General features: G+C 75.8%; 53 protein-coding genes and 1 riboswitch (2 of these 54 only partly in view). Of the genes, 21 read left to right on the forward strand and 32 right to left on the reverse strand.

Going from position 1 to position 56,075, the window contains the following annotated elements; genetic code table 11:
- Positions 1-1,065 carry the beginning of an AAA domain-containing protein gene (locus NFX44_RS22765; protein ID WP_262285610.1) on the reverse strand. It extends 1,677 nt beyond the left edge of the window, so 1,065 of the gene's 2,742 nt are visible here — the first part of the coding sequence; its start codon is at positions 1,063-1,065; its stop codon lies beyond the left edge, outside the window.
- A 168-nt stretch (positions 1,066-1,233) separates the two neighbouring features.
- Here NFX44_RS22765 and NFX44_RS22770 point away from each other — a divergent pair, with 168 nt between their 5' ends.
- Positions 1,234-1,791: a M23 family metallopeptidase gene (locus NFX44_RS22770; RefSeq protein WP_262285611.1), complete on the forward strand. Its 558-nt coding sequence runs from the start codon at positions 1,234-1,236 to the stop codon at positions 1,789-1,791.
- Positions 1,792-1,795: 4 nt separating this feature from the next.
- Here NFX44_RS22770 and NFX44_RS22775 read toward each other — a convergent pair whose 3' ends face one another.
- On the reverse strand, positions 1,796-2,935 hold the full coding sequence (locus NFX44_RS22775; RefSeq protein ID WP_262285612.1) for a hypothetical protein: 1,140 nt from the start codon (positions 2,933-2,935) through the stop codon (positions 1,796-1,798).
- 1,041 nt (positions 2,936-3,976) lie between these two features.
- Here NFX44_RS22775 and NFX44_RS22780 point away from each other — a divergent pair.
- The 5 genes from NFX44_RS22780 (at position 3,977) to NFX44_RS22800 (ending at position 9,868) form a co-directional block, all read left to right on the forward strand.
- Entirely contained in the window at positions 3,977-4,255 is a 279-nt protein-coding gene (locus NFX44_RS22780; RefSeq protein ID WP_262285613.1) for a DUF559 domain-containing protein, read from the forward strand.
- A gap of 122 nt (positions 4,256-4,377) precedes the next feature.
- Entirely contained in the window at positions 4,378-7,305 is a 2,928-nt protein-coding gene (locus NFX44_RS22785; protein WP_262285614.1) for a M36 family metallopeptidase, read from the forward strand.
- A gap of 215 nt (positions 7,306-7,520) precedes the next feature.
- Positions 7,521-8,744 (forward strand): cellulose-binding domain-containing protein, encoded by a 1,224-nt coding sequence (locus NFX44_RS22790; protein WP_262285615.1) that lies wholly within the window; start codon positions 7,521-7,523, stop codon positions 8,742-8,744.
- Between the two features lie 178 nt (positions 8,745-8,922).
- Positions 8,923-9,375, forward strand: coding sequence for a ribonuclease domain-containing protein (locus NFX44_RS22795; RefSeq protein ID WP_262285616.1), 453 nt, complete (start codon positions 8,923-8,925; stop codon positions 9,373-9,375).
- A gap of 61 nt (positions 9,376-9,436) precedes the next feature.
- Positions 9,437-9,868, forward strand: coding sequence for a barstar family protein (locus NFX44_RS22800; protein ID WP_262285617.1), 432 nt, complete (start codon positions 9,437-9,439; stop codon positions 9,866-9,868).
- 122 nt (positions 9,869-9,990) lie between these two features.
- On the opposite strand, the gene NFX44_RS22805 is transcribed toward NFX44_RS22800, so the two are convergent.
- Together NFX44_RS22805 and NFX44_RS22810 are read right to left on the reverse strand one after the other, a co-directional pair.
- Entirely contained in the window at positions 9,991-10,716 is a 726-nt protein-coding gene (locus NFX44_RS22805; protein ID WP_262285618.1) for an HD domain-containing protein, read from the reverse strand.
- Positions 10,717-10,780: 64 nt separating this feature from the next.
- The gene (locus NFX44_RS22810) at positions 10,781-11,224 is read right to left on the reverse strand and encodes an ATP-binding protein (protein WP_262285619.1); all 444 of its coding nucleotides are present in this window, start codon (positions 11,222-11,224) and stop codon (positions 10,781-10,783) included.
- 181 nt (positions 11,225-11,405) lie between these two features.
- Between NFX44_RS22810 and NFX44_RS22815 the strand changes: the two genes are divergently transcribed.
- Positions 11,406-12,035, forward strand: a complete 630-nt coding sequence (locus NFX44_RS22815) for a DedA family protein (RefSeq protein WP_262285620.1) — start codon at positions 11,406-11,408, stop codon at positions 12,033-12,035.
- A 63-nt stretch (positions 12,036-12,098) separates the two neighbouring features.
- Here the strand turns inward: NFX44_RS22815 and NFX44_RS22820 are convergent, their stop codons facing one another.
- The 7 genes from NFX44_RS22820 to NFX44_RS22850 form a co-directional block, all read right to left on the reverse strand.
- The gene (locus NFX44_RS22820) at positions 12,099-13,709 is read right to left on the reverse strand and encodes a polysaccharide lyase family 1 protein (RefSeq protein WP_262285621.1); all 1,611 of its coding nucleotides are present in this window, start codon (positions 13,707-13,709) and stop codon (positions 12,099-12,101) included.
- A gap of 72 nt (positions 13,710-13,781) precedes the next feature.
- Entirely contained in the window at positions 13,782-15,119 is a 1,338-nt protein-coding gene (locus tag NFX44_RS22825; RefSeq protein ID WP_262285622.1) for a polysaccharide lyase family 1 protein, read from the reverse strand.
- 183 nt (positions 15,120-15,302) lie between these two features.
- Positions 15,303-16,523: a Gfo/Idh/MocA family protein gene (locus NFX44_RS22830; protein WP_262285623.1), complete on the reverse strand. Its 1,221-nt coding sequence runs from the start codon at positions 16,521-16,523 to the stop codon at positions 15,303-15,305.
- Positions 16,520-18,004 (reverse strand): mannitol dehydrogenase family protein, encoded by a 1,485-nt coding sequence (locus NFX44_RS22835; protein ID WP_262285624.1) that lies wholly within the window; start codon positions 18,002-18,004, stop codon positions 16,520-16,522. Before NFX44_RS22835 ends, NFX44_RS22830 begins: the two co-directional genes overlap by 4 nt.
- Positions 17,995-19,296, reverse strand: coding sequence for an enolase C-terminal domain-like protein (locus NFX44_RS22840; RefSeq protein WP_262285625.1), 1,302 nt, complete (start codon positions 19,294-19,296; stop codon positions 17,995-17,997). Before NFX44_RS22840 ends, NFX44_RS22835 begins: the two co-directional genes overlap by 10 nt.
- On the reverse strand, positions 19,293-20,723 hold the full coding sequence (gene uxaC, locus NFX44_RS22845) for a glucuronate isomerase (RefSeq protein ID WP_262285626.1): 1,431 nt from the start codon (positions 20,721-20,723) through the stop codon (positions 19,293-19,295). Before uxaC ends, NFX44_RS22840 begins: the two co-directional genes overlap by 4 nt.
- Positions 20,724-20,738: 15 nt before the next feature.
- Complete coding sequence (locus NFX44_RS22850) at positions 20,739-22,067, reverse strand: Gfo/Idh/MocA family protein (protein WP_262285627.1); 1,329 nt, start codon at positions 22,065-22,067, stop codon at positions 20,739-20,741.
- Positions 22,068-22,306: 239 nt separating this feature from the next.
- Between NFX44_RS22850 and NFX44_RS22855 the strand changes: the two genes are divergently transcribed.
- The 8 genes from NFX44_RS22855 (at position 22,307) to NFX44_RS22890 (ending at position 29,885) form a co-directional block, all read left to right on the forward strand.
- Positions 22,307-23,353, forward strand: a complete 1,047-nt coding sequence (locus NFX44_RS22855) for a LacI family DNA-binding transcriptional regulator (protein ID WP_262285628.1) — start codon at positions 22,307-22,309, stop codon at positions 23,351-23,353.
- A gap of 96 nt (positions 23,354-23,449) precedes the next feature.
- Positions 23,450-24,790, forward strand: coding sequence for an ABC transporter substrate-binding protein (locus NFX44_RS22860; RefSeq protein ID WP_262285629.1), 1,341 nt, complete (start codon positions 23,450-23,452; stop codon positions 24,788-24,790).
- 25 nt (positions 24,791-24,815) lie between these two features.
- Positions 24,816-25,796, forward strand: coding sequence for a carbohydrate ABC transporter permease (locus tag NFX44_RS22865; RefSeq protein ID WP_262285630.1), 981 nt, complete (start codon positions 24,816-24,818; stop codon positions 25,794-25,796).
- A gap of 55 nt (positions 25,797-25,851) precedes the next feature.
- A complete protein-coding gene (locus tag NFX44_RS22870; protein WP_262285631.1) occupies positions 25,852-26,718 on the forward strand; it encodes a carbohydrate ABC transporter permease in 867 nt (288 codons plus the stop codon).
- On the forward strand, positions 26,715-27,323 hold the full coding sequence (locus NFX44_RS22875) for a hypothetical protein (protein ID WP_262285632.1): 609 nt from the start codon (positions 26,715-26,717) through the stop codon (positions 27,321-27,323). Before NFX44_RS22870 ends, NFX44_RS22875 begins: the two co-directional genes overlap by 4 nt.
- Positions 27,320-28,237 carry a PmoA family protein gene (locus NFX44_RS22880; protein ID WP_262285633.1) on the forward strand — a complete coding sequence of 306 codons (918 nt, stop codon included), beginning with the start codon at positions 27,320-27,322 and terminating at the stop codon, positions 28,235-28,237. Before NFX44_RS22875 ends, NFX44_RS22880 begins: the two co-directional genes overlap by 4 nt.
- Positions 28,234-29,280: a sugar kinase gene (locus tag NFX44_RS22885; protein ID WP_262285634.1), complete on the forward strand. Its 1,047-nt coding sequence runs from the start codon at positions 28,234-28,236 to the stop codon at positions 29,278-29,280. Before NFX44_RS22880 ends, NFX44_RS22885 begins: the two co-directional genes overlap by 4 nt.
- Positions 29,277-29,885, forward strand: coding sequence for a bifunctional 4-hydroxy-2-oxoglutarate aldolase/2-dehydro-3-deoxy-phosphogluconate aldolase (locus NFX44_RS22890; RefSeq protein ID WP_262285635.1), 609 nt, complete (start codon positions 29,277-29,279; stop codon positions 29,883-29,885). The genes NFX44_RS22885 and NFX44_RS22890 overlap by 4 nt, the downstream gene beginning before the upstream one ends.
- Before the next feature lie 64 nt (positions 29,886-29,949).
- Here NFX44_RS22890 and NFX44_RS22895 read toward each other — a convergent pair whose 3' ends face one another.
- The 18 genes from NFX44_RS22895 to NFX44_RS22980 form a co-directional block, all read right to left on the reverse strand.
- Positions 29,950-30,957 carry a LacI family DNA-binding transcriptional regulator gene (locus tag NFX44_RS22895; protein WP_262285636.1) on the reverse strand — a complete coding sequence of 336 codons (1,008 nt, stop codon included), beginning with the start codon at positions 30,955-30,957 and terminating at the stop codon, positions 29,950-29,952.
- Positions 30,958-31,041: 84 nt separating this feature from the next.
- Positions 31,042-31,812 (reverse strand): hypothetical protein, encoded by a 771-nt coding sequence (locus NFX44_RS22900; protein ID WP_262285637.1) that lies wholly within the window; start codon positions 31,810-31,812, stop codon positions 31,042-31,044.
- A gap of 48 nt (positions 31,813-31,860) precedes the next feature.
- A complete protein-coding gene (locus NFX44_RS22905) occupies positions 31,861-32,337 on the reverse strand; it encodes a hypothetical protein (protein WP_262285638.1) in 477 nt (158 codons plus the stop codon).
- The gene (locus NFX44_RS22910; protein WP_262285639.1) at positions 32,334-33,254 is read right to left on the reverse strand and encodes a hypothetical protein; all 921 of its coding nucleotides are present in this window, start codon (positions 33,252-33,254) and stop codon (positions 32,334-32,336) included. The genes NFX44_RS22905 and NFX44_RS22910 overlap by 4 nt, the downstream gene beginning before the upstream one ends.
- On the reverse strand, positions 33,251-34,000 hold the full coding sequence (locus NFX44_RS22915) for a phage tail protein (RefSeq protein WP_262285640.1): 750 nt from the start codon (positions 33,998-34,000) through the stop codon (positions 33,251-33,253). The genes NFX44_RS22910 and NFX44_RS22915 overlap by 4 nt, the downstream gene beginning before the upstream one ends.
- Positions 33,981-36,584, reverse strand: coding sequence for a putative baseplate assembly protein (locus NFX44_RS22920; RefSeq protein WP_262285641.1), 2,604 nt, complete (start codon positions 36,582-36,584; stop codon positions 33,981-33,983). The genes NFX44_RS22915 and NFX44_RS22920 overlap by 20 nt, the downstream gene beginning before the upstream one ends.
- Positions 36,581-37,018: a GPW/gp25 family protein gene (locus tag NFX44_RS22925; protein ID WP_262285642.1), complete on the reverse strand. Its 438-nt coding sequence runs from the start codon at positions 37,016-37,018 to the stop codon at positions 36,581-36,583. The genes NFX44_RS22920 and NFX44_RS22925 overlap by 4 nt, the downstream gene beginning before the upstream one ends.
- On the reverse strand, positions 37,015-37,353 hold the full coding sequence (locus tag NFX44_RS22930) for a hypothetical protein (protein ID WP_262285643.1): 339 nt from the start codon (positions 37,351-37,353) through the stop codon (positions 37,015-37,017). The genes NFX44_RS22925 and NFX44_RS22930 overlap by 4 nt, the downstream gene beginning before the upstream one ends.
- Positions 37,353-38,924: a phage baseplate assembly protein V gene (locus tag NFX44_RS22935; RefSeq protein ID WP_262285644.1), complete on the reverse strand. Its 1,572-nt coding sequence runs from the start codon at positions 38,922-38,924 to the stop codon at positions 37,353-37,355. Before NFX44_RS22935 ends, NFX44_RS22930 begins: the two co-directional genes overlap by 1 nt.
- Positions 38,921-39,676, reverse strand: a complete 756-nt coding sequence (locus NFX44_RS22940) for a hypothetical protein (RefSeq protein ID WP_262285645.1) — start codon at positions 39,674-39,676, stop codon at positions 38,921-38,923. Before NFX44_RS22940 ends, NFX44_RS22935 begins: the two co-directional genes overlap by 4 nt.
- A complete protein-coding gene (locus NFX44_RS22945) occupies positions 39,676-39,840 on the reverse strand; it encodes a hypothetical protein (protein ID WP_262285646.1) in 165 nt (54 codons plus the stop codon). Before NFX44_RS22945 ends, NFX44_RS22940 begins: the two co-directional genes overlap by 1 nt.
- Before the next feature lie 1,474 nt (positions 39,841-41,314).
- On the reverse strand, positions 41,315-41,797 hold the full coding sequence (locus tag NFX44_RS22950; RefSeq protein WP_262285647.1) for a phage tail protein: 483 nt from the start codon (positions 41,795-41,797) through the stop codon (positions 41,315-41,317).
- Between the two features lies 1 nt (position 41,798).
- Positions 41,799-43,016: a phage tail sheath subtilisin-like domain-containing protein gene (locus NFX44_RS22955; protein WP_262285648.1), complete on the reverse strand. Its 1,218-nt coding sequence runs from the start codon at positions 43,014-43,016 to the stop codon at positions 41,799-41,801.
- A gap of 17 nt (positions 43,017-43,033) precedes the next feature.
- The gene (locus NFX44_RS22960; RefSeq protein ID WP_262285649.1) at positions 43,034-43,714 is read right to left on the reverse strand and encodes a carboxypeptidase-like regulatory domain-containing protein; all 681 of its coding nucleotides are present in this window, start codon (positions 43,712-43,714) and stop codon (positions 43,034-43,036) included.
- Positions 43,711-44,319, reverse strand: coding sequence for a glycine zipper family protein (locus NFX44_RS22965; RefSeq protein WP_262285650.1), 609 nt, complete (start codon positions 44,317-44,319; stop codon positions 43,711-43,713). The genes NFX44_RS22960 and NFX44_RS22965 overlap by 4 nt, the downstream gene beginning before the upstream one ends.
- Positions 44,320-44,333: 14 nt before the next feature.
- Complete coding sequence (locus NFX44_RS22970) at positions 44,334-44,678, reverse strand: hypothetical protein (protein ID WP_262285651.1); 345 nt, start codon at positions 44,676-44,678, stop codon at positions 44,334-44,336.
- A gap of 110 nt (positions 44,679-44,788) precedes the next feature.
- Entirely contained in the window at positions 44,789-45,556 is a 768-nt protein-coding gene (locus NFX44_RS22975; protein WP_262285652.1) for a DUF3153 domain-containing protein, read from the reverse strand.
- 150 nt (positions 45,557-45,706) lie between these two features.
- On the reverse strand, positions 45,707-46,861 hold the full coding sequence (locus NFX44_RS22980; RefSeq protein ID WP_262285653.1) for an FAD-dependent oxidoreductase: 1,155 nt from the start codon (positions 46,859-46,861) through the stop codon (positions 45,707-45,709).
- Positions 46,862-46,931: 70 nt separating this feature from the next.
- Between NFX44_RS22980 and NFX44_RS22985 the strand changes: the two genes are divergently transcribed.
- Both NFX44_RS22985 and NFX44_RS22990 read left to right on the forward strand, forming a co-directional pair.
- Complete coding sequence (locus NFX44_RS22985) at positions 46,932-47,558, forward strand: TetR/AcrR family transcriptional regulator (protein ID WP_262285654.1); 627 nt, start codon at positions 46,932-46,934, stop codon at positions 47,556-47,558.
- Between the two features lie 121 nt (positions 47,559-47,679).
- Positions 47,680-48,858, forward strand: a complete 1,179-nt coding sequence (locus NFX44_RS22990) for an aromatic acid exporter family protein (RefSeq protein WP_262285655.1) — start codon at positions 47,680-47,682, stop codon at positions 48,856-48,858.
- Between the two features lie 7 nt (positions 48,859-48,865).
- Here the strand turns inward: NFX44_RS22990 and NFX44_RS22995 are convergent, their stop codons facing one another.
- Both NFX44_RS22995 and NFX44_RS23000 read right to left on the reverse strand, forming a co-directional pair.
- Complete coding sequence (locus tag NFX44_RS22995) at positions 48,866-49,561, reverse strand: alpha/beta hydrolase (RefSeq protein ID WP_262285656.1); 696 nt, start codon at positions 49,559-49,561, stop codon at positions 48,866-48,868.
- A gap of 86 nt (positions 49,562-49,647) precedes the next feature.
- Positions 49,648-50,637: a LacI family DNA-binding transcriptional regulator gene (locus tag NFX44_RS23000; RefSeq protein WP_262285657.1), complete on the reverse strand. Its 990-nt coding sequence runs from the start codon at positions 50,635-50,637 to the stop codon at positions 49,648-49,650.
- A gap of 145 nt (positions 50,638-50,782) precedes the next feature.
- Between NFX44_RS23000 and NFX44_RS23005 the strand changes: the two genes are divergently transcribed.
- Positions 50,783-52,000: a sugar MFS transporter gene (locus NFX44_RS23005; protein ID WP_262285658.1), complete on the forward strand. Its 1,218-nt coding sequence runs from the start codon at positions 50,783-50,785 to the stop codon at positions 51,998-52,000.
- A gap of 107 nt (positions 52,001-52,107) precedes the next feature.
- Positions 52,108-52,440 carry a hypothetical protein gene (locus tag NFX44_RS23010; RefSeq protein WP_262285659.1) on the forward strand — a complete coding sequence of 111 codons (333 nt, stop codon included), beginning with the start codon at positions 52,108-52,110 and terminating at the stop codon, positions 52,438-52,440.
- Between the two features lie 12 nt (positions 52,441-52,452).
- On the opposite strand, the gene NFX44_RS23015 is transcribed toward NFX44_RS23010, so the two are convergent.
- Positions 52,453-53,163 (reverse strand): MBL fold metallo-hydrolase, encoded by a 711-nt coding sequence (locus NFX44_RS23015; protein WP_262285660.1) that lies wholly within the window; start codon positions 53,161-53,163, stop codon positions 52,453-52,455.
- A 307-nt stretch (positions 53,164-53,470) separates the two neighbouring features.
- A riboswitch (cobalamin riboswitch) is annotated at positions 53,471-53,600 on the forward strand.
- Between the two features lie 45 nt (positions 53,601-53,645).
- Between NFX44_RS23015 and NFX44_RS23020 the strand changes: the two genes are divergently transcribed.
- Together NFX44_RS23020 and cobN are read left to right on the forward strand one after the other, a co-directional pair.
- Positions 53,646-53,780: a hypothetical protein gene (locus NFX44_RS23020; protein WP_262285661.1), complete on the forward strand. Its 135-nt coding sequence runs from the start codon at positions 53,646-53,648 to the stop codon at positions 53,778-53,780.
- 153 nt (positions 53,781-53,933) lie between these two features.
- Positions 53,934-56,075 carry the 5' portion of a cobaltochelatase subunit CobN gene (gene cobN / locus NFX44_RS23025; protein WP_262285662.1) on the forward strand. Its footprint extends 1,527 nt past the window's final position, so the window shows 2,142 of its 3,669 coding nt (coding positions 1-2,142); it begins with the start codon at positions 53,934-53,936; the stop codon falls past the right edge of the window.

The following is a 56,075-nucleotide window of genomic DNA, read 5'->3' on the forward strand; positions in this document are numbered from 1 at the left end:
GGCGGCGGCGACCCCGGCCGACACGGCCGTCACCCGGTCCCGGGCGGACGCCACGGCGGCCTCGTCGGCCCGCAGCGTGGCGTCGTCCACCCCCGCCGCCGCGCCGCCGGCCAGGTCCGCGGCGATGGTCTCGCGGCGCTCCGCGTCACCGAACAGCACCGGCGTCGGACCGGGGTGCCGGCGCAGCAGCTCGCCCAGCACCTCCGCGGCGTGCACCGACTGGGTGGCCACCAGCACCGATCCGCCCCGGTCGACCGTGTCCAGCGCGGCGGCGACCAGGGCGTGGCTCTTGCCGTTGCCGGGTGCGCCCGTGACGACCACGACCGGCTCGGCCCTGGTCCGCCGCACCACGTCGCGCTGGGCGTCGTTCAACGGCAGCGGTGACAGCACCTCGGTGTCGTCAGCCGGAACGTTCCCGGTCCTGTCGCCGTAGAGGCGGCTCAGCGCCGTGTCCGCCAGCCCGGGGCGGCCCGCCCAGCCGAGCAGGATGTCGCGCAGCCGGCCGGCGAGCACGTCGCGGGTGGTGAAGAGCGCGGCGGCGGCGACCCCGGTCAGCGTGCCCTCGTCGATGCGGCGGGGCGGCCGGGCCAGCACCGCCTCCAGCTTCAGGCCGGCGGCCTCGGCCGCCGCGGTGATCCACGCCGTGGTGCCGGGCGCGCCGAGCCAGCCCGGCCCGGCGAGGCCCGGCGCGGCCTCCAGCCGGGCGGCCAGGTCCCGGTCCTCGATCAGCGAGGTCAGCTCCAGGTCCCCGGCCGGCACGATCCGGTAGCCGCGGCGGGTGCGGTCCAGGCGTACCGGCTGGGCCAGCAACGGCACGCGGACCCGCCGGCGACCCCCGTCCAGGTCGGCCCCGCCGACGACGAAGGCCAGGCCCCGGCGCAGGATCCGCTCGTCGCGGTGCAGCGCGTCCAGGGCCGCCAGCCGGTCCAGCCGGGTGCCGCGCGGCCCCCGGTCGGGCTCCGGCAGCCAGATCAGCGGACGACCGGCGCCGGACACGTCGAAGGTCCGCTCGGCGCCGGCCGGGGCCAGCTCGGCGAGCGCGGTGAGGATCGTCGCCGCCTCCATCGCCCGCCGATTCTGCCGTACGCGGGCGCGGACGACCTGCCGCCTGTCACGCCGGCCGCGGCGGGATGGCGGAAAGTTTTGGTCAGGTATTCATTCCTGTAGGTATTTACCTCGTCGACGGCCGCCCATAGCATCGATCCACATCGCTGATCGTGGGAGAGGGGACCGATGTCCTTGACGTTCACCGCCGCCCGGTGGCGCGCCCTCGCGCTGCTCACGGTTGCCGCCGTCGCCGGGGCGCTGACCGGAGTGCAGCCCGCGCAGGCCGCCCGGCCGGGCTTCCGCATGCCGTTCCTGTGCGGCCAGACCTGGCAGGGCAACAACTGGAACGGGCACAGCCCGGCACACTCCATCGACTGGAACCACTATGACGCCAACGGCAGCCCCGACGACCTGGGCCGTCGGGTGGTCGCCAGTGCCGGCGGCACGGTGCTGGAGTCGTATTACTCGACCACCACCGGCTACGGGAACACCATCGTCATCGGGCACGGTGACGGCTGGCGCACCCGGTACGCCCACCTCAGCGAACGGCTGGTCGCCAAGGGCGACACCGTGAACCAGGGCACCGTCATCGGCAAGGTCGGCGCCACGTCGGCGAAGTACGACCTCAGCCCGCACCTGCACTACGAGCAGATCCACGACGGCAGCGTCGTCGTCTCGGTCGTCCAGGGTGTCACCTGGTCCGACTACCTCAAGCGCAACCAGACCAGCACCAACAACTGCTGAGCGCTCAGGCGTCGGGCGGCCCGGAGCTGTCCGGGTCGCCCGACGGGGCCTCGCCCGACTGCGGCGGCGCCGGTCGCGGCCCGGGCGCGGGATGCGCGGTCGGCGGCAGGAAGGGTTCCAGCGGGGTGAACTGCTCCACCGGGGAGTCCGGCGGCCGGGGCGCCCGCCGCGCGCCTTTCGTGCGGGCCTCCCGCTGGCCCTGCTCGGCCGGGCGCCGCCCCGCGCCGTCCGCGCCGGCCTCCCGCTGACCCTGGTCGGCCGGGCGCCGCCCCGCCCCGCCCGCCCCGGCCTCCCGCTGGCGTGGCGGGTGCTCCTCCCGAAGCGCCTCCGGCATGCCGGTGCTCGGCGCGGCACCGTTCTCCGGCGCGTCCGCGGGGCGGCGCGCGCGCTGCTCCTCGGCGTACTCCGCGCGCCGGCGTTCGAGGTCGCGCTTCCACTCCAGGGCGATCCGCTTGTCCCAGTACGGCCGGAGCAGTTCGCGGACCGGCTCGTCCAGGTGGACCGACACGTCCGGCTCGCAGGTGAACGTGACCTCGCCGCGCTCGTAACTCCAGGGGACGGCGTCGTCGCCGGCCATCGCGTCGTCCAGCGCGAGCGCGAACGCCCGGGGGCGGTCCGGCGGGACGTCCGCGGCGCACCGGACCGCGAGGCGCCGCAGCCGCTGCATGGCCTGCGGCTGGAACTGGTCGACGTACCAGCCGAACAGCTCCGGCCGCGCGGTGTTCGTGGTCCACGTGAAGGTGGTCTGGACGACGAAGTGGTAGACCTGCCCCTGCGCCGGCACGCGCAGGGTCGGTGCCGCTCGCCGGTCGACGAGCGTCACGAATGGGGCCTCCACCTCGGCCCACCGCAACTGGTCCAGCACGGGCCGCGCCGCCACCCACAACCGCTTCGCGACGCGCCACGTGGCCGCCCCGAGCTCCCGGGCCCGGGCGAGCCACGGCTCCCACCGGTCCCGCGCGGGCACCCGGACCGGTCCGCCCTCGACGCTCCGGCCGCGGCCGGACCCGGGGCTGCCGCCGCCCGTCTCGCCGTCGCGGGAGCCGCCGTCCTCGCCGTCGCGGGGGTCGCCGTCCTCGCCGTCGCGGGAGCCGGCATTCTTGCCGGCGTGGGAGCCGCCGTCCTCGCCGGGCGTCCCGGTCATCGCACCCCTCTCCGGTCGAGCAGCCGCGCAGTCGCCCGGCCGCGCCGGTGCGGGGTCGGTGCGGCCGTTGGAGGGGTGTGCGGAGGTATCAGGCCGGCCCTCCGCCGTCCCACGCTAACAAGCCGACGCGGCGGCACACGGCAGCCGCGCGGCGCGCGCCGTCGCGGTGCTGGTGGACGTCACGATCGCTGACGGACAGGTGAGGGGACACGCCGACGAAACGGCACCCCAGCCGCCAACGATCAAGGCTCCCGTAGCAGAAGGCGAGGGGATGGTGGGGGCTGTCCACAGGGGGATGGTTCTGCACAGGCGAGGGTTCGGGGTGTTGGGGGAGGCGGGGCGGGGGCGTCAGGGTCGGGGCGTGAATGCGGTGCTTCGGGAATTGGTGGAGCGGGGCGGCGGCCTGGTGACCCGTGCGCTGGCTGAGCAGGTGGTGCCGGGGTGGACGCTGCGGCGGGCATGCGGCAGCGGTGACCTGGTGCGGGTGCTGCCCGAGGTGTTCGTGGCGGCGCACCTGCTGAACGGTCGTCCGGAACAGCGCAACCACGCGACCATCGCCCGACTCGACACCGCGGCGGGCTTCCGCGCGGCCCACCTGTGGGCCGGCGGGCGCGCCGCGGTCAGCCATCTCAGCGCGCTCGCGATCTGGGGAATGCGCCGGCCGCGGGCCGGTGACCTGGTGCATTTGAGCGCCCCGGCCGACGCGGGCCTCCGCAGCCGGCCCGGGGTGGCCGTGCACCGGCGCCGGGGCCTCCTCCTCGAGCCGCCGCACGTGGTGGTCCGGCGGGGCTTCACCGTGACCCGACTCGAACAGGCGCTCGTCGACTCATGGCTGATGCTGCCGCCCGGCGAGCGGCGAGCGCCGGTGATCCGGGCGGTCAACGACCGGCTCACCACCCCCGATCGGCTCGTGGAGGCCATGGGGGCCGCGCCCAAGCTGCCCGATCGGGCGGCGCTCCGCACGCTGCTGGTGCGGCTCGGCGAGGGCTGCCGCAGTCCGCTGGAGATCTGGGGACACGAACACGTCTTCACCGGCCGGGAATGCCGGCCTTCCACCGTCAGGCGCGGGTACGCGTCGGGCGCCGCACCATGTACCTGGACCTGTTCGCCGAGCGCGAGCGCGTCAACATCGAACTCGACGGCGCCACCACGCACGGCGACCCGCGGGAGCGGGAGATCGACCTGCGCCGGGACGCCCGGCTGGCGACCGTGGGCATCCTGGTGGTCCGCTTCGCCCACCGTCGCCTGGTGCACGAGCCCGACCAGGTACGCCGGGAAACCCTGGCCATCGTCACTCGCCGGTCGGCCCCGACCGGCTGAGCCGCGACCCGGAGCTCGGCATCGACACATGATGATTTGTGGATGTTCGGCTGGTGTCGACGGTCCACTCGGCCTGGTCGGATGGCAGGACGGACATTGCCGTTCGACACACAGGAGGGACCGTGCGCACACCATCGCGTGCGACGACGGGGGCCACCGCGCTGCTACTCGCGGCCGGAATGGTCCTGACCGCGGGAGCCGGCGGTCAGGCGGCGCCCCGGGACGAGACCCCGACCCAGGCGCAGCCCGGCAACCTGCCGGGTGACCGCCACGACAGCAGGACCACGGACAACCGGAAGGGGCGGACCGCTCCCGACGCGCGGCAGCGGGACCGGGTCGCGGCGCTCGGTGCGCGCGTCCGCTGGACCGACTTCGGCACCCCCGCCACCCTGACCTCGACCGATCGGCCCCTCGCCGCCGGCCTGCCCACCGATCCGGCCGCCGCGGCGCGGGCCTACGTGGCCGCGAACCGGGACGTGCTGGGGCTGACCGAGGCGGGCGCCGCCGCGCTGGAGCAGTTGACCGTCGCGCCGATGGGGGACGGCGCCACCGTGCTGTTCCGGCAGCGCTTCGGGGAGCTGCCCGCCGCGGTCGACGGCATGCTGGCCGTCGGCGTCCGAAACGGGCAGGTGTGGCACGTCAGCTCGTCCCTGGCCCGGGACGGCGGGGCTCCCGCTCCGGCCACGATCAGCGCCGACGAGGCGCGGCGGGCCGCCGCGGCCGACGCCGGCCTGACCGGGCCGACGGTGCTGCGTACTTCGCTGGTCGCGGTGCCGACCGCGGACCGGGGGCCGCGGGCGGCGTACGAGGTGGTTCTCGGCGCGGACGTCACCGGCGCGGACCCGGCGGCCTTCGCCACCTACGTGGACGCCCGCGACGGCAGCGTGCTGGTCCGCGAGGACCTGGTCGACCACGACGTGGACAACCCGTCGTGGGAGGTCTTCCCGAACTCCCCGTCGGTCGACAAGTCCTCCACCGACACCCGCGTGCGCTGGTGCGCGCAGCCCGCCGCGGGTTGCGCCGAGGTGGTCGGCGTGCCCGGGCACCCGGCGTGGGACGTGGACCCGGCCACCGGGGCGTCCACCACCACGACGAACGGCAACAACGCGATCGCCGTGCAGAACTGGTTCAGCAACGACCCGTTCAGCGTGGGCACCGAGACGGCCACGCCGCGCCCCGACCGGAACTACGCGTACCCGTGGACCAACCAGTGGTACGAGCAGAAGTGCAGCCCGGACACCTTCACCTCGCCGCAGGCCAACGACATCGACGCGGCCCGGGCGAACCTGTTCGCGATGCACAACCGGATGCACGACTGGTCGTACCACCTGGGCTTCACCGAGGCGACCTGGAACATGCAGCGGGACAACCTCGGCCTCGGCGGGTCGGCCAACGACCCGGAGCAGGGCAACGCCCAGGCCGGCGGCGTCAGCGGCGGCCCGCCGACCTTCGCCGCCCGCAACAACGCCAACCAGATCACCCCGCCGGACGGCATCGCCCCGACCACCAACATGTACCTGTGGCAGCCGAGCGCCGGCTCGTTCTACCCGCCCTGCGTGGACGGCGACTTCGACATGTCGGTCATCGCCCACGAGTACGGCCACGCGATCAGCGGCCGCATGATCGCCGGACCGAGCGCCGGGGTGAGCTCACCGCAGGGGATGAGCGAGAGCTGGTCGGACCAGCTCGCCATGGAATACCTCTACGAGCACGGGTACGCGGCGCCGGGCCGGCGCGGCTTCACCATCGGCGAGTACACCACCGGCGACCCGCGGGCCGGCATCCGCAACTACAACATGAGCGACAGCCCGCTCAACTACAGCGCGATCGACTACGACTTCGTCGGCCTCCAGGTGCACGCCTCCGGTGAGGTCTGGAGCGCCACCAACGTCGACATCCGGGCGGCCATGATGCGCCGCTACGGCGCCGGGAACGCGGCCCTGCAGAAGTCCTGCGCCACGGGTGCGACGCCGGTGACGGCGTGCCCGGGCAACCGGCGGTGGATCCAGCTCGTCTTCGACTCGTTCCTGCTCATGGCGGTCAGCCAGGTCAGCATGGTCGACGCCCGGGACGCCATGCTCGCGGCCGACCGGATCCGCTTCGGCGGGGCCAACCAGGACCTGCTCTGGAACGCCTTCGCCGGCCGGGGCCTCGGTGAGGCGGCGGCCAGCGCCGGCAACGCCGACGCCGACCCGACGCCCGGCTTCACCTCGCCGCACGCGAACGAGGCGGTGCTGCGCTTCCGGCCGGTGGACGATGAGGTCGTGCCGGGGGCGCAGCTGTTCGTCGGCCGCTACCAGGCGCGGGCGGTTGCGGTCGCGGACACCGACGCGGCGACCCCGCTGACCGACGAGGTGCGCCTCGTTCCCGGCACGTACGAGTTCGTCGTCCGGGCGCCGGGCTACGGGCACGTCCGGGTCGGCCCGGTGACCGTGAAGGCCGGCCAGGTCCGCGACCTGCCGGTCAAGCTGCGCCGCAACCTCGCCTCGACGGCCGCCGGCGCCACTGTCGACGGGGACGGCATCAACCTGGCGCGGATCGCCGACGACGACGAGGCCACCAACTGGGCCTCGCTGGGCGCACCAGTCGCCGGCCGGCAGGTCACCGTCGACCTGGCCGGCGGCACCCAGCAGGTGCGCCGGGTGCAGGTCAGCGCCATGCTGCGGCCGCCGGTCGCCGACGACCCGGACGCCGGCACGCAGAGCCGGTTCTCCGCGCTGCGGCAGTTCCGGGTGCTGGCGTGCGAAGCGAGGAAGGCGGTGAGCTGTGCCGACCCCGCCGACTTCCGGGTGGTTTACACGAGCCCGGCGGACGCCTTCCCGTCGGTGGCGCCCCGGCCCCGGGCGCCCGAGCTGATCATGCGGTCGTTCGACATCCCGCGGACGAAGGCGACGCACCTGCGCGTCGAGGTGCTGACCAACCAGTGCACCGGCGCGCCGGCGTACGCCGGTGAGCAGGACGCCGACCCCCGGGCGGCGACCGACTGCGCCACCGCCAGCCCGCAGGCGCAGAACGTGCGGATCGCCGAGTTCCAGGCGTTCGCCCAGTAGGTGAGGCGGGTGCGGGCGGGTCGCGCCCGCCCGCACCCCTTGCCATGCATCGTCAGTCATCACTACATTGACCGGCGGGCGCCGCCGTACGGCGGCTGAACGTCCCGCCCGAGCCGGGCAGGTCCGGTACGCGCCGCCGCGCGCGTCGGCACGCGAGGTCCCCGCAGCTTCCGCACCGCCGGTCGATCGGCCGGCGGTCCGCCGAGAGGACCCCGATGAGGATCTCCCACGCCCGCCTGGCCCCGGTCGTGGCGGCCGTCACCACCCTGGCCGCCGCCGTCGTCATCCCGCTGGTGGCCGGCCCGGCCGCCGCCGCGCAGGGTTGCCAGGTCGACTACCGCCCCACCGTGTGGCCGGGCGGGTTCACCGCCACCGTCCGCGTCAGCCCCGGCGACACCGCCCTGAACGGCTGGACGGTCAGCTGGACCTACCCCGGCGATCAACGGATCACCGGCGCCTGGAACGCCGTGGTCAGCCAGTCCGGCGCCACCGTCACCGCCCGCAACGCCACCTGGAACGGCAGCGTGCCGGCCGGTGGCGCCACCGAGTTCGGTGTCCAGGGCACGGTCGGTCCGGCCGCTCCGGCGCCGACCGCCTTCGCGCTCAACGGCGTGCCCTGCAACGGCGCGCCGCCCGGCCCGACCACCGCGCCGCCCTCGCCGACCAGCTCGCCGACGATGTCGCCGAGCCCGACACCGACCAGCTCCCCGAGTCCGACGGCCTCGCCGAGCCCGACCGGACCCCCGCCGGCCGGCTGCGCCGGCGCGGCGGTCTGCGACGGCTTCGAGAACCAGACCGGGTCCACGCCCTCGGGCGACTGGACCGTCGTGCATCCGGACTGCGCCGGCACCGGCGCCGCCACCGTGGACGCCGCCACCGCCCACGGCGGGAGCCGGTCCGTCCGAATCGACGGCGGGGGCGGCTACTGCAACCACGTCTTCGTCCGGGCCAACCGCGATCTGTCCGGGGTGGGGACGGTCCGCTACGGCCGGCTCTGGGTCCGGCACACCACCGCGCTCCCCGCCGACCACGTCACGTTCCTGGCCATGGCCGACGCCGCCGACGGCAACCGTGACCTGCGGATGGGCGGGCAGAACGGGGCGCTGCAGTGGAACCGGGCCTCCGACGACGCGACCCTGCCCGAGCAGAGCCCGGCCGGGGTGGCCCTGAGCGTGCCGCTGCCCACCGGCCGCTGGTCCTGCGTGGAGTTCCTGGTGGACGGGAGCGCCGGGGTGTTGCGCACCTGGCTCGACGGTGTGGCGGTCGCCGGGCTGACCGCCGACGGCGTACCGACCCACGACGTCGACGGGCAGTGGTACGGCCGTACCTGGCATCCGCAGCTCACCGACCTCAAGCTCGGCTGGGAGAGCTACGGCGGCGCGGCCGACACCCTCTGGTTCGACGACGTGGCGCTGGGCGCCACCCGGATCGGCTGCTGACCGGCCCGGCCGGGCGGTCCCGAGGGGCCGCCCGGCCACGGTCGATCATCGAGCGTTCACCCGGCATTCGCGGCACGGTCGCCGCGCGGGACTGTACGCCGGAGAGGATCACCGCCAGACTGGGCGCGATCGGACAACGACACCGGTCGATATCGTCGCCCAGTTCAGGGAGGATCCCTTGACCACTCTCGCGACCCCGTTCCGCGCCACCCGCGCCCGCGTACGCCGGGCTCTCGGCGCGGGCGCCCTGCTCACCGCCCTGGTTGCCGCCGCGCTCGTCGGCCCACCGGCCGCCTCCACCCGGCTCGCCGAGCCGGCACAGGCCGCCGTGTACAGCTCGTGCACGATGACCCGCTGCGCGGACGCCCGCACGGCGCGCTCGGGCTGGTCCGCGAAGGGCTTCCCGACCAGCCGCGGCTGGTACTCCTGGAGCGGCGGGCTGTGCAACTTCGCCGGCGGCCGGTTCTACAACTACGAGGGTCAGTTGCCCACCAACGCCACCTACTACGAGTACGACGTCTACCCGCGCGCCTGCAATGCCGCGCGGGACGCGTACCGGATCGTGGTCAACAAGAGCACCGGGGCGACCTGGTTCTCGCCCGACCACTACGCCAATTTCTACCGGCTCTGAGCGGTGTCGGGGCGGGTCGGGCCGGCGGGCCCGGCCCGCGTCGACCGGGAGGGATGGATCGATGGGCGCAGCGTCCCCGCAGCCGCCGGCGTGGCTCGCGTTCGACGCCGGGGCGGAGGCCGAGCCGGCCGGGGTGGCCCTGACCGGAGCGGACGCCCGCACCCGGGCGGGCCTGCACGAGGCGCTGGCCGCGGCCCTGCCCCTGCCCGCCTGGTCCGGGCGCAACTGGGACGCGCTCGCCGACGCGCTGGCCGACCGGCTCGACGCCGGCCCGCTGACCCTCGTCGTGCGGGACGCCGCGGGCCTGCTCGCCGACGAGCCGCCGGCCCAGCTCGGCACCCTCCTCGACGTGCTCGGCGGGGTGGCGGCCGGCGGCCACCACTCGCTGTGCGTCGTGCTGCGCGACCACCCGGACCGGCTGGCCGCCCTGCGGACCCGCATCGCCGCCGCCCTGGGCGGCCGGGTCGGCGCCCCACCACCGGACGCCGGCTGACCGGACGCCGGCCGACCTAGCGCCAGCCGAGCCGAGCGCGGGCCGACCTAGCGCCGGCCGAACCGAGCGCGGGCCGACCTAGCGCCGGCCGAACCGGACGCCGGCTGAGTGGGCGCCGCCGGTCAGTTCGGCTGGTCGAGGATCGCGCTGAACCGCTCCTCGGCCAGGTCGAGCTGGGCGAAGATGTGCCGCTTCACCGGTGCCGACAGCGGCGTGTCGGGCCGGGCGATGAGGTCACGGAAGACCGGCACCAGCGGCCGGTACTTGGCCGCCGAGCGGGCCACCTTCGGGCCGACCGTGTGGATCACGCCCACCCCGTTGTCGGTGAAGTCCGACACCTTGATCACCCGGGCCCAGGGCTCCCGGTCGAGGCTCGCCGCCACGTGCTCCCGGTACTGGACGTGGGGGTCGCGCCCCGGGTCGTACACCGGGTTGGTGACCGCGCCGACCAGCCGGGCGACGCGCGGGCCGAACCGCGCGGCCAGCGCGGCCAGCGCGGCCGGCGTGGGGTCGACGGCCGTGGTCGCGTCGGGGCCGGCCAGCTCCGCCGGGTGGTCCTCCACGGCGTCGTGCAGCAGGCCCGCCACGATCACGTCCACGTCCCGCACCTGGTAGTGGTGCATCATCCGGATCGCCACCCGGAGCAGGTGGTTCAGGTACGGCTCGCGCACCCGCCGGTCCTCCCGGTGCAGCTCGGCAGCGAGGTCGAGGGCGGCGGTGAGCCGCTCCCGGGCGGGCTCGTCGAACGCCTCGACCTCCAGCCGGAAGCGGGCCAGCAGGCCCGGCTCGCCGTGGATCTCGGTGATCGCGTGCATCGGCATGGTCGCCAGGTACGCCGGGAACTCCATGCGTCCCTTATAGCTGATCTTCGCCAGGAAGGGTCACCCCGGTCGGCCTCCCGACGGTGACCGGTCAGCTGCCGGTGAGGCGCTTGACCAGGCGGACCGTGGTGCCCTCCGGGGTGCCGGCGATGCTCGCCTCGTCCATCACCCGGCTCATGATCAGCTGCCCCCGGCCCCGGTCGGCGCCGTTCCCGCCGGCGTCCGCCCGCCAGCCGCCGCGATCGCGTACCTCGATCACCAGGTGGTCGTCGCGCAGCTCGGCGCGGAGCGTGGTGATCCCCTCGGGGGCGAAGCGGTAGCCGTGCTCGATGGCGTTCGCGCACGCCTCGCCGGTGGCCATGAGCACCGTCTCGACGTCGAGTTCGCCGACCCCGTGGGCGCGTAACCAGCCGCGCAGCCGTTCCCGGGTGGGGGCGAGCCGACCCGGGTCGGCGGGCAGGTCGGCGGTGAACACCGGCGCCGTCCCGGCCGGGTCGTCGCCCGGCACCAGCCCGGCGGCAGTCCCACCCTCCACGTCCGGCCCCCCGTCCCGCGCACCCTCCGGGCCTGGGCGCTCGTCGTCACCGTCCCGTCCTGTCGGTCATTGTCCCCGGTAGGGGCCGACGCTATTCCTCGACCCGGCCGTTGGTTCCGACCGGATGTCCGATCCCCCCGCGCGGGCACGCCGGCGGTGGGTCGCGGGTCACAATCGGCGGGTGGACCGGGTGCTGGACGTGCTGGTGGCGCTGCCGCCCGCGCTCGTGCTGGCCCTGGTGTTCCTGCTGCCGGCGCTGGAGGCGTCGACCTTCCTCGGGCTGGTCGTGCCGGGGGAGATCGCCGTGCTGGTCGGCGGGGTGCTCGCCCACGAGGGGCGGCTGCCGCTCTGGGCGGTGATCCTCGCGGCGGTCGCCGGTGCGGCCGTCGGCGACCAGGTGGGCTACCTCGTGGGCCGCCGGTACGGGCGGCGGCTGCTGGCCCGGGTGCCGCAGCGGTTCGTCCGCTCGGGGGAGCTGTCGCGGGCGCTGGCGCTGGTCCGCCGCCGGGGCGCCGCCGCGGTGGTGCTCGGCCGGTGGGCGGCGGCGCTGCGCGCCCTGGTGCCCGGGCTGGCCGGGATGAGCGGCATCCCGCACCGCGCGTTCACCGTGGCGAACCTGACCGGCGGCGCGCTGTGGGCGGTGGCCGTGGCGCTGCTCGGCTACCTGGCCGGTGCGTCGTTCCGGCTGTTGGAGCGGCGGCTCGGCTGGGGCGGCGAGGCGTTGCTCGCCCTGGTGGTGCTGGTGGTGGCGGTGCGGCTGGTCCGGGCCCGGCGGGCCGCCCGTCGCGAACGGGACGCCGTGCCCCGCTGACCGCCGGCCGGGCCGGCGCCCCCAACGAGGAGGAAGCGCCGGCCCGGTGCGGGTGGTGGGGGGTCAGCCGCTGATCTTCCCGGTGCCGGCCCCCGCGGTCACGGTGGCCTTCACCGTGCTCGCCGCGTCGAGCGTGTACGCGTACGGGATCGGGGCCACGCTGCCGGCGGTCTGCGGCGCTCCCGAGTTGACGTAGAGGTTGTTCCGCTCGACCAGGTTGCCGACCGGCGAGGAGCCCTCGCCGACGTGCGTCGGGTCGGTCGTGTTCTCGAACGAGTTCCCCTCGACCAGCACCCCGGCCCCGCAGGTGGTGGCGATGCCGTAGCTGTAGGACGGGTTGGCCGTGGTCACGTAGTAGTTGTTGAACACGTGCACCGGGTTGCCGAAGCGGACCCGCGGGTTGCGCTGGAAGCAGTTGCTGAACGCGTTGTGGTGGTAGGTCACCTTCAGCTTGCCGGTGTCCTCGCCGGCGTTGCTGTCGCTGTGCCCGACCAGCGAGCACTTCACGTGATCGTGCAGCCGGTTCCAGGAGACGGTGACGAAGTTCGACCCGTGGGTGACGTCGAGCAGCCCGTCGTAGTAGTCGGTGCCGCTGGTGGTGTCGCTGGACAGGTCGTTGTGGTCGATCCAGACGTTCGTGGAGTTGTCCAGGTGGATGGCGTCGCCGTTGCCGACGCCGGCGCGTACCTTGGCGATCTTGAGGTTGCGGACGACGATGTTGCGGGCGTCGCGCAGGTTGAGGCCGCAGCCGGTCAGCCCGGAGGTCGCGCCGACCCCGATGACGGTCTTGTTCGAGCCGACCCGGATCTCGGTCGAGCAGGTGAAGGTCCCGTTCACCCGGACGGTGGTCGCCGCGTCGCCCTCGACCGCGTCGGCCAGGGCCGCCGCGTCGCTCACGGTCACCGTGCCGCCGCCGGCCCCGCCGGTGGTGCCGCCGTTCTGCGTGGCCCAGCCGACCAGCCCGGTGGTGGGCGGCGGGTTGGTGGGCGGCGGCGAGGTGGTCGGCGACGCCGTGGGGGAGGAGGAGGTCGGCGGCGTGGTCGGGGTGCCGCCGGCGCCGTCCACCGTGACGTCGTCGAAGACCGCGCTGCCGTACGCGGTGACCAGCGCGATCCGGCCCGCCGCGTACGCCGTGTCGGTGCCGGCGGCGATCTGGGTGCCGTTGACGAAGCCCCTGATGGTGCTGCCGCTGGCCTCGATCCGCAGGGTGTACCAGGTGCCGGTGGCGACGGTCAGCGCGGCCGACCCGAGCACGGAGATCTGGCTGCCGTTGACCATCTGCAGCTCGGCCCGGTTGGCGTTGGTCAGCGCCAGCCGGTACATCTTCGTGGAGCTGGTGGAGCGGGACGCCAGGCCGACCAGCCGGTTGGCACCGTTGAACGACAGCGGCTTGACCCGGGCCTGCACCCGGTAGTCGGTCCAGCCGGTCTGGCCGGCGAAGGCGCGGGCCAGCTCGCTGGCGGTGTTGCCCTGCCGGTACGCGGGCGAGCCGTCGGTGACGACCGACCAGTCGCCGCCGGACTTGGACCAGCCGTCGGCGGTGCCGTCGTCGAAGGTGTCGCCGAACAGGGTGGCCGCCGCGGCGTTGCCGGTCATGCCGACGGCGAGCAGCAGGGCGGTGAGGGCGGCGCCGGCCGCGGCCAGCGCTCCTCGGTGCTGGTGTCGGAGTCGCACGGTGCTTCCTCCAGGGTGGGTGGGGGTGGGACGGCCGGGCGCCGCGCGGGGGGACGCACGCGGGCCCGGGGGTCAGAGGGGCAGCCGGCCGGCGCCGGCGAACGCGCCGACCGCGAGCGGCACGAGCGGCGTGGGCAGCAGGGGGCCGGCGCGCAGGGTGGGTGTCCAGCCGGCGTCGCCGCCGAGGTCCGGGTCGTGGGCCGCGTTGTACGCCCCGAGCAGGTCGACCGGATGCGCGGGGCCGCCGCCCTGACGCAGCCAGCTGCCCCGCTCGGTCAGCGCGGTGCCGCCCCAGTCGTGGATCAGGTCGGCCGGGTCGACGTCGTCGGCCAGCGTGAAGAAGTTGTTCTCCGCGTACAGGGCGGACTGCACGCCGACGCCGAGGGCGTACTCGAAGCGGGGGCCGCCGAGCCGGTAGTGGTTGTCGTAGACGTCGACCTGGCCGAACCGGACCCGGGGCAGCCGCTGGAGGTCGCCGTCGAAGAGGTTGTGGTGCACGGTGACCCTGAGCCGGCCGACGTCCGGGCCGACGGTGTTGGACGAGCCGATCAGCATGAGCTTGTCCCGCCCGGCGAACCGGTTCCAGGAGGCGGTGACCAGGCTGGCCGTGTGCGTGACGTCCAGCGACCCGTCGTGCACCTGGTAGGGGCGGCCGAAGTGGGTCGGCTGGCCGCTGTCCGGGTTGTCGCCGTCGGTGAACGTATTGTGGTCGACCCAGACGTGCTCGCTGCGCCGGACGGAGATCTGGTCGTACTGGGAGTTCCAGTTGCCGGCGTCGCCGTCGGTGGGGGACCAGGCCGGGAAGCAGTCCCGCGCGTCGGCGAGGGTGAGGTTGCGGACGATCACGTTGCTGACCCGGTCGATCATCAGGGTCAGCCCGGTGAGCCGCGCGCCGCGCAGTCCGATGATCGTGGTGTTCGCGCCCACGTTGATCTGGGTCTGCCGGGTCTGGTTGGCGACCGAGCGCACCCGGGCCGCCTCCAGGGGCCCGCTCGGGTCGATCCGCCCCCAGACCGCCGGGTCGTACGCGGCCAGGTAGCCGTCGAGCGAGTATTCCGGGTCGGCCAGGTCGGCGCAGGCGAGCAGGCTGCCGTCCGGCCGCTCGAAGCCGTCGACGGTGCCCGCCACGTACACGATCTTGGGGGTGGCGTCGGCGGCGTTGGTGGCGTTGTCCCCGCCGAGCGCGGCGACCAGCTCGGCCCGGGTGCGCACCACCCGAACGCGGTCGGGGGCGGCGGCCGCGCCGCCGGTGGTGCCGGCGCCCTCGGCGGCCCAGCCGTCGTTCGCGGGCAGTGCCTGGCGGCCGATCTCCTGGGCGAGCCGGGACAGGGCCGGGGCGGCCGGCGCGGGGGCGCCGGTGACGGCGAGCGCGGCGGCGACGAGCGCCGTGCCGACTGCTGTTCTACGCATGACTCCTACCGTTCTGTCAGCTTCTGGTGGCCGATATCTGTGACGGTAGAGTCATTGTTTTATATGGGTCAATGCGTACTGTGTGCAGTTTTGTTGCAATGGCGAGAGCCGTGCGGTATTGCCCCGATCGAGTGCGACGGGATAGGCGGGCATGTGTCCGGATCGTCCGGGCCGGGGTTTGCACTACCGTTGCGGCGCCTCCCCGTCGGGCAGCTCGATCCGGTACGGCGGGACCGCCCACGGCACCCCCGACTCCGACGGCAGCGCGCCGGACTCGGCGGCCCGGCGCAGCACCGCGTCGACGCCGCGGATCACCCGCACCCGCCGCGGCCCGTCACCCTCGGAGCGCACCAGCGCGCCGTCGAGCAGGGTCGGCTCCGGCGCGTCCCGCAGCGCCGCCACGATCGCCGTGAACGGCGCGGTACGCGCCAGCGGTGCGATCAGCGGGGTGCCGGCGGCCCGGTGGTCGAGCAGGTTCTCCAGCAGCCCGCGCCGGCCGGGCACCTCGCGCGGCGCCGGGTCGCCGGGCAACCGGAGCCGGTCGGTCGGGTACTCCAGGACGGCCCGGTCCCGGTCGCCGGTGACGTGCACCTCGCCGGCGACGTACTCCTCGCCGGCCAGGGTGACCGCGGCCAGCACCGGCGGTCCGGTCCGCGGTGTCACCCGCAGCACGGCTGTGTCGTCCACCTCGATGGGTCGCACCCGGTAGCGCTCCACCTCGATCCGGGCCGGCCGGACCGGCGCGCCGGTCACCGCCTCGGCGACGGCGAGGCACTGCATCACCGCGTGCGCCAGGGGGTTGGCCAGCGCCCCGTCGAGCGCGGGCCGCCCGTCGAGGCTGCGCCGGCCGGCCCACGGGGAGCGGGCGTAGTAGGCGTCGGGCCGCTGCCACGCGGCCACGGTGGCGACGGCGGTGACCGTGCCGAGCCGCCCGGCCGCGAGGGCGGCGGTCAGCTCGGCCAGGGCCGCCGAGCCGAGTGCCTGGAAGCCGACCTGCACGGCCCGGCCGGCGTCCCGCGCCGCCCCGGCGAGCCGCCGGTGTTCGGCCAGGTCGAGCACCGGCGGCTTCTCCAGCAGCAGGTCCGCCCCGGCGGCGAGCGCGTCCAGGGCGATCGGCAGGTGGGTGTGCGGCGGGGTGCAGACCACCACCACGTCGGGACGGACGGCGGCCAGCATGGCCCGGTGGTCGGTGAAGATCCCCGTGCCGGACGGGACGGGGGCCGCCGGTTCGTCCTCCAGCGGGTGGATGTCGACCAGGCCGACCAGGCGCGCCCGGCCGGCGGCGTGCAGCGGGGCGATGGCCCGCCGGTGCCAGCGGCCGTGCCCGTTCGCCCCGACGAGCGCGACCGTGGGCGGTGCGCCAGCCCCGGCCCGGCCGTGCCGCGCAGCGCCCCGGTCCGTCATGCCGCACCGGCCAGGGTGGCCCGGACGCCGTGCCGTTCGAGCGCGGTCAGCCAGCCGGTCACGTCGGCCCGGACCTCGTCGTCGGCGGCCAGGTCGGCGGGGAAGACCTCGCGCAGCGCGAAGACCGCGTCGACCGCACCGGCCGGGGTTCCCGGGGCGGCGGCGAGGGCGGTGCGGATCCGGTCGGCGAGCGGGTCGTCCAGCGGCAGCGGCCGGCCGTCGTCGGTGTACCCGAGCACGAAGCGCAGCCACGCCGCGACCACCAGCGCGCCCCAGCGGGCCGGGCGGCCGGCGGCGCGCAGGTCGGCGATGGTGTGCAGCACGCGCTGCGGCAGCTTCTGTGAGCCGTCCATGGCGATCTGCAGCGTGCGGTGCCGGATCGCCGGGTTGGCGAACCGGGTCAGCACCTCCTCCCCGTACGCCGGCACGGAGACGCCGGGCGGCGGGGCGAAGCTGGCCGCCACGTCCTCGGCCACCAGCCGGCGCAGCACGGCGTCCAGCCGCGGCAGGGTCAGGGTCTCGGCGACGGTCTCCGCGCCGGCCAGCGCGCCCAGGTACGCCGTCGCCGAGTGGACCCCGTTGAGGGTGCGCAGCTTCAGCCGCTCCCACGGGCCGGCGTCGCCGGTGAGGACCGCCCCGGCCCGTTCCCAGGCCGGCCGCCCGCCGGGGAAGTCGTCCTCGACCACCCACTGGGAGTACGGCTCGGCGGCCACCGCCGCCAGGTCGGTCACCCCGAGCGCCCGCCGGGCCGTGTCCAGGGTGTCCGGGGTGGGCGCCGGCACGATCCGGTCGACCATGGTGCCGGGGAAGGTGACGTGCCGTTCGATCCACCCGGCCGGCCCGTCGGGCACCCGGGCCAGCGCGAGCGCCTGGGTGACCAGGCCGCGCAGCCGCCGGCCGTTGGCCGGCAGGTTGTCGCAGCTGACCAGCGCGACCGGGCCGGCGTCGGCGGCGGCCCGGGCGAGCAGCCCGCGGACCAGAAGCCCCGGCACGGTGCGCGGGGGCCGGTCGGTGGTCAGGTCGGCGAGGAGGTCCGGGTCGGCGCGCAGCGCGCCGGTGACCGGGTCGAGCTGGTACGCCTTCTCGGTCACGGTCAGCGTCACCACCCGGATCGCCGGGTCGGCGAGCAGGCGCACCACGGCGGCCGGGTCGGCGGGCGCGTGGCGTACGCCGGCCAGCGCGCCGACCACCCGGGTGGCCGAGCCGTCCGGGGCGAGGGTGGTGACGCTGAACAGGGCGTCCTGCTCGGCGAGCGCGTCGACCACGGCGGTGCTGCGCGGCGCGACCCCGATGATGCCCCAGTCGCCGCCGGCCGCGCCGACCGCCGCCTCGGTGTGCACGGCCTGGTGGGCGCGGTGGAACGCGCCCAGCCCGAGGTGGACGATGCCCGCGGGGACGGTGCCGGGGCGCAGCAGGGGCCGGCACTCGACGGGCAACCGGCGCAGGGTGGCCAGGCCGAGGCGGTCGGCGGTCACTGCCACGCCGGGCCGTCCGGGAAGCGGTACTCGGCGATCGACCCGGGTCTCATGGTGCTGCTGTAGCCGGGGGCGGTGGGCAGCAGGTAGCGGCCGCCGCGGGTGCGCACCGGGTCGGTGAAGTGCTCGTGCAGGTGGTCCACGTACTCGACCATCCGCCCGTCCAGGCTGGTGCCGACCCGGAGGAAGTCGAAGATCGCCAGGTGCTGGACGTACTCGCAGAGGCCGACGCCGCCGGCGTGCGGGCAGACCGGCACGCCGAACTTCGCCGCCATGAGCAGCTCGGCCAGGACCTCGTCGACCCCGCCGACCCGGCAGGCGTCGACCTGCATGACACCGATCGCCTCGGCCTGGAGCAGCTGCTTGAAGATCACCCGGTTGGCGGCCACCTCGCCGGTGGCGACCCGGCACCGCCCGCCGGTCAGCTCGGTGACGACGCGGGCGATCCGCGCGTGGCCGAGCACGTCGTCGGCGTGCGTCGGTTCCTCGATCCAGTACGGGTCGACCTCGGCCAGCGCGGTCATCGCGGTGATCGCCTCGGTCACGTCCCAGACCTGGTTGGCGTCCATCATGAGCAGCGCGTCCGGGCCGATCTCGGCGCGGATGACGCGGGCCCGGCGGAGGTCGTCGTCGAGCGGGCCGCCGACCTTCATCTTCATGGCCCGCCAGCCGTCGGCGTACGCGGCGCGGGTCAGCGCCCGCACCTTGTCGTCCGGGTAGCCGAGCCAGCCGACCGACGTGGTGTACGAGGGGAAGCCGTCCCGCTCCAGCGCGGCGAGCCGGTCGGCCAGCCCGTCGCGCCCCTTGTCCAGGATGGCCGCGGCCTCGTCGGGGGTGAGCGCGTCGGTGATGTGGTGGAAGTCGACGGTGGCCACCAGGTCGTCGGTGGGCAGTTCAGCGAGGTACCGCCACATCGGCTTGCCGGCCAGCTTGGCGCGCAGGTCCCAGACGGCGTTGACCAGCGCGCCGGTCGCCATGTGGATGACGCCCTTCTCCGGGCCGAGCCAGCGCAGCTGCGCGTCGGCGGTCAGCGAGCGCCAGAACGCCACCGGCTCGGCGGCGATCTCCGCGACGGTCCGGCCGCGCACGTGGTGGGCCAGGGCCCGCACGGCCGCGCAGGTGATCTCGTTGCCCCGGCCGTTGGTGAAGGTGAACCCGGCGCCGGTGGGGCCGCCGTCGGTGGTCAGCTCGACGTAGGTGGCCGAGTAGTCGCCCCGGTTGATCGCGTCCGAGCCGTCACCGGTGGCGGCCGTGGGGAACCGCACGTCGTGCACGGTGACGTCGGTGATGGTGGTCATGAGTCCTCCCCGAACTTGAAGACCCGCTTGGGCAGTCGGTACGCCAGGTCCACGATGGTCTCGGCCGCCTCGTCGGCGGGCAGCCGGTGCTCGGCGACGAGGCGGGCCAGGAAGCCGGCGTCGACCCGGCGGGCCACGTCGTGGCGGACCGGAATGGAACAGAACGCGCGGGTGTCGTCGACGAACCCGGCGGTGTTGTAGAAGCCGGCGGTCTCGGTGACCGCCTCCCGGAACCGGCGCAGCACCTCCGGCGAGTCGAGGAACCACCAGGGCGCACCCAGGTACAGGGCCGCGTAACCGCCGGCGAGCGGGGCCAGCTCCCGGGTGAAGGTGTCCTCGTCCAGGGTGTAGAGCACCACCTGCAGCCGCGGGTCGTTGCCGTGCGCGTCGAGCAGCGGGGCGAGGCCGTGCACGTAGTCGGTGGCCTGCGGCACGTCACCGCCGACGTCCCGGCCGTGCCGGGCGTACAGCCAGCGGTTGTGGTTGCGCACGGCGCCCGGGTGCAGCTGCAGCACCAGGCCGTCGTCCAGCGACATCCGGGCGAACTCCAGCAGCATGTGCGCCCGGAACGCCTCGGCGTCGGCGGCGTCGGCCCGCCCGCACCGCCCCCGGTCGTACAGCGCCGCCGCCTCGGCCGGGTCGAGAGCGAGGGTACGGGCGGTGGGGTGCCCGTGGTCCGACGAGGTGGCGCCGGCCGCGATGAACGCCTCCCGCCGCCGCCGCAGCGCGGCCAGATAACCCGCGTACGTGCCGGTGTCCTCGCCGGACACCTCGGCGAGCCGGTCCACGTCGGCCGACCAGTTGCCGAACTCCATGTCCACCACGTCGTCCGGGCGGAACGTGGTGACCACCCGCCCGCCCGGCCCGCCCCAGCCGTCGGCGGCGAGTTTGGCGTGCCGGCCGAGGTCGTCCAGCGGCGACTCGGTGGTGGCGAGCACCTCGATGCCGAAGCGTTCGAACAGCGCCCGGGGCCGGAACTCCGGCTCGGCGAGGCGCGCGGCCAGCTCGTCGTAGACCGCGTCGGCGGTCGCCGGGGAGAGCGTGGTGGTCACCCCGAACACGTCGCGGAAGGTCTGTTCCAGCCAGAGCCGGGACGGGGTGCCGCGGAACAGGTGCCAGTGCGCGGCGAAGCGCCGCCAGATGGTCCGCCCGTCGGTCTCCACCGCGCTGCCGTCGACGCTGGGCACGCCGAGGTCGGCGGGCGGCACCCCCTGGCTGAGCAGCATCCGGGTGAGGTAGTGGTCGGGCACGATGAGCAGCCGGGCCGGGTCGGGGAACGGGCGGTCCTCGGCCAGCAGGCCCGGGTCGACGTGGCCGTGGGGGGAGATGATCGGCTGCTCGGCCGCCAGGGCGTACAGCTCGCGGGCCAGGGCCCGCTGGCCGGGTTCGGCGGGCAGGAGCAGGTCGCTGCGGGGGACGGTCGGCACGGCGTGACTCCTCGGTCAGGGGAGGGTGAGCAGGTCGGCGACGCGGACGGGGGCGCCGGTGTCCAGCGAGCGGTTGGCGGCCAGCCCGGTGAGCAGCGCGAGCGCCCCGTCGTACGCGGTGGCCGCCCGGTCGAGCGGGTCGGGCTCGCCGCCGAGCAGCACCCGGGTCATCCGGGCGTCCGCGCCGCCGTGGCCCCGCCGGGTCCAGTCGTCGACGGGGACGTCCACCGGCGGCGCCCAGAACGGCCGCAGGGTGAGCCGGGCTGCGCCGCGCTCGGCCGCCGCCTCGTCGCCGTGCAGGGCGGCGCCCTTGAGCGCGCCGGCCACGGCGGGGGAGACGTGGTCGCTCTCGGTGACCTCCAGTTCGAGGCGGCCCCGGCTGCCGTTGACCATCACCCGGTAGCCCTCCCAGGGGGCGTACGCGGTCAGGTGGTAGGTCATCGTGGCGCCGGTGGAGTAGCGGGCCAGCACGGCGAGGTCGTCCTCGATGGTGACGCCGGGGCCGAAGACGTTGCGGTCGCGCCGGTAGCCGTCCTCGGCCTCGGCGTCGAGGTACAGCTCCCGCAGCCGGGGGTGCTCGGCCAGCCGCAGCGCGAACGGGTCGTCGGCGGCGGCCGGGGAGCCGTGCGCCCGGTCGTAGTCGCGGGCGTAGCCGTGCCGGCGGCCGGTCTCGCCGTAGAAGAACAGCCGGCCGGCCGCGTGCACCTCGACCGGGCGGGCGTCCAGCCACCAGTTGACCAGGTCGAAGTGGTGGCCGGCCTTGTGCACGAGCAGGCCGCCGGAGACGGCCTTGTCCCGGTGCCAGCGGCGGAAGTAGTCGGCGCCGTGGCGGACGTCGAGCAGCCACTCGAAGTGCACCGAGCCGATCTCGCCGACCGCACCGTCGGCGAGCAGCCGGCGAACCTGCTCGTGCAGCGGGTTGTAGCGGTAGTTGAAGGCGACGGTGACCGACCGCCCGGTCTCGGCCACGGTGTCGAGGATCCGGCGGCAGCGGGGCGCGTCGACGGTCATCGGCTTCTCGGTGACCACGTCGCAGCCGGCCCGCAGGGCGGCGGTCACGTACTCGTCGTGGGTGACGTCCACACTGGTGACCAGCACCACGTCGACCCGCTCCCGGGCCAGCATGGCGGTGAAGTCGGCGGCCCGGTAGGTGGGCACCGGCGGGTGGCCCAGCTCGGCCAGCCAGCGGTTGTGCGCGTCCATCCGCGCCTGGTTGACGTCGGCGAGGGCGACCAGCTCGGCGGTGTCGGCGTGGTCGAGGGCGAGCGCGCGGACGAACATCTCGGCCCGCGCCCCGGCGCCGACCAGCGCGTGCCGGACCCGTTCCCGGGCGGGTGGTGACATGGCGTCGGCCTCCCCGGAGAGTGCAAAGGTTTGCAGCCGAAGAAACCACGCCGGCGAAGACCGCGTCAACGATCGATGCCAAACGCGCCACTTAGATCCGCTTTGGTGGTGAAAAGTGGGTGTGCTGGGAGCGGTGCCGCAATCGATCCGTGACGAAGTCCCGTTGACACGGGAGCAACCGTTTGCATTAATTGGCGGCACCCGAGTGACCGCCACCACACTGGACGAGGGAGCCCGCCGTGCCAGCCACCATCCGGGACGTCGCGCGGGCCTCGGGCGTGCACATCTCCACCGTGTCCCGCACGTTCTCGGCCCCGCACCTGGTCAACCCCGAGACCCGGGTCCGGGTGCTGGCCTGCGCGGAGGACCTCGGCTACCGGCCGAACCGGGCCGCCCGCGCCCTCATTACCGGCCGTACGCACAACATCGGCCTGATCGTCGCCGACATCGCCAACCCGTTCTTCCCGCCCCTGATCAAGGCGGCCGAGGGGCAGGCGCGGCACCGCGACTACCACGTCTTCGTGGCCGACACCAACGAGGACCAGGCCGCCGAGGAGGAGCTGGTCCACGCCCTGGCCAAGCAGGTCGACGGGGTGCTGCTGTGCAGCCCCCGGATGAGCAACAGCCTCATCGAACAGGTCAGCCGGGAGGTCCCGGTGGTGGTGATAAACCGCCAGGTCACCGGCCTGCCCTGCGTGATGATGGACGTCGGCCAGGGGGCGCGGCTGGCCGTCGAGCACCTGCTCGGCCTGGGCCACCGGCGGATCGCGCTGCTCGGCGGCCCGCGCGGCTCGTGGACCAACCGGGAGATCCGCCGGGCGGCCGGGACCGCCGCCCGGACCGGTGGCGCCGAGCTGACCGTACTGGGCCCCAACCACCCCACCGAGACCGGCGGCGGCGCCGTGGCCGACCAGGTGCGCCGCAGCGGCGTCACCGCCGTGCTCGCCTACAACGACCTCATGGCGATCGGCCTGATCGAAGGGCTCGACGCGCTCGGCCTGCGGGTCCCGGCCGACGTCAGCGTCGTCGGCATCGACGACATCGCGCTGAGCCGGCTGACCCGGCCCAAGTTGACGACGGTGGCCACGCCGACCGCGGCCGCCGGCCGGACGGCCGTCGACATGCTGCTGCAACACGACTCCGACGCGCCCCGCGGCGCCCGGGGCCGGGTCGCAAGGGCCGGCGACCGTCGCACCACCGCACAGGTAATGCTCCAGACCGAACTGGTCGTCCGCGACTCGACCGGGCCCGTCCCACCGCCCGGCCGGGACGGCACCGGGGCCTGACGTGGTGGCCCGGGCCCGCATCGCCGTGCGGACCCGGGCGACCCGTGGACGGCCGCGGTGACGTCGTCGCCTCCCACAGCCGAGGAGTGAGCGCAGATGCACCCCGCAACGTCCCCCACCGCCGGCGTGCCCGCCGGGCGGGATCACCGTACCCCCCGGACCCGACCTCGATTCCTGCGCGGCCTGGCCGCCGTCGCGCTGGCCGTGCCGCTCGCCCTGGGCGCGGCGGCCTGCGGCGGCGACGAGGCCGCCGACGACGGCCCGGTGAAGCTGTCCGTCTTCTGGTGGGGCGGCGACGCCCGCGCCAAGCTCACCGAGGACGCCCTGGCCCTCTACACGAAGAAGCACCCCGAGGTCACCTTCGAGAAGACCTGGCAGGCCAACCAGGGCTACTTCGACAAGCTGGCCACCCTGACCGCCGGTGGCAACCCGCCCGACCTGTTCCAGATCGACGACAACTACCTCGCCGAGTACGCCGGCCGCAGCACCACGCTCGACCTGACCAGCTTCACGGACTCCGGGAAGCTCGACGTGTCGAAGTTCCCCAAGAGCCTCCTGCAGTACGGCGTGGTCGACGGCAAGCTCGCCGGCGTGGCCGCCGGGGAGAACACCCAGGGTCTCGTCTACAACAAGACCCTGTTGCAGAAGCACGGCCTGCCCGAGCCGACCACCGGGATGACCTGGGAGCAGCACATCGCCTGGGCCGAGCAGGTGGCGAAGAAGACGAGGGTGCCCGGCACCCAGGACCCGAGCGCCGACTACAAGGCGTTCTGGGTCTGGCTGCGCCAGCAGGGCAAGGACCTCTATGACGGCAAGGAACTCGGCTTCACGGCCGACGACGTGACGAAGTGGTTCGAGCTGTGGAAGAGTGCCCGCGACCGGGGGGCCACCCCCACGCCCGACGTGATCCACGAGGGCAACGCCACCGACATCACCAAGCAGCTCGTGGTCACCGGCAAGGCGGCGACCTCCTGGGTCTGGGCCAACCAGATGCCGGACCTGAAGAAGAACACCAAGGACGAGCTGGGCGTGGTGGCGTACCCGGGTGACCCGAGCGCCCAGTGGGCCCGGGCCTCCATGTACTGGTCCGTGTTCAAGGGCAGCAAGCACCGGGACGTCGCCGTCGACGTGATCAACTTCCTGAACAACGACCCGGAGGCGGTCACCCTGCTCGGCACCGACCGCGGCCTGCCGTCCAACCTCGACCTGCGCGCCAAGGTCAGCGAGACCGCCACGGATCCGGCCATGAAGCAGTCCATCCAGGTCGAGTCCGAGCTGGCGCAGAAGTTCGGCGAGTCCCCGCAGGTGCCGATCAAGGGGCACAGCAAGGTGAAGTCCGAGCTGACCAAGGCCGCCGAGAACGCCCAGTACGGCCGGGCCACCCCGGCCCAGGCGGCCGAGCAGTTCATGGCCGCCTGCAAGTCTGCGATCGGCTGACCGCGCCGACGGAAAGGAGCGGCCCGTGGCCCTCACCACGGCGCCCGGCCGGACCGCACGCACCGGCCCGACCGGCCCCCGCCGCACGCGGCGCGGGGCCGGCCGGGCCCGGCTCGGCGAAGGTCTGGCGGGGTACGTCTTCCTCTCGCCCTGGCTCATCGGACTGATGGGCGTCACGGCGATCCCCATGCTGCTCTCGCTCTGGCTGAGCTTGACCGACTACGACGTCCTCACCCCGCTGTCCGAGGTGCGCTGGGTGGGGCTGGCCAACTACGAGCGGATGTTCACCGGCGACCCGTCGTACTGGCACGCCGTGCGGGTGACCCTGACCTTCGCGCTGGTGGCCGTGCCGCTCAAGCTGGCCGCCGCGCTCGGCGTGGCGCTGCTGCTCAACCGCACCTGGCGGGGCGTCGGGCTGTTCCGCGGCCTGTTCTACCTGCCGTCGCTGCTCGGCGGCAGCGTGGCCCTGGCCATCGTCTGGGTGAACATGTTCAACCGGGACGGGGCGTTCAACTCGTTCCTCGCCCTGTTCGGCATCGAGGGGCTGCCCTGGGTCAGCGACCCCGACTGGGCCCTCGAAACGCTCATGGTGCTGGCGATCTGGCAGTTCGGCGCGCCCATGGTGATCTTCCTGGCCGGGCTCAAGCAGATCCCCACCGAGCTGTACGAGGCGGCGGCCGTCGACGGCGCCGGCGCCTGGCGGCGGTTCCGGGCGGTCACCCTGCCGATGCTCTCCCCGGTGATCTTCTTCAACCTGGTGCTGGAGACCATCCACGGCTTCCAGGGCTTCACCGCGGCCTTCGTGCTCAGCAACGGCACCGGCGGTCCGGTCGACTCCACCCTCATGTACACGCTCAAGCTCTACATCTCCGGCTTCACCGACCTGGAGATGGGCTACGCCTCCGCGATGGCCTGGGTGTTCCTGGTCGCCATCGCGCTCATCACGGCCGTCTTCTTCGGCACCGGCCGGTTCTGGGTGCACTACTCCGACGGGGATGACTCGTGAGCGCGAGGAGTGAGCCGGGTCTGCGAGCCCCGCAGTCGCGAACGGAGGAGGCACAGTGACCGCTCTCGCTCCCGCCCGCCGCCGCGGCGGCGGCCGGCAGGCCGTGCGCCTGCTGGTGCTGGTCGTGATCGTCGCGGTGGTGCTCTACCCGCTCGTCTGGATGGTCGGCACCTCGGTGAAGAGCCAGGCGGAAATCGTCAACAACATCGGGTTGCTGCCGGAGCGGTTCACCCCCGGCAACTACGCCGACGGGTGGACCAACTTCGACGTCGGCTTCGGCCGGTTCTTCCTCAACAGCGCGATGGTCAGCCTGCTCACCGTGGTCGGCAACGCGCTGTCCTGCCTGCTCGCCGCGTACGCCCTGGGGCGGCTGCGGTTCCGGCTGCGCAAGGTCTGGTTCACCGTCATGATCGGCACCCTGCTGCTGCCCGGGCACGTGCTGATCGTGCCGCAGTACATCCTGTTCCGCAGCCTCGGCCTGGTTGGCGGGGACTGGCCGTACCTGCCGCTGCTCATCCCGCACTTCCTGGCCACCGAGGCGTTCTTCGTCTTCCTCATGGTGCAGTTCATGCGGGGCATCCCGCGCGAGCTGGACGAGGCCGCCAAGATCGATGGTGCCTCCCCGTACGGGGTCTTCCGCCACGTCATCCTGCCGCTGAGCCGCCCCGCGCTGGTCACCACCGCGATCTTCTCGTTCATCTGGACCTGGAACGACTTCTTCCGGCAACTGGTCTTCCTGTCCAACCTGGACGACTACACGGTGCCGGTGGCGCTGACCCTGTTCATCGACTCCACCAGCCAGAGCGCGGTCGGCCCGATGTTCGCCATGTCGGTGCTGTCGCTGCTGCCGGTGTTCCTGTTCTTCCTGGCCTTCCAGCGGATGCTGGTCGAGGGCATCAACACCAGCGGGTTGAAGGGATGAGCGCCGAGCCGGCCCGCCGGGACTGGCGGGACACCGCGCGCGAGGCCAGCGACCTGGCGCTGCTCGGCTTCGCCGTGGCCCTGGCCGCGCTGCCGCTGCTCACCCTGGCCCCGGCGGTCGCCACGGCCAGCGCCGCGCTGCACGACCGGGGCGTCACCGGCGGTTGGCCGCCGCTCCGGACCACGCTCGCCCGGTTCGGCCGGGCGCTCCCCGCCGGGCTGGCGGCCAGCGCCGTCGGCCTCGCCGTGGCCGGCGCGCTCGGCGCCGACCTGCTCGCCCTCGCCGGCGGCCGGGTCCCCGGCGGCGGGCCCGCCACGGCCCTCACCGCCGGGGTCGCCGCCGCCCTGCTCGGGTACGCGGGCCTGGTCGCCGTCGCCGTCGGGCGCACCGGCGGCCGGGGCTGGCGGGCCGCGGCCCGGGCGGCGGCCGGCACCTGCGCGCGGCGGCCCGGCACCTGGGCGGCCGCCACCGGAGTGTGCTGCCTGGCCGGGCTGCTCGCCCTGCTGGTCACCCCGGTCGCCGTGCCGATCCTCGCGGGCTACGCCCTGGCCGCCCTGCACGCGGTCGCCGCCCGCCACCCGGTCACCCTCCCGGAGGCGCCGTGACCGCCGATCCGCGCGCCGGTGCCGCGCCCGTCCCCGGCGCCACCGGGCACGCCGTCGACCCGGTCGCCGGGGACGAGGAACCGCGCCTCGTCGTGGCCGGCGTCGAGGTCGCCCGCTACGTCGTGCACCCGGACCTCGACGCGCGGCACGGCCCGCGGCCGTACCTGCATCCCGTGCGCACCCGGGCCGGCGTCCCGGTCACCGACGCGCTGCCCGCCGACCACGTCTGGCACCTCGGTGCCTCCCTCGCCGTGCAGGACGTCGACGGCGCGAACCTCTGGGGCGGGCGCACCTACGTGCGGGACGCCGGCTACACCTGGCGGGACGACCACGGGGTGATCGCCCACACCGGCTGGCGCGCCCGTGCCGCCGACCGGCTCGACCACGACCTGGAGTGGCGGGACCGGGCCGGCCGGCCGCTGCTGCGCGAGCGGCGCCGGCTCGCCGCCGCCCCGGCCGGCCCCGACGCCTGGTGGCTGGACGTCAACGCGACGCTCACGGCCGCCACCGGGCGGGACGTGCACCTGGGCAGCCCGGCCACCAACGGCCGGCCCGGCGGCGCCGGCTACGGCGGCTTCTTCTGGCGCGCGGTCGCCGACGGCGAGCCCGAGGTGTTCACCGGGGACGCCGCGCGCGAGGAGGCGGTCAACGGCTCGGCCGCGCCGTGGCTGGCGCTCACCGCGGCCGGGCCGGGCGGCGGCGCGTACACCCTGGTCTTCACCGGGCTGGGGCCCGGCGACCGCTGGTTCGTGCGGACCGCCATGTATCCGGGCGTCTGCGTCGCGTACGCCTTCGAGCGCCCGGCCGTGGTCGCGGCCGGGCGGCCCCGGCGCAACCGGCACCGGGTGCTCGTGGCCGACGGCCGGCTCGACCGCGCCGCGGTCGCCGACCGGCTCGCGGAGGGGCCGGAATGACCGGCCCCGAGGTGGCCTGCGTGGGCGAGACCATGGTGGTGCTCGCGCCCGCCGCCCCCACCCCGCTGGAGGACGCCGACCGGCTCGCCGTCGGGGTGGGCGGCGCCGAGTCCAACGTGGCCATGGCGCTGGCCCGGCTCGGCCACCGGGCCGCCTGGGTGAGCCGGGTCGGCGACGACCCGTTCGGCCGCCGGGTGCTCCGCGAGGTCGCCGCCGCCGGGGTGGACACCGGCCTGGTCGCCGTCGACCCGGCCGCGCCGACCGGCGTCTACCTCAAGGACCCCGGCCCGGACGGCACCCGGGTGCACTACCACCGGGCCGGCTCGGCCGCGTCCCGGCTGACCGCCCGCGCCCTCGACGACCCCCGGCTTGCCGGGGTGCGGCTGCTGCACCTCACCGGGATCACCCCGGCGCTCTCCCGGAGCTGCCGCGACCTGGTGGCGCACGCGCTCACCGCCCGCCCGCTGCCCGTCGCGCGGATCAGCTTCGACGTCAACCACCGGCCCCGGCTCTGGCCGGCGCGCCGGGCCGCCCCGGTGCTGCGCGACCTGGCCGACCGCGCCGACGTGGTGCTGGTCGGGCTGGACGAGGCGGCCACCCTCTGGGGCGTCACGGCGCCGGCCGACGTCCGCGCGCTGCTGCCCGGCCCGGACCTCGTGGTGGTCAAGGACGGCGGGGTCGGCGCGACGGCGCTGCCGCGTACCGGGGCGGGGGTGTTCGTGCCGGCGCTGCCGGCGCCGGTGCGCGAGCCGGTCGGCGCGGGGGACGCCTTCGCCGCCGGCTTCCTGGCCGGCCTGCTGCGCGGCCTCGACCCGGCGGCCTGCCTGCGGCTCGGGCACCTCACCGCGGTCCCGGCGCTGGCCGCCGCCGGGGACACCGCGCCACCGCCCGATCCGGACTGGACGGCCCGCGCGCTGGCGCTGCCCGACCCGCGGTGGGCCACCCTCGTGCCACCGGAGCCCGCCGGTCCGCCGCAGCGGGCGCCGGATGGGGCCGGCAGGGTGCAGAATGCGGGCGGTCACGGTGGAGGGAGCGGACGATGAGCGGGCACGACTTCGAGCCGATCTTCGGACCCGCGCGGGTCATGGTGATCCTGCGCGACCTGCCGCCGGACGAGACCGTCCGGCTCGCAGAGCAGGCCTGGGACCTCGGCATCGACGTGGTGGAGGTGCCGATCCGCACCCCCGACGCGGTCCCGGCGCTGCGCGCCGCGGTGGCGGCGGGCCGGCGGCGGGACCGCCTGGTCGGCGCCGGCACGGTCCGCACCCCCGCCCAGGTCCGGCAGGCCGCCGGGGCGGGGGCCGCGTTCACCGTGGCCCCCGGGCTGGACCTCGCCATCGCCGACGCGGCGGTCAGCTACGGCATCCCACACCTGCCCGGGGTGGCCACCCCCACCGAGGCGCAGCGGGCGCTCGACCACGGCCTGGTCTGGTTGAAGGCGTTCCCCGCGGTCAGCCTCGGGCCGGCCTGGTTCCGGGCCGTCGCCGGACCGCTGCCCGAGGCGCGGTTCGTGGCCACCGGCGGGATCGACGCCGGCAACGCGGGCGACTTCCTGGCCGCCGGGGCGCGGGTGGTGGCCGTCGGGTCGGCACTGTCCGACCCGCGGCAGATCCCCCGCCTCGCCGCCCTGGCGGCCGGTCCCGGCTGAGCCCGCCGGCCCCACGGCCGTCGAGCCGGGGTGGGCCCGGTCGGGCCGGGGTTGCGGCGGCCGGTCAGGCCGGGGCCGGGCCGAGGCTGTCCCGGTGGACCAGTTCGGCGGGGACGGTCTCCACCCGGTCGTGGCCGTCGGGCGCGTCCAGGGCCAGGGTCATGGCGCGGGCGCCCAGCCCGGCCAGCGGCAGCCGGACCGTGGTCAGCGCCGGGGTCACGTCGGCGGCGATCGGCATGTCGTCGAAGCCGACCACGGAGACCTCCGCGGGCACCCGCACGCCGCGGGCGCGCAGCACGTTAAGCGCGCCGACGGCCATCGAGTCGTTCATCGCCACGATCGCGGTCAGCCCCGGCGTGGCGTCCAGCAGCTCGGCCGCGACCCGGGACCCGCCGTCGCGGGTGAAGTCCGCGTACCGGATCCGCGCCTCCGGCAGCGGCTCACCCAGGCCGGCGGCGAGCCCGGCGAGCCGGTCGCTCGTGGTGGTGAGCGAGCGCGGGCCGGCGAGCACGCCCACCGCCCGATGACCGAGCCGGCGCAGCTCCGCGCCGAGCAGGCGGCCGCCCTCCTCGTTGGCCGGCAGCACGGCGTCGCCCCGGTGCCGGTGCCGGCCGATCACCGCGACCCGCCCGCCGGTGGCCGCGTACGCGGCGAGCCGCTCGTCGAGCAGGGCGTTGACCGTGGCGTCGTGGTAGCCGGAGCCGGCCAGCACGATGGCGGCGACCTGCTGGGCGCGGAGCAGGTCGACGTACTCCACCTCCCGCTCCGGATCGCGGTAGCTGTTGCAGATGATGACCAGCCGCCCCCGCTCGGTGGCGACCCGCTGCAGCCCCCGGGTCACCTCGGCGAAGTACGGGTCGGACACGTCGTGCACCAGCACGCCGACCACGCTGCGCTGCGGCCGGGCCAGGAGCTGGGCGTGCGCGTTCGGCACGTACCGCAGCTCGGCGACGGCCTTCAGCACCCGCTCGCGCAGCTCGTCGGCGACCGGCTTGCTGCTGCCGTTGATGACCCGCGACGCGGTCGCGGGGGAGACGCCCGCCCGGCGGGCGACATCGGCCAACGTCGCCATGCGCACCCCCTCGCACACCCCGGTGGCCGAGAGGCTACCGCAGCACCGCCGGGAAAGCCGTGCCCGGAACGGCGGAGGCGGTGCTCACCGGGCGCGCGCGGTGGGGCGGGAGGTGGTCGCGGTGCTGCGGATCGCCTTGACGATGGCGGGAATCGAGCCGATCAGCAGGACCAGCGCCCAGATCAGCGCCACCACGGCGAACACCACCGCGCCCAGGTCGTCGGTGATGCTGACCAGGATCCCCGGCACAAACTGGTGCAGGAACTCCAGCACCACCGTGCACAGCAGGGTGGTCAGCGCCAGCAGCACGAGGCCCTTGTTCTGGAGGAAGCGCGGCTGGGCGAGCAGCAGCAGCGCCGCCCAGACCAGCTTGAGCAGCAGCACCAGGCCGAGCAGCACAGCCGCGTCGCCGACCGGGAAGAACCCCCACACCGCCAGGTAGGCGAGCGTGCCGAACGGCGCGGCCAGGAACAGCGACACCATCACGGTCAGCTCGACGAAGGAGACGATCAGCAGGACCAGCGACGCAAGCAGCAGCAGGATCGAGAAGACCAGGGTGGCCACCCCCTGCACCCGGCCCTGGATCCGGTCCGGCACCACGAGGCTCAGGGCGAACAGCCCGGTGGTCCAGAGCGCCACCACGTCGACGAGCGCCAGGTGGCCGGTGCCCCGGCCGGACGGCTCGGTGACCGCGCCGACGTCGCCCAGCTCGACGCCGAGCCGCCCGGCGCTGTCCCGCAGCGCGCCGCCGGCGTCCCCGCCGCCGGTGAGCGCCGCCGCCCCCAGCTCCAGCCCCACCACCAGCGCGATGGCGAGCAGCGCCAGCAGCAGGAACGGTTTCCGCAGCTCACCCATGGCACGCCTCCCCACCGGCCGGCGCCGGCCGGCCCGGCCCGCGTCCGGTCAGGACCGGGCCACGGTGACCACGCATCCGCCACCTCCCGGGCATCGCAGGGCCACCTCGGTCGCCCCGTCCACCGCCACCTTCGCCACCGCCGTGCCGTCGTCGCCGGGCGCCACCTCGTCGGTCACCGTCACGTCGGCGTCGCCCGGCGCCGGGGCGCTCACCACGAACGGCGCCCCGCTGCGCAGCACCAGGCTGCGCAGGCCGCCCGGGTCCGCCACCCGCAGCCGGCAGGCGGTGCCGAAGCCGACCACCAGACCCTCGGCGGACGGACTCGGTTCGGCGGCCGGCGGCACGCACGCCGCGGTCACCGTCGCCGGGTCCACCGTGCCGGCGTTCCCGCCGAACCGGGCCAGCCAGCCGGGGCCGGCGGCCGGGTCGCCCCGGTCGTGCCGGCCGCCACCCACTGCGACCAGGTAGAGCACCACGAGCAGCCCGGCGAGGGCCGCCAGCAGCACCTTCTGCCGCCCGCTCACGGCGCGAGGAGCTGGGTGAACCGGATCTGGTCGACCCCGGCGAAGTACCGGTCGGTGCCCTGCGTCCGGCTCACCGCCACCAGGGTCAGTTTGTGCGGGCCCCGGGCCAGCTCCACGGTGCCCACGTCCACGAAGTCGGTGCGCACCACCGTCGGGGTGAAGCCGAAGAAGCTGTCCCCGACCTGCCGGCCGTCCACCAGCCAGATGGTGTTCGCGTAGTCGAACGAGGTGGTGCGCACGGTGGCGAGACGCCAGGTGCCGTCGGTGGGCAGGTCCACCGAGACGGTCACCCGGTCACCCACGGCCCGACCCTGGAAGAACAGCTGGGCGTCGCCGGACCAGACCACCTCGCAGCAGTTCGGCTGGGACACCACCTGCGCGGCCGCCGCGCTGGTCGACTGCACCGTCGCGCCGGAGACCAGGCTCTCCGCCTCCACGGTCACCACCTGGGCCCGCGGCGGGGGCGGCGGGTCACCGCCGCGGGTCACCAGCCAGGCGACCACCCCGCCCACCACCAGCAGAAGCGCCGCCGCGGCCGCGAGCCACGGCCACGGCGCGCGCTTCGGGGGTACGACGGCCCGCACGTCGTACGTCACCCGGCCGCTGGACCGGGAACTCTCCTCCGGGGCGGTGTTCGCCGAGTACGCGAAGCCGGTCATGTCGTAGCGCCGGGGCGGGGTGCCGGGCGGCACGGCGAGCCGGACCAGGAACGACACCGAGCCCTGCCCGGGCACCACCCGCTGCGGCTCGGCCACGGTGAACCAGCCGCGCTGGCTGCCCTCGCCGGGCGCGACGTCGAAGACCACGGTGTCCGGCGCCTCGCCCGGGTTGGAGACGGTGAAGGTCAGCTCGCCGCAGTTGCGGGCGTCCAGGGTGAACTGCTCGGCGGCGGCGACGACGGCCCATTCGGTGGTCATGACGGCTCCTCTGACGGCTGCTCGTGGGGTGCGGGGGACGGCACGCGGGCCCGGCCGACCGCGGGGACGGACGCCACCCCGGTGGCCGTACCGTCCGGTCCGTCGCCGTCGCCGTCGCCGTCGCCGTCGCCGTCGGCGTCGGCGGCTTCGGCGTGTGCGGCGGGCGGCTCCGGTTCGGTGGCGGGCGGCTCCGGGTCGGCGGGGTCGGTGGCGGGCGGCTCCGGGTCGGCGGGGTCGGTGGCCGGGTCGGTGGTGACCTCGACGGTGACCGCGGCGGGCTTCTCCGCCTCGACGATGCGGGTGACCAGGGCGAGCCGGTCGGCGGCGGCCGGCGGCACCCGGACCACCACGTGGAACGGCCGCTCGGCCGGCTCCTCCAGCACGAACCCGGTCACCCCGGTGGCCAGCTCCAGCGCGGTGCGCATCCCGTACGGGGTGCCCCGCCACCGGGCCAGCAGCGCGCCGTGCGCCACCAGGTCCCGCAGCCGGCCCACCGGCAGTGGCAGCGGCGCGTCCGCCCGGGGCGCGGCGACCACGTGGTCCATGGCCACCCACCGGGTCAGGTACGCCACGAACCCGTCCGGCGTGCGGTACGGCGCGAACAGCGCGTCGACGTCGGCGAGCACCGCCTCGTCCGGGGCGTGCAGCGCCTCCATGACGTCCAGCAGCGCGCCCAGCACGCTGCCCGGGCCGGCGGCCCGCTGGTACGCGGCCGGCAGCAGCCGCTCAATCGCCGCTCGGCGCATCCTGCCGCACCACCTCGATGTCGTGCTCGCCGGAGCAGAGCAGCCAGGTGCCGGGGACGGTGACCACGTCGGCGGTGGCCTGGTTGGCGCTGGCCGCCCAGTCCTCCGCGTCGCCGCTGCGGTACACGCCGCGCTCGCCGCCGGCCAGAACCAGCCGGCCGGCCCCACCGGTGGCGGCGATCGCGTCGACCGGGACGAACCGGGTCCGGTCCCGCAGCGGCAGGCCGCAGTTGACCATCACGGCCTGCCACTGCGGCTGCGGGGCCAGGGTGTCCAGCCGGACCACCCCGCCGCTCTGCGTGGCGGCCAGCGCCAGGGTGCCGCTGAACGCCAGGTCCCGGCAGGTGCCGCCGATCCAGCCGCCCGCCACCGACTGCCACTTCACGTCGGACTCGAACAGCCGGGTGCGGTGGCAGCCCTGCCCGGGCTTCTTCGGGTCCGGCTCGCCGGCGCCGCTCCACAGCAGGGTGGCCGGGCCGTCGTACTGCACGGCGAGCACCCGGTTGTCCACGTTGGCCAGGCCGACGTGCGCGAACGTGCCGGGGCGGCCGGCCGCGGTGGACAGGTAGACGCCGAAGCCGGCCTGCGCGGCCACCGCCACCCCGGGCGCGCCGCGCTCGGAGACGAACGACCGGACCGCGTAGAAGCCGCGGTCGGCGTCGGCCGGGTCGACCAGGATCTGCAACGGCACCGCGCCGGGCAGCAGGGACACCTCGTAGAGGCCGGCGTCGGTGGCCAGCAGCAGCGTCCCGGCGCCGTCCCGGTCGATCCAGGCCAGGTCCCGCACGCCGGAGTCGAGGTCGGTGAGCAGCGTCCAGGTCTCGCCGAGGTCGGTGCTCAACCGGACGCGGGAGCCGCCCGCGTCGCGCGCGGTCACCACGGCCACCGACCCGGCCCGGGGCACCACGCCGGGGCGGACCGGGGCGGGGGCGGGCACCACCCGGACGACGCTCTCCCCGTCGAACCGGCCGGCCGGCTCCCACCCGGCGCCCGCGTCGGTGGAGCGGAACAGCACCGGGCCGCGCCCGGCGTACCAGGTGCCCGGCTGGTACTGGTCGACGGCCACGGTCCGCACCTGGGCGTCCGGCGCCTCGTCGACCACGAACCGGACCGACTCGACGTAGCGCACGCCCGGCTCGGCGTGCTCCAGCATCCGGTACACGTTGGAGGCCCGCAGCGGCTCGCCGAACGCCCAGCCGGCCGGGTTGAGCGGGGTGGGCAGCGGGCTGAGCGTCTGGTGCAGCCGGTCGTGGACGCGCCGCCGGACCGCGTCGACGTCCTCCTCGCGGCGGACCACCACCCGGGCCCGGATGGAGACCGCCTTGTAGCGCGCCCAGCCGGCCCGCACCGCCGTGCCGAGCGCCCGCCGCCGTTCCAGGTCGGCCTCCACCCGGCGCCGCGCCTCCTCGACCTCGTGCTCCCGCAGCACCGCCACCGGCAGCCGGCCGCCCGGGCGGGCCTGCTCCGGCACGTACGGCACCAGGACCACCTCGACCTCGCCGGGGCGGGCGAAGCTGTAGACCGACGCCCGGGTGAACGCCCGGGCCCGGGCCACCGCACCGGAACCGGCCGCCAGGATCTCGTAGTCCCGGGCGGTCACCGCGCGCTGCTGGGCGAAGAACTCGTACGGGCCGCGCGCCAGGGCCGACTCCATCGACTCCAGGTCCCGGCCGCCGGCGGCCGGCGCCGGGTTGTCCACCCGCAGCCCGGGCAGCGGGTCGCGCAGGCTGGTCAGCGTCCCGGCCGCCACGTTGCCGGCCGGCCCGCCGCCGCACCGGTACCACAGCCGGACCTGCCGCCCGGCCGGCGGCACCGCCGCCACCGGGCCGGGCGCCCCCTCGACACCCGGCCCGGCCCCGTCCGCCGGCCGCAGGTCCAGCGCGGGGGCGAAGGTGACCACCCCGGAGGCGCGGTCGACCAGGTAGACCTTGGCCTGCGGGCCGACGCCGGCGAAGCTGTCCACCGGCCGCCAGACCTCGTACGTGCGGCCCTCGTGCTCCCGGGCGGCCGCGCCCAGCTCCACCGAACCGGCGGGCACCTCCACCCCCAGCAGCAGGTCCAGCGCCTCGGTGGTCCGGGTCAGCGGCGCGCGGGCCGCGCGGAACACCTGCCCGGCCTGCCCGGTGCCGGTGCCCAGCAGCTCCGCCTCGACCGGCTCGCAGTGATGTACGCGTACCGTCACCTCGGTCTCGCCCGCGGGCAGCACGGCCGGCTCGGTGGTCACGAAGACGACCGGCCGGGGGTCGGCGCCCCGGGCGGCGGCGACCCGGGTGCCGGCCGGGACGCGGACCGCGCCCCGGTCCGCGCCGGTCCGGGTGAAGCGGACGTCCGCCCAGGCGGCGGCCGGCGGGTGCCGGGTCACCCCGAGCAGGTTGAGGAAGGACACGTACGCCTTCTCCGGCAACTGGTTCAGCCGGTAAATCATCACCTCGGTGAGGTAGGCGAACGCCTCCAGCAGCGCCATCCCCGGGTCGTGCGCGGAGAGGTCCGTCCAGTCCGGGCAGGCCCGGCGGATCCGTTCCCGCGCCTCGGTGACCAGGTCGAGGAAGGCGCGGTCGTCCAGGTGCGGCACCGGCAGCGTCATGCGGGACCCTCCTCGCCGGGTTCGTCGTCGACGGGCAGCAGGTCGACGGAGAAGACCAGCTGGCCGGGGGAGAGGCTGGCCCGGACCCGGTAGTCGAGCCGGATCACCAGCCGCCACGGGTCGTCCGGGTCCGGCCCGGCGTCCACGTCGAGCACCTCGACCCGCGGCTCCCAGCGCCGGATCGCCTGCCGCACGTAGTGGATGGCCAGCCCGGCCGTGGTGTCGTCGTTGGGCGCGAAGACCAGCCGGTGCAGCCGGGAGCCGTACCCGGGGCGCATCAGCCGCTCGCCCGGCGTGGTGGACAGCAGCAGGAACAGCGCCTGGCGTACGGTCTCGTCGCCCTCGGTCATTACCAGGCCGCCGGCGGCGGTCAGCGCGAGGCCGCCGGTGCGACCCGCGTCGAAGCCGGCGCCGACGAACCGGAAGGCCCTCATGCGTCCGCCCCCAGGAACGTCTGCCGCGGGTCGCGGACGGTGTGGTGGACCAGCCCGGGCGGGGTGCCGTCGGTCAGCCCGTCCAGGTGCGACAGCACCACGCGGTGGCCGTCCACCCGCAGCCAGGCGCTGTAGCCGACGGTCACCTTCAGCGTCTTGGCGCAGGGCTTGATGGTCGGCCCGTAGTTGGGACAGGCGGTGATGTCCCGCCCCTCCGGGTCGGCCTCCACCAGCACCGGCACGCCCCGCACCGTCACCCACCGCTGCGAGGGGCGGTTGGCCACCCGCCCGTCGTGGTCGCAGGTGATCAGCGAGTCGCGGTGGATCCAGCGCATCAGCCACCTCCGTGGGCGCGGGCGAGGGTACGGGCCTGGGCGGCGGCGGTCTCGGCGTCCTCGGCCGCCTCCGCCTGCAGGAAGTCGACGGTGCGGGCGCGCACCACCATGGCCCGGCCGGGCGCGGAGAGCACCAGGTCGCCGGCCGCGTGCACGGTGGTCAGCTCGGGGCGCAGCTCGACGAAGCTGCCGCCGTCGGTGGCCAGGCGCAGGGCGCGCCCGTCGTCGTCGATGACGATCGACTGCCCGGTGCCGGTCCGCATCGACCAGCGCCGGGACCGGCCGGACACGATCCCCGCGTCGTACGGCTCGACCGCGCCGAACAGCGAGCCGAGCACGACGCCCGAGGCGGGCTCGCCGCCCGGCAGCGCCACGAGCACGGTGTCCTCGGGGTCGGGCAGCGCCACGATGCCCTTGCCCCGGCCCGCGCCCGGGCAGAGCACGGCGAGCCAGCCGGCGTCCAGGTCCCCGTACGCGGGCAGGCTCACCCGGGCCCGGCCCAGCCCGTCCGGGTCGTCCACGTCGGTGACCGTGCCGAGGGTGACCGTGGCCGCGACGGGCGCGGCGGCCGGTGGTGGCCCGGGCGGGACGGTGGAGAAGCGGGTCAGGTGCCCGTTCGCGTCGAGGGTGTGCACCACCTCGGTGAGCACGTACACGCCCGCGACCGGCTCGGGGACGCCGGCCAGGGCGATCCGCCGGCCGGGGCGCAACGCCGGGTCGCCCTCGGCCGTGCCCTCGGCCGTCACCAGCGCCGCGACCCGGGCGTCCAGTCCGGCCTGGGCCAGGGCGGCCAGCTCGTCGTCGCTGCGGCCCGGCTGGTCGACGGCCGTGCGGACCCCGTCCGCGCCCACCCCGCCCGGATCCGGGCGCAGCGGGATGCGCCGCCCGGAGCGGGCGTCGCCGGCCTCCTGGCGCAGCGGCTCGGCGCGCTGCGGGTGCCAGCCCAGCGCGGCGCACCCGCCGCCGGCCCGGTCCAGGTTCTCCGCGATCCGCAGCGCGTGCACGGTGCCGCCGAGGGTGAGCGGGACCGGATCGCCGTGACCGTCGAGGGTCAGCAGGCGCAGCCGGTCGCCCTCGACGGTCAGGTGCAGGCCGGCCCGGCCGGCCACCTCGCGCAACAGCTCCAGGTCGGTGTGCCGGTGCTGGAGCAGCCGGTCCAGGCGCGGCCCGTCGGCGTCGGCGTCGACGGTGAGCCCCACGTCGGCGCAGAGCTCCCCGGCCAGCTCGGCGGCGGTCACCGACTCGAACACCCGCAGCTCCTGCCGCTTGCGCAGCCGGTGCAGCGGGTCGTACGCCCGCACCCGCAGCAGCGCCGCGCCGTCGCCGGCGTACTCCACCTCGACGCCGGTCACCTCGCCGGTGAACAGGGCGTCGGGCTGGCCGTCCAGCCGCAGGTCGAGGGTGGCGCCGGGGCGTACCGGGGGGTCGAGGGCGGCGGCGCCCGGCGCGGTGGTCAGGGTGACCTCGCACTGGGTCGGCTGGTCCAGGCGGGCGGCGACCCGGACGCCGCGCAGCCGCCCGGGGTCGGCCAGCGGGATCCCGTCGACGGTGACGGCGGCGGCCCGGATCACGGCGCACCTCCGGTGGCGGCGTCGGCGGGGAGCGGCGCGGCGGCGGTGGCCGGCACGGCCAGGGCGGTGCCGGCCGGCACGGTCAGCGGGTCGGTGATCCGGTTGTGCTCGGCGAGCAGCCGCCAGCGCAGCGGCGAGCCGAGCGCGTCGTGCGCGAGCAGGTCGAAGCGGACCCCGGACCAGCCCGGCTCGGCCGCCCCGTCGGCCGCGGCGACCACCGCCGACCCGGGCGGCACGGTCGGCGTGCTCGCCGCGGCCAGCTCCTCCTCGAAGCCCGCCCGGGCCGCCTCGGCGGTCTCGGCCACGCGGACCAGCTTGAGCCGCAGCCAGGAGCGGCGCGGGGTGCCGGTGAGGGTGAACGCGTCGAAGCGCTCGGCGATGGCCACGATGACGCCGGGCACGTTCCAGGTCTTGCCCCAGACCAGCCGGACCAGCGGGGGCCGCAGCCAGCCGTGCTCGGTCGCGGAGTTCTCGGCCAGCATCCACAGCGGGCGGGTGAGCGCGCGGACGTCCTCGGGGCGTACCGGGGACTCCACGAAGTCGGTGTCGAAGAGCAGGTCCAGCACCAGCTCGGTCCGCCCGCCGCCGGTGAAGACCAGCGGGTCGTCGGCGAGGCCGGCCCCGGTGAGCGGTCCGTCCGGCGCGCCGCGGGGTCGTACGCCGGCCAGCCGTGTCACCTGCACGGTCTCCGGGTTGAGCAGGCAGTCCACCCGGGTGCCGGACTCGTCCACGAGGAAGGCGACGCGCTCCATCAGTCACCCGCCTGTTCCCGGTCGAGCCGGGCCAGCCGGTCGACGTCGCGTGCCGGGACCGCCGGCGCCCACAGCTCCCGGTCGTCGGGCAGCGCCGGCCACGGATCCTGCCGGGCCGATCCCGATGCGCCCGCGGCACGGTCACCGGCCGGGTGCGGCGGCACCGGCCACCCCCCTGCGTCACCGGCCTCGGGCGGCAGCGCGGGCCACGGCCCGGCGGCCGCGGCGGTCCAGTCCGGACGGCCCGGCGCCGGCCGTCCCGCAGTGCCGTCTCCGCTCGGGTTCGGGTGCGTCTGTTGTCGTTCCGGCGACAACAGACGCACCCGAAGGGCGTGGGCCCGGGGCGCCGCCGCGGCGGTGCCGATCCCGGATGTCGCCGGTCCGGAGCCGCCGTCGAACGGTGACGCGTCGGCCGACCGCCCGGGCCGGCGAGGGCCCGTGGCCGGGCCGGAGAACGCGACGGTCGGCACGGGCGGGCCGGCGTCGGGTGCCGGGAACACCCGGGCGGTGCGGCCGGCCGGGCCCGGCTCGGGCCCGCCGCCGGCGACGGCGCCCGGCCCCGACCGGGCGCGCCCGCCGGTCGCACTGGCCACCGGCCCCGATGGGGTGTCGGTCCCCGGAAACGCCGATCCCGGTGGGGTACCGGTCCGGCCCGGCGACGATCCCGGCGGGCCGTCGGTCTCCCGGGATGACGATCCCGGTGGGCCGCCGGGCCTGCCGGGCGACGATCGCGCCCACGCGGCCCGGTGGGACGACCACCCGGGCGAGACGACGGCGTCGCCGGAGGACGAGGCATCCGGCAGGCCGGCGTGGGGTGCGTGTGCCGCGGCGCCGGGCGCGACCGGTCCCCCTCGGAGGCCGAGCGGCCGGGTGTCCCCGCCGCCCGGCGTGGATCCGCCTCCGGCGGCGGCGTCCCGCGACGGTGCGTGCCCCGTGTTCCCGTCACCCCACGTCGACGGGTACCGGTACGGGTCGCCGCCCGCCGCGTCGGCATCGGCAGGCCAGCCCGGCCCGGCAGGCCAGCCCGGCCCGGGGTGTCCGCCAAGCCCGGCACGCCCGCCCGGACGTCCGTCCCGGCCGGCGAGCCCGTTCGGACGCCCGCCCCCGCCGGCGAGCCGTCCCGCACGCCCCTCCGGTCCGGCGAGCCTGCCGAGGTCGGCATGCCCGGCCCGGCCGGCTGCCCCGGCCCGGCCGGAGCCGCCCCCGGGGCGGTAGCGTCCCCGCAACCAGGCGAAGCCATCGGCTGCCGCGCTGGCCCTCTCCCCGGAGGACCCGGTCGCCTCATCGCCCGTCCCCCATCCGAACCACCCCGGAACCGCGGACCGCAGCGGCAGCCCGGGAGCGCCCCGCTCCCAACCCCGCGCCTCCGCCCCGCCGGGGCCCGGTCCGGCCTCGTCGATGACGGTGTCCGCGTCGGATCCGACGCGGACATCCCGGTCGGCGGGAGCGGGCCGGTCGGCGGCGGTGGGTGCGGAGCGGGGGAGGTCGTGGAGGAGGCCGGGGGCGTGGGTGGCGACCAGGCGGAGCCAGTGCTCGGGGGGTTCGCCGGGCAGGCGCGGTGCGCGCGTCTCGGCCGACGAGGTGGTGGGCCCGGTGGTGAGGCGGTCGGCGGCGGCCCGGAGCAGGCGGGCCAGCCGGTCACGCGGGCGCCGGGGCGGCGGCACCGCCGGACTCCAGTTCCAGCCCCTCGTACGCGAGGGTCAGCGCCTCGATGGCGATCTCCTGGGACAGGGTGTTCAAGTGGGCGCCCCGCCACCGGGTGGGCCACGCATTGATCATGTTCCAGCGCAGCACCTCGGCGGTGCCGGCCGGGTCGAGCAGCACCACCGAGACGTTGCGCCGGTTCACCGTGCCCTTGGCGGCCGCGTTCACCCAGTCCCACAGCTCGCGCGACGCGGTCAGGCCGAAGTGGAGGGTGACCGGGGCGTACTCGACCTGGCCGGGTACCGCCCGGATCCGCTCGTTGCCGGCCTCCCGGTACGCCAGCGACGGTATCGCCACCTCGAACCCGCTGACCTCGGTGAAGTGCCCGTTGGTGATGCCGTTGATGAGCAGCTTGAAGTGGTACGCCCGGTAGGGGTCGACGGGCGCGCCCGGCTGCGGGGTGGCCGTGGTGGGCATGTCAGCCTCCGATCGTCTCGGTCTCGGTGCCGCCGGCCCACTGGCTCAGCTTGAACACCACGAACTCCGCGGGCTTGACCACCGCGATGCCGATGTGCGCCACCACCATCCCGGCGTCGCGCACGTCGGCCGGGTTGGTCTCCTCGTCGCACTTGACGAAGAACGCCTCCTCGGGCGTGCGGCCGAGCAGCGCGCCGTCGCGCCACACCCGGGTGAGGAACGCGCCGATGTCCCGCCGGATCGAGCGCCACAGGGTGTAGTCGTTCGGCTCGAACACCATCCACCGGGTGCCGCCCGCGATGGCCAGCTCGATGGCGATGGAGAGCCGCCGCACGTTCAGGTAGCGCCACTCGCTGGCCTCGGCGGCGAGCGTCCGGGCGCCCCAGAGCCGGATGCCCTCGCCGGAGAAGAAGCGGATCACGTTGACGCCCTTGGGGTTGAGCACGTCGTGCTCCGGGCGGGTGACCCGGTACGCCAGGTCGACCGCGCCGCGTACCGGCTCGTTGGCCGGCGCCTTGTGCACGCCGCGCAGCGCGTCGGTGCGGGCCCAGATGCCGGCCACGTGCCCGCTCGGCGGGGTGAGGACCAGGTCGCCGCTGAGCGGGTCGCGGACCCGGATCCAGGGGAAGTAGTAGGTGGCGAAGTCCGACTGCCGGGGCCGGTCGCCGCCGGGCGGGTCGTCGTCGGGTTTCGGCGTACCGTCGGCGGGCTTGCCGGACGACGGCTTGCCGGGCGTGGCGACCCGGGTGAGCCGGGAGATGTCGGCCACCTCGGGCGGCGGGTCGCAGATGGCGACCATGGTGCGCAGCCGCTCGGCCATGCTGATGAGCGCCTCGTGCGAGACCGGGTCGTGGTAGCCGGGCGCGGCCAGGATCGAGATCTCGTCGATGGCCTCCAGCAGTTGCAGGCCGCTGCGCCGGCCGCCGGTGCCGGTGAGCTGGCCGCCCTCGCCGACGTTCACCACCCAGCAGCGGGTGCCGCCGTTGTCGAGGAAGCCGAAGACCGCGCGCGCCAGCGGCGTGCTCTCCAGGTGCTCGCCGTCGGCGTAGAGCCGGAGGAACTCCGACCAGCTGTTCACGGCGAGGGCCTCGTCGACGTGGGCGGCGCGGTTCGGCGCGAGCCCGACGAAGGCGGCGGTGCTCGTGCCGACCGGCCCGATCGGGCGGGCCCCGCTGGGCACCTCCTCGACATAGATGCCGGGGGAGAAGTAGGTGGGCATCGGTCCTCCTTGAGGAGTCAGTCGGGGGCGCAGACGACGACGTGGTCTCCGTCGGCGGGGTCCAGCTCGGCGGTGTGGGTGCGGCCCCGGCCGATCAGCCGGATCCGCACCGGCCGGTCCGGGGCGTCGGGGTCGTGCGGGACGCCGACCAGCCGGAACCGGCCGGCCGCGTCGGTCTCGGTGGCCTGGGCGGTGCCGACCAGCTCGACCCGCATGGCGGCGAGCGGCTGGCGCTCCGGCCCGACCACCCGGCCGTCGAGGGTGCGCATGTCGAGCTGCCGCAGCCGCAGTGGCTGCCGCACGGGCGGCGCGGCCGGCGTCGGCCGGTCGATCCGCGCCGGCACGTCGAGCAGCAGTGCGGGCCGGGGCGGCACGCCGAGGGCCCGCCAGAGCGCCGGGTCCCCGGCGGCCAGCACCACCTCGGGCTGGCCGGCCGCGGTGGCGGCGGCGAGGACCCGGTCCAGCGCCGGCAGCGCCGCCGGCCCGCCGCCGCTGACCAGCAGCCGGACCACGAACCGGTACGGCTCGCGCGCCCCGCCGCTGGCCGCGGTCTGCCGGGCCGGCCGCAGCTCCAGCGGCCAGACGGTGAGGCCGCCGTCGGGGGCGTCGCGGGGCGGGCCGACCGGGACGGGGTCACCCGCCGCCCCGGTCAGCCAGGCCGCGAGGTCCGCGACGGCCGCCTCGATGGCTCCGGTCATCGCGGCGGCGTCCCCTGGATCCGGTACGCGATGGCCTCGTTCCAGACGTGCGGGTAGACGCCGATCTCGAAGTAGCGGGTGAACCGGTTGATCGGCGCGTTGCCGTGGTCGTGCCAGAGCAGCCACACCGGGGCGATGGTGAACAGCACGTAGTTGAGCGCGACCAGCGGCAGGTAGAGCGGGCCGAGCAGCCGCGCCTGGAGGACGTGCACGTCCTCGTGCCGCTGGATGCCGAGGCTGGAGCCGGCGCAGACGGTGCCGATGGTGGTGGCGTAGCGGGGCGAGACGCCCTCGACCACGTTGACCCGCCCGCTGCCCTGCGAGACCACCCGGTCGAGCTGGTGCCCGAAGACCAGGTGCAGGGCCAGGTAGAGCGCGCCGGCGACGGTGTTGAGCAGGCTCCAGGTGTGGTCGACCACGAAGAGGAAGATGCCCTTCGGGCCGGCGCCGTAGGTGCCGGCGGAGGCGACCGCCCAGCCGAACGGCGCGCCGACGAGCAGCCCGGCGACCGCGCCGATCAGCAGGCCGACGGTGCCGCCCGCCGCCTCGCCGAGCACGGCGCCCAGGACGATGTGGACGGCGGCGCTGATGATGCCGAGGACCATGGGGGTCACCTCTCTCAGACCCAGGAGCGGATGTAGCGGGGCTCGCGGCCCTGCGCGAGCTGGGTCGGCGACGCGTTCGTCGCCTGCCGGTTGCCGGGCGGCAGCTGGTTGATGCCGAGGGCGGCGGAGAAGATGACCAGCCCGTTGAAGAACGCGATGATCCAACTTTCTGGTCCCGCGTCCTCGGCGAAGGCGGCCGTCAGGTACGACAGGACGAGCGCGAAGCCCAGCGCGATCCATTTGCGCGCCTTGTCGCCGCTGGGGCCGAGCAGGCCGCCGATGACGTTGGTGGCGAGCAGGGTGGCGGCGCTGGCGCCGGTGAGGCTGCCCAGGGCGGCCCAGGTGAAGAGATCGTTCACGGCGATCCCCCTCTTCGGTTGGTGCGGTGGTGCGGTCGGGGTGGGTGGTGCGGCGGCCCCGGCTGGTGCGGATCCGGGTGCCGCCCGGGTGGTGACGGCGCCGCGCCCGCTCAGGCCGGCCGGTCGGCCGGGGGAGTGGGCGCGGGGGTGGGTGCGGCCGGGCCGCGCGGGCGGCGCAGCAGGAGGACGACGACCACGGCGACCAGCAGCAGCACGACCACCCCGCCCACGACCAGCAGCCAGGGGAACCCGCCGCCGGCGGCCGCGGCGGCGGCCGAGGTGACCGGGGACGAGGGTCGCGCCGGGGCCTCGGCCACGGCACGCAGTTCGGCCGGCTTGGGCTGGTTGGCGACCACCTTCCAGCTCACCGACCGGCCGTTGATCGTGCCGTTGGTGTCCAGCACCCGGCCGGGGAAGGTTACGGAGATCTCGAAAGACATCAAGGTCATGAAAGCCTGCTGGTTCCGCGGATCCTGTTCGGCGACCTTTCCGCCGTATTTCTTGGGATCGAGCGGGAGCGAGAAGCGGTAGAGATCGCCGTCCCGGGCGAGATTCAGACTCTCGCTGGTGAATTGCGACAACGGCGTTTTCCGGTATGCGATCTGAATGCCGTAGTAGTTGGCGTCCTCATATCGCGTCTCGGCGCCGGCGGGGAGGGTGGGAATGTTCTGCCGCAGCTCGGCGAAGGCCGCCGTGACGTCGGGGTTCCGCCGCTTGAGCACGGACTTCTCGGCGGTGAGCAAGAGTTGGCCGGTGACCGTGTCGTCGGGGTCGACGGTCAGCCCCAGATTGAGCTGCATGCAGCCGCTCAGTGCCGCCACGAGGGCGAGACATACCGCGAGGCGGAATGCCCTGCTGCGGCCGAGTCCCGTATTCATGGGCACAGTGTGTGTGATCGCCGTCACGTCTCGCAGTCAGCGATCAGTCACCGGTTTGTCGCCGATCTTACCGGCCCCCTCTCCCATTCGACCGACCCGGAAAACGGGCCCGATCGATATTCTGGAGGATTGCGCGCCGCGCAATTTCGCTCAGCCCGGCGGCCGCCAGTCGGCGTACCGGGCCGCGGCGCGCAGTGCCGCTCTCGCCGGGGTCAGCCGGAGCACCCCGTCGCGCAGGGCGACCGCCGCGGGATGGCGCAGCTGCTGGCCGTACCGCGCGGCGCGGGCAGAGGCCCGGGCGATCGCCTGGCTGCGGGGCCGCCGCTGCCGGTCGTACGCGGCCAGCGCGCCGGCCAGGTCGTCCGTTCCGCCGGCGCAGGCCGCGCCGAGCACCACGGCGTCCTCGATCGCCTGCCCCGCGCCCTGCCCCAGGTGCGGCGTCATGGCGTGCGCCGCGTCACCGAGCAGGGCCACCCGGCCCCGGACGTACGACGGCAGCGGGGTCGCCAGGTGGAACAGGTCGGTCCGGAGCACCGCCTCGGGCGGCGTGGCCGCCAGCAGCGCGGGTATCGGCTCGTGCCAGCCGCCGAAGCGGTCCCGGACGGCCGCCAGCTCGTCCGGCTCGTGACCGCCCCGCGGGGCCGTCTCGGCCGCGTACCAGTAGAGCCCTCCGTCGCCGAGCGGGACGGTGCCGAACTCCCGGCCCGGCCCCCAGGTGACGGCCGTCGCCACCGGCGCGGTCCAGCGGATCGCCGCCCGCCAGGCCGTCGAACCGGAGTACGCAGGGGCCGGCAGGTCCGGCCAGAGCCGCCGGCGCAGCACGCTGTGCAGGCCGTCGGCTCCGACCACGAGGTCCGCCCGCAGCGTGGTCGGCGTGCCGTTCCGCCGGTACGTCACGGCGGGCAGGTCGGCGTCGACGTCGACCACGTCGGCCCCGGTGACCAGTGCCGAGGCCGGCAGGGCCTCGCGGAGCAGCCGGTGCAGCGCGGTCCGGTGGATCCCGAGGGCGGCGGTGCCGAGCGTCCGCTCCAGCGCGGCCCCGTCGATCCGGGACAGCCACCGGCCGTCGGCGGTCCGCAGCCCGCCCGGCGAGTCCGGCACGCCCTGCCGGCGGATCGGGTCGCCCACGCCGAGGGCGTCCAGCCCGTGCAGCGCGTTGGCCATGAGGGTCAGGCCGGTGCCCAGTTCGCGTGGTGCGGCGGCGCGTTCCAGCACCGTCACCCGCCAGCCCCGGCGGTGCAGGGCCAGCGCCGCGGCGAGCCCGCCGATGCCGGCGCCGACCACGATCGCGTGCGGCTCGCCCATGTCCGACCACCCTTCTACGCCTGTAGAACGGCATACTACATCCGTAGAACGCCGGTGCGGAGGGGTGACAGTGAGTGGACGGGCGGCCCGGGTGGCCCGGCTGGCCGACGCGGCCGTGGAACTGCTGGCCGAGGGCGGCATGCGGGGCCTGACCCACCGCGCCGTCGACGCGCGGGCGGGGATGCCACCGGGCACCACCTCGGCGTACCTGCGGACCCGGCAGGCGCTGATCGAGGCCGTGGTCCAGCGCCTCGCCGACCTCGACCGGGCCGACCTGGCGGCCCACGAGCTGCCCACCGCGCCACCACCACCCGCCGCCGCGGCGCTCGGGCCGGACGGGCTCGACCAGCTCGCCGCCGGGGTGGCCGACGTGCTGGACCGCTGGTTGACCACCGGACGCAGTCGCGCCCTCGCCCGGTACGCCTGCCTGCTGGAGGCGGTGCACCGGCCCGAGCTGCGCCGGATCCTGGACCACGGCACCGCGCTCCGCGTCCAGGCCCGGGATCTGCTGGCCCGCGCCGGCGCGCCGGATCCGCGCCGGCAGGGCGACCAGCTCGTCGCGTTCATCGACGGGCTGCTCTTCGACCGCCTGGTCGGCGCCGGGGCGCTCAGCGCGCCGCCGCCCGGCACCCCGGCCAGCCGGGAGGACCTCCGGGCCGGGGTGCGTACCCTGCTGCGGGCGTTCACCGGAGCCTGACCCGACCAGGTCACCCCCCCCGGCCGTGATCGCCGCCACCGGTCCAGGGTGGCGTCCACCGCTGCCGAGCGGCGCGACCAGGCCGCAGGATGGGTGGGCGGGCGCGACAGGAAGGCAGGCCATGGCGGGGTGGAGCGCGGTCCGGCTACGACGGCGCGGCGGGTCGGACGCCCCGCCGCGACCCGGAGCAGCCGTCCGGGAGGCGGCCGGGCGGCTGCGGCGCGGTTGGCTGCCGGTGGTCGAGGCCACCCTGGCGGCCACCGTGGCGTGGATCCTCGCCACCCGGTTGGTCGGCCACACGCAGCCGTTCTTCGCCCCGGCCGCCGCGCTGATCGTGCTCGGCCAGGCCCGCGGCCAGCGGATGCGCCGGGCCGTCGAGGTGGTGCTCGGCGTCGCGGCCGGCGTGCTCGTCGCCGACCTGGTGGTGCAGGCGCTCGGCCCCCGGAGCACCTGGACGGTGCTCACCGTCATCCTGCTCACCGTCGCCCTGGCGGTCGCCGTCGGCGCCAGCTCGGTCACCGTGGTGCAGGCGGCGGTATCCGCGCTCTACCTGGTGGTGGTCTCCCCGCCGACCGAGTCGCTGGTGCCGTTCCGGTTCGTCGACGCGCTGATCGGCGGCGCGGTGGCCGTGGTGGCCAGTCAGCTCGTCGACGCCCGCCGGCCGCTCGCCCCGCTGGTCAACGAATTCCGGCACACCTTCGCCGAGCTGGCCGGGGTGCTCGACGAGATCGCCGATGCGCTCGACCGGGACGACGACGCGGCGGCGCTGGCCGCGCTGGACCGGGCCCGGCACGCCGACGCCGGGGTGGAGCGGCTGCGCGGCGCCGTGCGGGCCGCCGGCGAGGCGCTGCGGCTCAACGTGCGCCGCCGCCGGCACCTGGGGCGGCTGCGCTCGGTGGAGGGCTCCATCCGGCAGATCGACTACGCGGTCCGCAACGTCCGGGTGCTGGCCCGCGCCGCGGTCACCCTGACCCGGGGAGCGGCGCCGGTCCCGGCCGAGCTGGGTGGCGCCGTGCGGACCCTCGCCGAGGCGGTGCGCTCGGTCGGTGACGCGCTCGCCGCCGACCTGACCGGGCAGGACGGCGTCGCCGACGCGCACGCCGAGCGGGTCGAGGTCGCCGCGCTGGAGGCGGTCCGGGCCGCCGGCCGGCTCTTCACCCCCGGCGAGACGCTGCCGCTCGCCATGATCATCGGGCAGGTCCGGGCCACCGCGATCGACCTGCTGCGGGGCGTGGGTGGCGACGACGACGCCACCGTGCTCGCCCGGGTCGACGCGGCGGTGACCGGGCCGGGGCACTGACGCCGGCTCACCCCACCAGCCAGTCGACCGCCCGCCGCCGGATCTCCGCCGGCACCTCGTGTCCGCCCGCGAACTCGGCGTACTCGGCCGGGTAGCCGAGGCCGTGCAGGCGGGGCACCAGCCGCCGGCTGCACACGTCGACCGGCAGGACCCGGTCGTCGGTGCCGTGCGAGACGAACAACCGGGGCCGGCCGTGGGTGACCAGCGGCGCGGCGAAGCCGGGGGAGAAGGCCAGCACGGCGTCGACCAGGTCGCCGTTGGTCAGGCCCAGGGAGAGGGCGTACGAGGCGCCGTCGGAGAAGCCGCCCACGGTGACGCCGGCCACCGGGTACGCGCGGAACGTCGCGGCCAGCAGCGCGTCGATCCGGGCCACGTCCGGGCCGTACCCGGCGGCGATCAGGTCCCAGGTGCTGGCGAGCGCCTGCGGGGCGAGCAGCAGCAGCCGGTGCGCGTCGGCCAGCGGCAGCAGCAGGTCGAGGCCCTGCCGGGCCGAGCCGCCGGCGCCGTGCAGCAGCAGCACCAGCCGGTACGGTCCCTCCCCGCCGGTCGGCACGTGGCGCAGCGCGGGCGGCCCGCCGGCCGGGTCGGTGACCTCGGCCGGACCCGTCGGGCCGGGGGCGGTCACCGTGGTGGGGCGGGCGGTCAGCCGGCCGTGCCGGTACCCCTCCTCGGGCTGCCGGTGCGGCGGCGCTGGTTCGGTCACCTCGCCCCCCTGTCGTCGGTCGGGTCGCGCGGCGGATACCCGCCTGCCGGCGGCGCAATCGCCTCCCGTGGTGCGCGACGGGCCGCTCAGGCGCTCTCGCGCGCCACCAGCGTCGAGGGGAACGCGGTCACCGGCGGCACCGGGCGGCCGTCCAGGACCGCGGTCGCGGCCGCGGTGGCGATCCGGGCCACCGGGTGGGTGGCGGTGGTCAGCGCCGGGCTGCTCACCGCCGCGTACGGGATGTCGTCGAACCCGGCCACCGCCACGTCGTGCGGCACCCCGAGCCCGCGCCCGCGCAGCGCGGCGATCACGCCCAGCGCGGTGGCGTCGCTGGCCGCGTAGATCGCGTCGGTGTCCGGCCAGCGGGTCAGCGCCTCCAGCGCCGCCCGGCCGCCCCGCGCGGCGGTGAAGTCGCCGTCGACCAGCCGCACCGGCAGCCCCGCCGCCCGCATCAGCCCCCGGTACGCGGTCACCGACCGCTCGGCGCAGCTCAGCCAGCGCGGTCCGGTGACCATGGCGATGCGGCGGTGGCCGCCGGCGTGCAGGTGGCGCAGCACGGCGTCGGCGCCGCCGGCGTTGTCCACGTCGAAGGAGGGGACGGACGGCGAGCCCGTGCCGATCGAGATGACCCGCCCCCGCAGCCGGGCCGGGACCGCGTCGAGCACCCGCGCGGTGGTGTTGACCAGCAGCACCCCGCAGACGCTCCGGTCGTCGCCGAGCCGGGGCAGCCCGGCCGGGGCGTCCAGCGGCAGCCACTCCAGCGCCACCCCCACCCCGTGCGGGGCGCACACCCGGGCCGCCGCGCTCACCAGCCGGTCCACGTACGGGTCGTCCAGCACGGTGGCGTCGGTGCCGGAGACCGCCACGACGAGGCGTACCCCGGCACCCCGGACCAGGGCCCGGGCTGTGGTGTTCGGCACGTAGCCGAGCCGGTCGGCGGCGGCGCCGACCCGATCCCGGGCGTCCACCGAGGCGAACCCGTAGCCGCCGAGCACCCGGGACGCGGTGGCCCGGGAGACCCCGGCCGCCCGGGCCACGTCGTCGAGGGTCGCCGGGCGGGTGGTCGGCGTCTCCATGTCTGGTCCTCCCCGTGCTGGCCGTTCTGTCGGCATCATGCCCCGCCGGGGCCGGCCGGGGTAAGGGGCGGGAGCGTTTGTGGTGGTAGCGCTCTCAGGTGTGCGATGGTCGTCGGACCAACCTGGGGGAGAGGACGACACCACGGTGAGCAGCACCATCGACGCGCCGGCCGACGCCGGCGCCACGACACCGCGGGCGGTCCTGGCCGCCCGCAACGGCGTGGCGGTCGTGTTCGCCCTCAACGGCTTGGCGGTGGCGACCTGGTTCGCCCGGGTGCCCGCGATCCGCGAGTCGCTCGGGCTCAGCGCCGGGCGGCTCGGCCTGCTGCTGCTGGCCATGTCGGCCGGCGCGCTGGTGGCCATGTCCACCGCCGGTCTGGTCACCCTGCGGCTCGGCCCGGCCCGCACCGTGGCGGCCTCGACCGTGCTGGTCGCGCTCGGTCTGACGGGCGCCGGCCTGTCGGCCAGCGTGGCCGGCTCGCTGATCGGCGTCGTGGTCGGGCTCTTCGCCGTGGGGTACGGCTCCGGCACCTGCGACGTGGCCATGAACGTCGAGGGCGCGGCCGTGGAGAAGCGGCTCGGCCGGACGATCATGCCCCGGTTCCACGCCGCCTGGAGTCTCGGCTCGGTCGCCGGCGCCGGGCTCGGCGCCGGGGCGGCCCGGCTGGGCGTACCGGTCGGCTGGCACCTGCCCGTGATCGCGGTGGTGGTCCTGGCCGGCACGCTGCTCGCCGCCCGCGCCTTCCTGCCCGCGCCGGCCGAGACGACCGGTCCGGCCGAGCCGGCCGCGCACCGGCGCGCGCTGCTGGCCACCTGGCGGGAGCCGCGCACCCTGCTCATCGGCCTGTTCGTGCTGGTGATGGCGTTCACCGAGGGCAGCGCCAACGACTGGCTGGCGGTGGCCTTCGTCGACGGGTACGGGGTGAGCGAGGCGGCCGGCGCCGCCGTCTTCGGGGTCTTCGTGGTCGGCATGACCCTCGGCCGGACCGCCGGCACCGTGGCGATCGACCGGTGGGGCCGGGTGCCGGTGCTGTTCGGCACCATCGCGCTGGCCGCCACCGGGGCCACCTGCGCCGTGCTGGCCGGCTCCGGGCCGCTCGCCGTGGCCGGCGTGGCGCTCTGGGGCGTCGGGGCGTCGCTCGGCTTCCCGGTCGGGATGAGCGCCGCCGCCGACGACGAGGACCGGGCGCCGACCCGGGTCAGCGTGGTCGCCATGATCGGCTACACCGCGTTCCTCGCCGGCCCGCCGCTGCTCGGCTTCCTCGGTGACCATCTGGGCATCCTCGACGCCCTCGGCGTGGTGCCGCTCCTGCTGCTGCCCACCCTCGCCCTGGTCCCGATCCTGCGCCCGCCGGCCCGCTGACCGGCGGCCCGGCACGCCGGCCGGCTCAGCGGACTTCCACCCGGTTTCCAGCCGGTTGCCAGGTACGGGTGCTGCACTGGGTGGGACGCCGAGGAGAGGAGGCGGGCATGGGCTGGTTCACCCGACGGGCCGCCGACCCGACGACCCCGACGAAGCTCGACCGCGAGGCGAACCGGGACGACCTGGCCGCGCTGGAGGCGTTCGTGACCAGCCGGCGCGGGGTGGAGTTCTACCTGGAGCCGGAGACCACCGCCACGGACACGACGGTGGTGGCCGTCGCCCACGACGGTGAGTGGATCCGGCGCCGCACCGGCACGCCCCGGGCCGCCGGGAAGATCGCCCAGAAGCACGCGGTCCCGCTCTACGAGGCCGCCCGCACCGGCTACCCGGAGCGGATGCGCGCCTGGAACCGGGCCCACCCGGAGCGGCGCGCCCGCTGACCTGGGCGTGGCTCAGCCGGCGCCGGCCAGCGCGGCCCGCGCCTCGGCCGGCCGCAGCGGTTCCTCGTGTGCCGAGACGTACCAGGCGAGGTCGTCGTCGAGCAGGCTCGCCGCGAGGGCCAGATCCGGCCCGTCCTCGGGCGTCCGCAGGTGCGCGGGCGGCGGGTACCAGCAGTCGCCGAGCAGCAGCACCCCGGAGTCCGGCACCCGCACCACCGCGGAGTCCGGCGCGTGCCGGCCGCCCACGTGCCGGACCACCACGCCGGTGGGCAGGGTCAGCTCGTCGGCGAAGGTGCGGGTGGGCGGGAGCACGGCGAAATCGTCCCAGGAGTCGACCGCCAGGGCCCGGGCCCGGAAGCTGTGCCCGAGGCGGGGGTTCTCGCGGACCTGCTCGCGCAGGTAGCGGTGACTCCACGGCCGGGCCGCCTCGGCGCGCAGCAGGGCCACCGCCGACTCGTGCCCGACGATCTCCACCTCGGGCCAGGCGCAGGCGCCCCAGACGTGGTCCCAGTGGTGGTGGGTGTAGACCAGCCAGCGCGGCTCCGGCAGCCCGGCCGCCGCCAGCGCGGCCCGGATCTCCCGGGCGTGGGCGGGGCTCTGGCCCGCGTCGACGATCACACTTCCGCGGTCGTCGGCGACCACCGCCACGGTCGGGCGGACCGCGAGCGGGTCGGGATCGCCGGGGAACAACCAGACCCGACCGTCGAGGTGTCGCAGCGTCACCGGCAATTCCTCCCCGCTCCGTGGCAACTCGTCCACGGTCGACCGCGATGCTATCCGTCGGCCGCCGTCCCGGGCCGTCCCGGCTGCGGCGACGCGATCGTCCGGGGGTGGCCGGCGGCCGCCGGAAACGCCCGCCACAGACCGTGGAAATACCGCCACTGCCATTGATTCACGTCATTGTGATCGGGCGGGAGAATGCTGCCGGTAGATCGACCACTGCGGATGTCGAGGGCCGGGCGGAGGCCGGGAGACCCGGCGTTGACCCGCGACGGGCGGCTGTGGCAGCATTCGCGGCCTGACGGCAGTGAAGGAAGCCGGTGCGATTCCGGCGCGGTCCCGCCACTGTCACCGGGGAGCGATCCCCCCTCGTGAGTCACGGCCGTGCGTGCGCGGTTGGAAGGCCGGGGGTGAGCGTTGATCCGGAAGCCAGGATACTTCGGCCGTCGGAGAGCCCCAGGGCGTGGACACCCGAGGAGGACCCGATGCACGGCATTTCCGCCATCGACGACGATCGTCGTTCCCGGCCGGCGCGCACCGACGCGCCGCTGACCGCTCAGCCCGCCGCCCCGCAGGCCGCCGTGCCGCGCGCCGGGCGGGCCCGCGCCGTCCGCCGCTGACCGTCCCGCCGGGTACCGCACCCGGCCGGGCGCCCCTGCCGACCCGCCGTCGGTGAGCCGTCCGCCCGGACCCGCGTACCCGCCGAACCCGCGCCCACCCCCGCCCGCCGCCGGCCCCGCCGTGCCGCCGGGCGTCACGCTCCGGAGCCGTCCGTGCGCATCCTGCTGCTCTCCACCGCCGACACCGACCTGCTCGCCGCCCGGGCGAGCCGCGCCGACTACCGGCTGGCCAACCCCGCCCGGGTCGCCGCCGACGCCGTGCCCGCGCTGCTCGACGGCGTCGACCTGGCCGTCGTACGTCTCCTCGGTGGCCGGCAGGCGTGGCCGGACGGCCTCGCCGCGGTGCTCGGCTCCGGCGTGCCCACGGTCGTGCTGGGCGGCGAGGCGGTGCCCGACGCGGAGCTGATGGCGGCGTCCACCGTGGCCGCCGGGGTGGCCGCCGAGGCGCTCGCCTACCTGGTCGAGGGCGGCCCCGAGAACCTCGCCGAGCTGGCGCGGTTCCTCTCCGACACGGTGCTGCTCACCGGCGAGGGCTTCGCCCCGCCCGCGCTCACCCCGCCGCACGGCATCCTCGGCGCCGACCCGGCGCCCGACGGCCGGCCGGTGGTCGGCATCGTGTTCTACCGGGCGCACGCCCTGGCCGGGAACACCGCCTTCGTCCAGACGCTCGCCGACGCCGTCACGGCGGCCGGCGGCCAGCCGCTGCCGGTGTTCTGCGGCTCGCTGCGCGGCCTCGCCCCGGGCGCCGGCCCGCTCGAGGAGTTCGCGCGCTGCGACGCCCTCGTGGTGACGGTGCTCGCGGCCGGCGGGACGGTCGCCGCGGACGCCTCCGGGGGCGGCGACGAGGACGCCTGGGACGTCGGCGCGCTCGCCGCCCTGGACGTGCCGATCGTCCAGGCGCTCTGCCTGACCAGCGACCGCGACCGGTGGGCGGCCAGCGACGCCGGACTGTCCCCGCTGGACGCCGCCATGCAGGTGGCCATCCCCGAGTTCGACGGCCGGATCGTCACGGTGCCGTTCTCGTTCAAGCGGATCGACGCCGACGGGCTCTCCGTCTACGAGCCGGACCCGGAGCGCGCCGCCCGGGTCGCCGGCATCGCCGTCCGGCAGGCCCGGCTGCGGCACGTGCCCAACGCCGACAAGCGCCTGGCCATCGTGCTCAGCTCGTACCCGACGAAGCACTCCCGGGTCGGCAACGCGGTCGGCCTGGACACCCCGGCCTCCGCGGTCCGGCTGCTCGCCGCCCTGGCCGGGGCCGGCTACCACCTGGGCGACGCCCCCGTGCCGGACGACGGGGACGCGCTGATCCACGCCCTGATCGCCGCCGGCGGGCACGACGTCGAGTGGCTCACCCCCGAACAGCTCGCCGCCGCGCGGGCGCGGGTGCCGGGGGAGACCTACCGGCGCTGGTTCGACGCGGTCCCCGCCCCGCTGCGGGAGCGGATGCGGGAGCACTGGGGGGAGCCGCCCGGCCGCCTCTACACCGACGGCGGTGACCTCGTCCTCGCCGGGCTGCGCTTCGGCAACGTGGCGCTGCTCATCCAGCCGCCCCGCGGCTTCGGCGAGAACCCCGTGGCCATCTATCACGACCCGGATCTGCCGCCCAGCCACCACTACCTGGCCGCGTACCGGTGGCTTGCCGCGCCGGTCGCCGACGGCGGCTTCGGCGCGGACGCCGTGGTCCACCTCGGCAAGCACGGCACCCTGGAATGGCTGCCCGGCAAGGGCCTCGGGCTGGCCGCCGACTGCGCCCCCGACGCGGTCCTCGGTGACCTGCCGCTGGTCTACCCGTTCATCGTCAACGACCCCGGCGAGGGCACCCAGGCCAAGCGCCGCGCGCACGCCGTGGTCGTCGACCACCTGGTGCCGCCGATGGCCCGCGCCGAGACGTACGGCGACCTGGCGAAACTCGAACAGCTGCTCGACGAGTACGCCACCGTGCAGGCCCTCGACCCGACCAAGGCGCCCACCGTGCAGCGGCAGATCTGGGAGCTCGTCCGCGCCGCCGAGCTGCACCACGACCTGCACCAGGCGGAGATGCCCGGCGCGGACGACTTCGACGACTTCGTGCTGCACCTCGACGGCTACCTCTGCGAGGTCAAGGACGTGCAGATCCGCGACGGCCTGCACATCCTCGCCGAGGCGCCCGCCGGGGAGGCCCGGGTCAACCTGGTCCTCGCCGTGCTGCGCGCGCCGCAGGTCTGGGGCGGCGCCCGCGTCCTGCCCGGGCTGCGCCAGGCTCTCGCCGCGCACGCCGGCCTGGACGAGGCGGAGCTGCTCGCCGCGCCCGGCGCG

This window comes from Micromonospora sp. MA102 (assembly GCF_025460765.1).
Lineage (GTDB): Bacteria > Actinomycetota > Actinomycetes > Mycobacteriales > Micromonosporaceae > Micromonospora > Micromonospora halotolerans.

Excerpts from the sequence above, each read along its gene's own strand:
- NFX44_RS22825 (WP_262285622.1), bottom strand. The coding sequence starts at position 15,119 with ATGCGTAGAACAGCAGTCGGCACGGCGCTCGTCGCCGCCGCGCTCGCC.
- NFX44_RS22980 (WP_262285653.1), bottom strand. The coding sequence starts at position 46,861 with ATGGGCGAGCCGCACGCGATCGTGGTCGGCGCCGGCATCGGCGGGCTC.
- NFX44_RS22975 (WP_262285652.1), bottom strand. The coding sequence starts at position 45,556 with ATGAATACGGGACTCGGCCGCAGCAGGGCATTCCGCCTCGCGGTATGT.
- NFX44_RS22885 (WP_262285634.1), top strand. The coding sequence starts at position 28,234 with ATGACCGGCCCCGAGGTGGCCTGCGTGGGCGAGACCATGGTGGTGCTC.
- NFX44_RS23010 (WP_262285659.1), top strand. The coding sequence starts at position 52,108 with ATGGGCTGGTTCACCCGACGGGCCGCCGACCCGACGACCCCGACGAAG.
- NFX44_RS22800 (WP_262285617.1), top strand. The coding sequence starts at position 9,437 with ATGGGCGCAGCGTCCCCGCAGCCGCCGGCGTGGCTCGCGTTCGACGCC.
- NFX44_RS22955 (WP_262285648.1), bottom strand. The coding sequence starts at position 43,016 with ATGCCCACCTACTTCTCCCCCGGCATCTATGTCGAGGAGGTGCCCAGC.
- NFX44_RS22840 (WP_262285625.1), bottom strand. The coding sequence starts at position 19,296 with ATGACCACCATCACCGACGTCACCGTGCACGACGTGCGGTTCCCCACG.
- NFX44_RS22895 (WP_262285636.1), bottom strand. The coding sequence starts at position 30,957 with ATGGCGACGTTGGCCGATGTCGCCCGCCGGGCGGGCGTCTCCCCCGCG.
- NFX44_RS22950 (WP_262285647.1), bottom strand. The coding sequence starts at position 41,797 with ATGCCCACCACGGCCACCCCGCAGCCGGGCGCGCCCGTCGACCCCTAC.
- NFX44_RS22960 (WP_262285649.1), bottom strand. The coding sequence starts at position 43,714 with ATGACCGGAGCCATCGAGGCGGCCGTCGCGGACCTCGCGGCCTGGCTG.
- NFX44_RS23020 (WP_262285661.1), top strand. The coding sequence starts at position 53,646 with ATGCACGGCATTTCCGCCATCGACGACGATCGTCGTTCCCGGCCGGCG.
- NFX44_RS22850 (WP_262285627.1), bottom strand. The coding sequence starts at position 22,067 with ATGTCACCACCCGCCCGGGAACGGGTCCGGCACGCGCTGGTCGGCGCC.
- NFX44_RS22860 (WP_262285629.1), top strand. The coding sequence starts at position 23,450 with ATGCACCCCGCAACGTCCCCCACCGCCGGCGTGCCCGCCGGGCGGGAT.
- NFX44_RS22790 (WP_262285615.1), top strand. The coding sequence starts at position 7,521 with ATGAGGATCTCCCACGCCCGCCTGGCCCCGGTCGTGGCGGCCGTCACC.
- NFX44_RS22780 (WP_262285613.1), top strand. The coding sequence starts at position 3,977 with ATGCCGGCCTTCCACCGTCAGGCGCGGGTACGCGTCGGGCGCCGCACC.
- NFX44_RS22830 (WP_262285623.1), bottom strand. The coding sequence starts at position 16,523 with ATGACGGACCGGGGCGCTGCGCGGCACGGCCGGGCCGGGGCTGGCGCA.
- NFX44_RS22920 (WP_262285641.1), bottom strand. The coding sequence starts at position 36,584 with ATGACGCTGCCGGTGCCGCACCTGGACGACCGCGCCTTCCTCGACCTG.
- NFX44_RS22770 (WP_262285611.1), top strand. The coding sequence starts at position 1,234 with ATGTCCTTGACGTTCACCGCCGCCCGGTGGCGCGCCCTCGCGCTGCTC.
- NFX44_RS22925 (WP_262285642.1), bottom strand. The coding sequence starts at position 37,018 with ATGAGGGCCTTCCGGTTCGTCGGCGCCGGCTTCGACGCGGGTCGCACC.
- NFX44_RS22900 (WP_262285637.1), bottom strand. The coding sequence starts at position 31,812 with ATGGGTGAGCTGCGGAAACCGTTCCTGCTGCTGGCGCTGCTCGCCATC.
- NFX44_RS22940 (WP_262285645.1), bottom strand. The coding sequence starts at position 39,676 with ATGGAGCGCGTCGCCTTCCTCGTGGACGAGTCCGGCACCCGGGTGGAC.
- NFX44_RS22775 (WP_262285612.1), bottom strand. The coding sequence starts at position 2,935 with ATGACCGGGACGCCCGGCGAGGACGGCGGCTCCCACGCCGGCAAGAAT.
- NFX44_RS22875 (WP_262285632.1), top strand. The coding sequence starts at position 26,715 with ATGAGCGCCGAGCCGGCCCGCCGGGACTGGCGGGACACCGCGCGCGAG.
- NFX44_RS22990 (WP_262285655.1), top strand. The coding sequence starts at position 47,680 with ATGGCGGGGTGGAGCGCGGTCCGGCTACGACGGCGCGGCGGGTCGGAC.
- NFX44_RS22910 (WP_262285639.1), bottom strand. The coding sequence starts at position 33,254 with ATGACCACCGAATGGGCCGTCGTCGCCGCCGCCGAGCAGTTCACCCTG.
- NFX44_RS22915 (WP_262285640.1), bottom strand. The coding sequence starts at position 34,000 with ATGCGCCGAGCGGCGATTGAGCGGCTGCTGCCGGCCGCGTACCAGCGG.
- NFX44_RS22930 (WP_262285643.1), bottom strand. The coding sequence starts at position 37,353 with ATGCGCTGGATCCACCGCGACTCGCTGATCACCTGCGACCACGACGGG.
- NFX44_RS22805 (WP_262285618.1), bottom strand. The coding sequence starts at position 10,716 with ATGGAGTTCCCGGCGTACCTGGCGACCATGCCGATGCACGCGATCACC.
- NFX44_RS22890 (WP_262285635.1), top strand. The coding sequence starts at position 29,277 with ATGAGCGGGCACGACTTCGAGCCGATCTTCGGACCCGCGCGGGTCATG.
- NFX44_RS23000 (WP_262285657.1), bottom strand. The coding sequence starts at position 50,637 with ATGGAGACGCCGACCACCCGCCCGGCGACCCTCGACGACGTGGCCCGG.
- NFX44_RS22965 (WP_262285650.1), bottom strand. The coding sequence starts at position 44,319 with ATGGTCCTCGGCATCATCAGCGCCGCCGTCCACATCGTCCTGGGCGCC.